The sequence below is a fragment of the Paracoccus sp. J55 genome (assembly GCF_000513975.1).
GTDB lineage: Bacteria > Pseudomonadota > Alphaproteobacteria > Rhodobacterales > Rhodobacteraceae > Paracoccus.
Map to the genome: position 1 here is coordinate 1 of NZ_AZVA01000009.1, position 53,937 is coordinate 53,937.

Annotated in this window: 57 protein-coding genes (1 of these 57 only partly in view); 26 read left to right on the forward strand and 31 right to left on the reverse strand. The window is 68.9% G+C overall.

Annotated elements, in window-relative coordinates; translation table 11 throughout:
* Positions 1-142 precede the first annotated feature (142 nt).
* From PARJ55_RS21865 to PARJ55_RS0110265, 5 genes are all read right to left on the reverse strand, one after another.
* The gene (locus PARJ55_RS21865) at positions 143-880 is read right to left on the reverse strand and encodes an SDR family NAD(P)-dependent oxidoreductase (protein ID WP_084637823.1); all 738 of its coding nucleotides are present in this window, start codon (positions 878-880) and stop codon (positions 143-145) included.
* Positions 877-1,611 carry an SDR family NAD(P)-dependent oxidoreductase gene (locus tag PARJ55_RS0110250; RefSeq protein ID WP_028712955.1) on the reverse strand — a complete coding sequence of 245 codons (735 nt, stop codon included), beginning with the start codon at positions 1,609-1,611 and terminating at the stop codon, positions 877-879. The genes PARJ55_RS21865 and PARJ55_RS0110250 overlap by 4 nt, the downstream gene beginning before the upstream one ends.
* A 15-nt stretch (positions 1,612-1,626) precedes the next feature.
* Positions 1,627-2,730, reverse strand: coding sequence for a mandelate racemase/muconate lactonizing enzyme family protein (locus PARJ55_RS0110255; protein WP_028712956.1), 1,104 nt, complete (start codon positions 2,728-2,730; stop codon positions 1,627-1,629).
* A gap of 13 nt (positions 2,731-2,743) precedes the next feature.
* Positions 2,744-3,325, reverse strand: coding sequence for a TetR/AcrR family transcriptional regulator (locus PARJ55_RS21870; protein WP_051476396.1), 582 nt, complete (start codon positions 3,323-3,325; stop codon positions 2,744-2,746).
* Positions 3,326-3,456: 131 nt separating this feature from the next.
* Positions 3,457-4,410: a GlxA family transcriptional regulator gene (locus PARJ55_RS0110265; RefSeq protein WP_028712957.1), complete on the reverse strand. Its 954-nt coding sequence runs from the start codon at positions 4,408-4,410 to the stop codon at positions 3,457-3,459.
* Between the two features lie 5 nt (positions 4,411-4,415).
* Here PARJ55_RS0110265 and PARJ55_RS0110270 point away from each other — a divergent pair, with 5 nt between their 5' ends.
* Entirely contained in the window at positions 4,416-5,366 is a 951-nt protein-coding gene (locus PARJ55_RS0110270) for a GntR family transcriptional regulator (RefSeq protein WP_084637824.1), read from the forward strand.
* Positions 5,363-5,512, forward strand: a complete 150-nt coding sequence (locus PARJ55_RS23945) for a hypothetical protein (RefSeq protein WP_156929471.1) — start codon at positions 5,363-5,365, stop codon at positions 5,510-5,512. Before PARJ55_RS0110270 ends, PARJ55_RS23945 begins: the two co-directional genes overlap by 4 nt.
* A gap of 161 nt (positions 5,513-5,673) precedes the next feature.
* Here PARJ55_RS23945 and PARJ55_RS0110280 read toward each other — a convergent pair whose 3' ends face one another.
* The 3 genes from PARJ55_RS0110280 to phnF form a co-directional block, all read right to left on the reverse strand.
* A complete protein-coding gene (locus PARJ55_RS0110280) occupies positions 5,674-6,759 on the reverse strand; it encodes a hybrid-cluster NAD(P)-dependent oxidoreductase (protein WP_028712959.1) in 1,086 nt (361 codons plus the stop codon).
* Between the two features lie 3 nt (positions 6,760-6,762).
* Positions 6,763-8,001: an aromatic ring-hydroxylating dioxygenase subunit alpha gene (locus PARJ55_RS0110285; protein ID WP_028712960.1), complete on the reverse strand. Its 1,239-nt coding sequence runs from the start codon at positions 7,999-8,001 to the stop codon at positions 6,763-6,765.
* A gap of 349 nt (positions 8,002-8,350) precedes the next feature.
* Positions 8,351-9,067, reverse strand: coding sequence for a phosphonate metabolism transcriptional regulator PhnF (phnF, locus tag PARJ55_RS0110295; RefSeq protein WP_028712961.1), 717 nt, complete (start codon positions 9,065-9,067; stop codon positions 8,351-8,353).
* 118 nt (positions 9,068-9,185) lie between these two features.
* On the opposite strand from phnF, the gene phnG reads away from it, so the two are divergent.
* The 7 genes from phnG to phnN are packed head-to-tail and all read left to right on the forward strand — an operon-like array spanning position 9,186 to position 14,148.
* Positions 9,186-9,638 carry a phosphonate C-P lyase system protein PhnG gene (phnG, locus tag PARJ55_RS0110300; protein ID WP_028712962.1) on the forward strand — a complete coding sequence of 151 codons (453 nt, stop codon included), beginning with the start codon at positions 9,186-9,188 and terminating at the stop codon, positions 9,636-9,638.
* Positions 9,635-10,201 (forward strand): phosphonate C-P lyase system protein PhnH, encoded by a 567-nt coding sequence (phnH, locus tag PARJ55_RS0110305; protein WP_028712963.1) that lies wholly within the window; start codon positions 9,635-9,637, stop codon positions 10,199-10,201. Before phnG ends, phnH begins: the two co-directional genes overlap by 4 nt.
* Positions 10,201-11,283 (forward strand): carbon-phosphorus lyase complex subunit PhnI, encoded by a 1,083-nt coding sequence (locus PARJ55_RS0110310; protein WP_028712964.1) that lies wholly within the window; start codon positions 10,201-10,203, stop codon positions 11,281-11,283. Before phnH ends, PARJ55_RS0110310 begins: the two co-directional genes overlap by 1 nt.
* On the forward strand, positions 11,280-12,152 hold the full coding sequence (locus PARJ55_RS0110315; protein WP_028712965.1) for an alpha-D-ribose 1-methylphosphonate 5-phosphate C-P-lyase PhnJ: 873 nt from the start codon (positions 11,280-11,282) through the stop codon (positions 12,150-12,152). Before PARJ55_RS0110310 ends, PARJ55_RS0110315 begins: the two co-directional genes overlap by 4 nt.
* A complete protein-coding gene (phnK, locus tag PARJ55_RS0110320; RefSeq protein WP_028712966.1) occupies positions 12,149-12,931 on the forward strand; it encodes a phosphonate C-P lyase system protein PhnK in 783 nt (260 codons plus the stop codon). The genes PARJ55_RS0110315 and phnK overlap by 4 nt, the downstream gene beginning before the upstream one ends.
* Before the next feature lie 3 nt (positions 12,932-12,934).
* Positions 12,935-13,618, forward strand: a complete 684-nt coding sequence (phnL, locus tag PARJ55_RS0110325; RefSeq protein ID WP_028712967.1) for a phosphonate C-P lyase system protein PhnL — start codon at positions 12,935-12,937, stop codon at positions 13,616-13,618.
* Positions 13,615-14,148, forward strand: a complete 534-nt coding sequence (gene phnN / locus PARJ55_RS0110330; protein ID WP_028712968.1) for a phosphonate metabolism protein/1,5-bisphosphokinase (PRPP-forming) PhnN — start codon at positions 13,615-13,617, stop codon at positions 14,146-14,148. Before phnL ends, phnN begins: the two co-directional genes overlap by 4 nt.
* Here phnN and PARJ55_RS0110335 read toward each other — a convergent pair.
* Complete coding sequence (locus PARJ55_RS0110335; protein ID WP_028712969.1) at positions 14,130-14,810, reverse strand: DUF1045 domain-containing protein; 681 nt, start codon at positions 14,808-14,810, stop codon at positions 14,130-14,132. The two genes, phnN and PARJ55_RS0110335, sit on opposite strands and share 19 nt — an antisense overlap.
* A gap of 95 nt (positions 14,811-14,905) precedes the next feature.
* Between PARJ55_RS0110335 and PARJ55_RS0110340 the strand changes: the two genes are divergently transcribed.
* The 3 genes from PARJ55_RS0110340 (at position 14,906) to PARJ55_RS0110350 (ending at position 17,491) form a co-directional block, all read left to right on the forward strand.
* Positions 14,906-16,048: an alpha-D-ribose 1-methylphosphonate 5-triphosphate diphosphatase gene (locus PARJ55_RS0110340; RefSeq protein WP_028712970.1), complete on the forward strand. Its 1,143-nt coding sequence runs from the start codon at positions 14,906-14,908 to the stop codon at positions 16,046-16,048.
* 98 nt (positions 16,049-16,146) lie between these two features.
* Positions 16,147-16,620: a carboxymuconolactone decarboxylase family protein gene (locus PARJ55_RS0110345; RefSeq protein ID WP_028712971.1), complete on the forward strand. Its 474-nt coding sequence runs from the start codon at positions 16,147-16,149 to the stop codon at positions 16,618-16,620.
* Positions 16,610-17,491 carry a sigma-70 family RNA polymerase sigma factor gene (locus PARJ55_RS0110350; protein WP_028712972.1) on the forward strand — a complete coding sequence of 294 codons (882 nt, stop codon included), beginning with the start codon at positions 16,610-16,612 and terminating at the stop codon, positions 17,489-17,491. The genes PARJ55_RS0110345 and PARJ55_RS0110350 overlap by 11 nt, the downstream gene beginning before the upstream one ends.
* On the opposite strand, the gene PARJ55_RS0110355 is transcribed toward PARJ55_RS0110350, so the two are convergent.
* The 5 genes from PARJ55_RS0110355 to PARJ55_RS0110375 are packed head-to-tail and all read right to left on the reverse strand — an operon-like array spanning position 17,470 to position 23,037.
* A complete protein-coding gene (locus PARJ55_RS0110355) occupies positions 17,470-18,429 on the reverse strand; it encodes an ABC transporter substrate-binding protein (RefSeq protein WP_024843906.1) in 960 nt (319 codons plus the stop codon). The two genes, PARJ55_RS0110350 and PARJ55_RS0110355, sit on opposite strands and share 22 nt — an antisense overlap.
* 18 nt (positions 18,430-18,447) lie before the next feature.
* Complete coding sequence (locus PARJ55_RS0110360) at positions 18,448-19,416, reverse strand: ABC transporter permease (protein ID WP_028712973.1); 969 nt, start codon at positions 19,414-19,416, stop codon at positions 18,448-18,450.
* Positions 19,413-20,897, reverse strand: coding sequence for a sugar ABC transporter ATP-binding protein (locus PARJ55_RS0110365; protein WP_028712974.1), 1,485 nt, complete (start codon positions 20,895-20,897; stop codon positions 19,413-19,415). Before PARJ55_RS0110365 ends, PARJ55_RS0110360 begins: the two co-directional genes overlap by 4 nt.
* On the reverse strand, positions 20,894-21,988 hold the full coding sequence (locus PARJ55_RS0110370; protein WP_028712975.1) for a Gfo/Idh/MocA family protein: 1,095 nt from the start codon (positions 21,986-21,988) through the stop codon (positions 20,894-20,896). Before PARJ55_RS0110370 ends, PARJ55_RS0110365 begins: the two co-directional genes overlap by 4 nt.
* Positions 21,985-23,037: a sugar phosphate isomerase/epimerase gene (locus tag PARJ55_RS0110375; RefSeq protein WP_028712976.1), complete on the reverse strand. Its 1,053-nt coding sequence runs from the start codon at positions 23,035-23,037 to the stop codon at positions 21,985-21,987. The genes PARJ55_RS0110370 and PARJ55_RS0110375 overlap by 4 nt, the downstream gene beginning before the upstream one ends.
* Positions 23,038-23,133: 96 nt before the next feature.
* Between PARJ55_RS0110375 and PARJ55_RS0110380 the strand changes: the two genes are divergently transcribed.
* Positions 23,134-24,144: a LacI family DNA-binding transcriptional regulator gene (locus PARJ55_RS0110380; protein WP_028712977.1), complete on the forward strand. Its 1,011-nt coding sequence runs from the start codon at positions 23,134-23,136 to the stop codon at positions 24,142-24,144.
* Between the two features lie 52 nt (positions 24,145-24,196).
* Here PARJ55_RS0110380 and PARJ55_RS0110385 read toward each other — a convergent pair whose 3' ends face one another.
* Positions 24,197-25,564, reverse strand: a complete 1,368-nt coding sequence (locus PARJ55_RS0110385) for a dicarboxylate/amino acid:cation symporter (protein ID WP_028712978.1) — start codon at positions 25,562-25,564, stop codon at positions 24,197-24,199.
* Positions 25,565-25,768: 204 nt separating this feature from the next.
* Between PARJ55_RS0110385 and PARJ55_RS0110390 the strand changes: the two genes are divergently transcribed.
* Together PARJ55_RS0110390 and PARJ55_RS0110395 are read left to right on the forward strand one after the other, a co-directional pair.
* On the forward strand, positions 25,769-27,454 hold the full coding sequence (locus PARJ55_RS0110390; RefSeq protein WP_028712979.1) for an ATP-binding protein: 1,686 nt from the start codon (positions 25,769-25,771) through the stop codon (positions 27,452-27,454).
* Positions 27,451-28,797: a sigma-54 dependent transcriptional regulator gene (locus PARJ55_RS0110395; protein ID WP_028712980.1), complete on the forward strand. Its 1,347-nt coding sequence runs from the start codon at positions 27,451-27,453 to the stop codon at positions 28,795-28,797. Before PARJ55_RS0110390 ends, PARJ55_RS0110395 begins: the two co-directional genes overlap by 4 nt.
* On the opposite strand, the gene PARJ55_RS0110400 is transcribed toward PARJ55_RS0110395, so the two are convergent.
* Together PARJ55_RS0110400 and PARJ55_RS21875 are read right to left on the reverse strand one after the other, a co-directional pair.
* Positions 28,794-29,810 (reverse strand): GSU2403 family nucleotidyltransferase fold protein, encoded by a 1,017-nt coding sequence (locus PARJ55_RS0110400; RefSeq protein WP_028712981.1) that lies wholly within the window; start codon positions 29,808-29,810, stop codon positions 28,794-28,796. The two genes, PARJ55_RS0110395 and PARJ55_RS0110400, sit on opposite strands and share 4 nt — an antisense overlap.
* Before the next feature lie 136 nt (positions 29,811-29,946).
* A complete protein-coding gene (locus PARJ55_RS21875; protein WP_051416238.1) occupies positions 29,947-30,660 on the reverse strand; it encodes an adenosylcobinamide amidohydrolase in 714 nt (237 codons plus the stop codon).
* Between the two features lie 127 nt (positions 30,661-30,787).
* Here PARJ55_RS21875 and PARJ55_RS0110410 point away from each other — a divergent pair, with 127 nt between their 5' ends.
* From PARJ55_RS0110410 to PARJ55_RS0110425, 4 genes are all read left to right on the forward strand, one after another.
* The gene (locus tag PARJ55_RS0110410) at positions 30,788-31,102 is read left to right on the forward strand and encodes a ribbon-helix-helix domain-containing protein (protein ID WP_028712982.1); all 315 of its coding nucleotides are present in this window, start codon (positions 30,788-30,790) and stop codon (positions 31,100-31,102) included.
* A gap of 121 nt (positions 31,103-31,223) precedes the next feature.
* A complete protein-coding gene (locus PARJ55_RS0110415; protein ID WP_028712983.1) occupies positions 31,224-31,619 on the forward strand; it encodes a VOC family protein in 396 nt (131 codons plus the stop codon).
* Positions 31,620-31,669: 50 nt separating this feature from the next.
* Positions 31,670-32,212, forward strand: coding sequence for a twin-arginine translocation pathway signal (locus PARJ55_RS0110420; RefSeq protein WP_028712984.1), 543 nt, complete (start codon positions 31,670-31,672; stop codon positions 32,210-32,212).
* A 12-nt stretch (positions 32,213-32,224) separates the two neighbouring features.
* Positions 32,225-33,805 carry a GMC family oxidoreductase gene (locus PARJ55_RS0110425; protein ID WP_028712985.1) on the forward strand — a complete coding sequence of 527 codons (1,581 nt, stop codon included), beginning with the start codon at positions 32,225-32,227 and terminating at the stop codon, positions 33,803-33,805.
* Positions 33,806-33,862: 57 nt separating this feature from the next.
* Here PARJ55_RS0110425 and minE read toward each other — a convergent pair whose 3' ends face one another.
* From minE to PARJ55_RS0110445, 4 genes are all read right to left on the reverse strand, one after another.
* A complete protein-coding gene (minE, locus tag PARJ55_RS0110430; RefSeq protein ID WP_028712986.1) occupies positions 33,863-34,141 on the reverse strand; it encodes a cell division topological specificity factor MinE in 279 nt (92 codons plus the stop codon).
* 2 nt (positions 34,142-34,143) lie between these two features.
* Positions 34,144-34,965, reverse strand: a complete 822-nt coding sequence (minD, locus tag PARJ55_RS0110435; RefSeq protein ID WP_084637825.1) for a septum site-determining protein MinD — start codon at positions 34,963-34,965, stop codon at positions 34,144-34,146.
* A gap of 23 nt (positions 34,966-34,988) precedes the next feature.
* Positions 34,989-35,747 carry a septum site-determining protein MinC gene (minC, locus tag PARJ55_RS0110440; protein WP_028712988.1) on the reverse strand — a complete coding sequence of 253 codons (759 nt, stop codon included), beginning with the start codon at positions 35,745-35,747 and terminating at the stop codon, positions 34,989-34,991.
* Between the two features lie 205 nt (positions 35,748-35,952).
* On the reverse strand, positions 35,953-37,236 hold the full coding sequence (locus PARJ55_RS0110445) for a solute carrier family 23 protein (protein ID WP_028712989.1): 1,284 nt from the start codon (positions 37,234-37,236) through the stop codon (positions 35,953-35,955).
* A 256-nt stretch (positions 37,237-37,492) separates the two neighbouring features.
* On the opposite strand from PARJ55_RS0110445, the gene PARJ55_RS0110450 reads away from it, so the two are divergent.
* The 5 genes from PARJ55_RS0110450 to PARJ55_RS0110475 all read left to right on the forward strand — a co-directional run bounded on the left by PARJ55_RS0110450 (position 37,493) and on the right by PARJ55_RS0110475 (position 42,981).
* Entirely contained in the window at positions 37,493-38,056 is a 564-nt protein-coding gene (locus PARJ55_RS0110450; protein WP_036697619.1) for an NAD(P)H-dependent oxidoreductase, read from the forward strand.
* 15 nt (positions 38,057-38,071) lie between these two features.
* Complete coding sequence (locus PARJ55_RS0110455) at positions 38,072-39,529, forward strand: LLM class flavin-dependent oxidoreductase (protein WP_028712991.1); 1,458 nt, start codon at positions 38,072-38,074, stop codon at positions 39,527-39,529.
* Positions 39,526-40,653: an FMNH2-dependent alkanesulfonate monooxygenase gene (gene ssuD, locus PARJ55_RS0110460; RefSeq protein WP_028712992.1), complete on the forward strand. Its 1,128-nt coding sequence runs from the start codon at positions 39,526-39,528 to the stop codon at positions 40,651-40,653. The genes PARJ55_RS0110455 and ssuD overlap by 4 nt, the downstream gene beginning before the upstream one ends.
* A 208-nt stretch (positions 40,654-40,861) precedes the next feature.
* Positions 40,862-41,545 (forward strand): 3,4-dihydroxy-2-butanone-4-phosphate synthase, encoded by a 684-nt coding sequence (gene ribB / locus PARJ55_RS21880; RefSeq protein WP_051416233.1) that lies wholly within the window; start codon positions 40,862-40,864, stop codon positions 41,543-41,545.
* Complete coding sequence (locus PARJ55_RS0110475; RefSeq protein ID WP_036714023.1) at positions 41,542-42,981, forward strand: FAD/NAD(P)-binding protein; 1,440 nt, start codon at positions 41,542-41,544, stop codon at positions 42,979-42,981. The genes ribB and PARJ55_RS0110475 overlap by 4 nt, the downstream gene beginning before the upstream one ends.
* On the opposite strand, the gene PARJ55_RS0110480 is transcribed toward PARJ55_RS0110475, so the two are convergent.
* Both PARJ55_RS0110480 and PARJ55_RS0110485 read right to left on the reverse strand, forming a co-directional pair.
* On the reverse strand, positions 42,967-43,287 hold the full coding sequence (locus PARJ55_RS0110480) for a hypothetical protein (protein ID WP_028712995.1): 321 nt from the start codon (positions 43,285-43,287) through the stop codon (positions 42,967-42,969). The two genes, PARJ55_RS0110475 and PARJ55_RS0110480, sit on opposite strands and share 15 nt — an antisense overlap.
* A complete protein-coding gene (locus PARJ55_RS0110485; protein ID WP_230378813.1) occupies positions 43,271-43,537 on the reverse strand; it encodes a hypothetical protein in 267 nt (88 codons plus the stop codon). Before PARJ55_RS0110485 ends, PARJ55_RS0110480 begins: the two co-directional genes overlap by 17 nt.
* 141 nt (positions 43,538-43,678) lie before the next feature.
* Between PARJ55_RS0110485 and PARJ55_RS0110490 the strand changes: the two genes are divergently transcribed.
* Positions 43,679-44,152 carry an Lrp/AsnC family transcriptional regulator gene (locus tag PARJ55_RS0110490; RefSeq protein ID WP_028712997.1) on the forward strand — a complete coding sequence of 158 codons (474 nt, stop codon included), beginning with the start codon at positions 43,679-43,681 and terminating at the stop codon, positions 44,150-44,152.
* Positions 44,153-44,185: 33 nt separating this feature from the next.
* Here PARJ55_RS0110490 and PARJ55_RS0110495 read toward each other — a convergent pair whose 3' ends face one another.
* From PARJ55_RS0110495 to PARJ55_RS0110510, 4 genes are read right to left on the reverse strand one after another with little or no spacing between them, the layout of a single operon-like run.
* Positions 44,186-45,172, reverse strand: coding sequence for a spore coat U domain-containing protein (locus PARJ55_RS0110495; RefSeq protein ID WP_051476394.1), 987 nt, complete (start codon positions 45,170-45,172; stop codon positions 44,186-44,188).
* On the reverse strand, positions 45,169-47,571 hold the full coding sequence (locus PARJ55_RS0110500) for a fimbria/pilus outer membrane usher protein (RefSeq protein ID WP_051416234.1): 2,403 nt from the start codon (positions 47,569-47,571) through the stop codon (positions 45,169-45,171). Before PARJ55_RS0110500 ends, PARJ55_RS0110495 begins: the two co-directional genes overlap by 4 nt.
* Positions 47,549-48,259, reverse strand: a complete 711-nt coding sequence (locus tag PARJ55_RS0110505) for a molecular chaperone (RefSeq protein WP_036697653.1) — start codon at positions 48,257-48,259, stop codon at positions 47,549-47,551. The genes PARJ55_RS0110500 and PARJ55_RS0110505 overlap by 23 nt, the downstream gene beginning before the upstream one ends.
* A gap of 14 nt (positions 48,260-48,273) precedes the next feature.
* Positions 48,274-48,768 carry a spore coat U domain-containing protein gene (locus tag PARJ55_RS0110510; protein WP_198019345.1) on the reverse strand — a complete coding sequence of 165 codons (495 nt, stop codon included), beginning with the start codon at positions 48,766-48,768 and terminating at the stop codon, positions 48,274-48,276.
* Between the two features lie 690 nt (positions 48,769-49,458).
* Between PARJ55_RS0110510 and PARJ55_RS0110515 the strand changes: the two genes are divergently transcribed.
* Positions 49,459-49,761: a GNAT family N-acetyltransferase gene (locus PARJ55_RS0110515; RefSeq protein ID WP_028713002.1), complete on the forward strand. Its 303-nt coding sequence runs from the start codon at positions 49,459-49,461 to the stop codon at positions 49,759-49,761.
* A gap of 154 nt (positions 49,762-49,915) precedes the next feature.
* Here PARJ55_RS0110515 and PARJ55_RS0110520 read toward each other — a convergent pair whose 3' ends face one another.
* The 4 genes from PARJ55_RS0110520 to PARJ55_RS0110535 form a co-directional block, all read right to left on the reverse strand.
* Entirely contained in the window at positions 49,916-50,458 is a 543-nt protein-coding gene (locus PARJ55_RS0110520; protein ID WP_028713003.1) for an NADPH-dependent FMN reductase, read from the reverse strand.
* A 409-nt stretch (positions 50,459-50,867) separates the two neighbouring features.
* Positions 50,868-52,172: a glycolate oxidase subunit GlcF gene (gene glcF / locus PARJ55_RS0110525; protein WP_028713004.1), complete on the reverse strand. Its 1,305-nt coding sequence runs from the start codon at positions 52,170-52,172 to the stop codon at positions 50,868-50,870.
* Between the two features lies 1 nt (position 52,173).
* The gene (locus PARJ55_RS0110530; protein ID WP_028713005.1) at positions 52,174-53,307 is read right to left on the reverse strand and encodes an FAD-binding protein; all 1,134 of its coding nucleotides are present in this window, start codon (positions 53,305-53,307) and stop codon (positions 52,174-52,176) included.
* On the reverse strand, positions 53,304-53,937 hold the 3' end of the coding sequence (locus tag PARJ55_RS0110535; protein ID WP_371255970.1) for an FAD-linked oxidase C-terminal domain-containing protein. 806 nt of this gene lie beyond the right edge of the window; the window shows 634 of its 1,440 coding nt (coding positions 807-1,440); the start codon falls outside the window, past its right edge — the gene reads right to left on this strand; it ends in the stop codon at positions 53,304-53,306. Before PARJ55_RS0110535 ends, PARJ55_RS0110530 begins: the two co-directional genes overlap by 4 nt.

Sequence of the window (53,937 nt, forward strand, 5' to 3'; positions counted from 1 at the left end):
TGACCCACCACGTCAACATCATCGAGATGAACGGCGAAAGCTATCGCCTCGCCAACAGCACAGCCCGTAAACAGCGCTGATCACCATAAAATATCTACCCACGATTGGCCCTAAGGGGCCAGTGCGCCATGGCTCGCGCCAGCTATGTGGCCAGCGCGCGCGCCATGGCGCACCCCCCAACTGGCCGGACTTTACGCCGCCGCCCCGGCCGACTTTTGCTCCGCCGTTGACAGGCGACCAGCGCGGCGACCTCTTCCGGCTTTCCGGTGCGCGCCACCGGATGAATTCGGCCGATGTCGCGACGGAAAGCTGCCGGATCGGGCCTGCTCTCGATGAAATCCACGTTCAGCTCCGTGTCGATCCAGCCGGGCGCCACGGCATTGCAGCGGATGCCCTCGGCCCCGTGATCCACTGCCACCGCCCGCGTCAGCCCGTGCAGCCCCGCCTTCGAGGCGCAATAGGCGGCATGCGACGGGTTCGATCCCAGCCCCTCGACCGAGCCGACATTCACGATGCTGCCCCGCGTCCGGCGCAGATGCGGCAGCGCGGCCTGGATCATCAGGAACGGCGCGGTCAGGTTGACCATCAGATTGCGCTGCCAGTCGCCGAGGCTCATCGCCTCGATCGAGGATTCCTGCATCATCCCGGCATTGTTGACCAGGACGTCCAGCCGAGCGGCGCGCGCGATCAGCTCGGCCAGAACCTGCGCCGGGCTTGCCGGATCGGTGAAATCGGCCGGAAGGCTTTCGAATTCCGCGTCCTGCCCGCGCTGCGCGGTAAAGACGCGGGCGCCCTCGTCCCTCAGCCGGCGGGCGATGGCCTGGCCGATGCCCGACCGTCCGCCGGTGACCAGCGCCACCTTGTCCTTGAACCGCATCATGCCACCGGTTTCCCGCCGTTGATTTCGATCAGGGCGCCGCAGATGTAGCGCGCCGCATCCGAGGCCAGGAACAGCACCACATCCGCGATATCCTCGGGCTCGGCGATGCGGCCAAGGGGGACGGTCTTGCCCAGTTCGGCAACCGCCCGGTCGGGATCGAAACCGCGCCTGGCGAAGCCGCTGCGCAGCATCGGCGTGTTCACCTCGTTGGGGCAGACGGCGTTGATGCGGATGCCCTGATGGGCATGGTCCATGCCCATGCATTGCGTCAGCGATGCGATGGCCGCCTTGGTCATGCAGTAAAGCGCATGGTTCGGTCCCGGCGCCTTGCCGCCCCAGCAGGACGAGGTGTTGATGATGACGCCACCGCCCTGCCCGGCCATCAGCGGGATCGCGGCGCGGCAGATGCGGAAGGGCGCCTCGACATTGACGCCCATGGACAGGACCCAGTCCGCATCCGTGGTTTCGGTCACCGGACCGCGGGTAATCACGCCCGCGTTGTTCACGACGATGTCCAGCCGGCCAAGGGCGTCATGGGCCGCCTGCGCCAGCCCGTCGACATAATCCTCGTCCAGCAGGTCGCCGGGCAGCCGTAGCTCTGCCTCGATCCCCGAGACGTCACGGTCGGCGACCGCAACCCGGGCGCCCTGCGCGCGCAGGCCGGCCACGATCGCGGCGCCGATCCCGCCAGCCGCCCCGGTCACCAGGGCGGTTTTTCCTGAGAAGCTCATCTCGTTCCTCGTGCTTCAGAAACTGGCGATAGGTGCGCCCAGAAGCGCCGCATCGGGCGTAACGCCCAGACCCGGCCCGGTCGGCCGGTTGATATGGCCGTCCTCGATGCGAATGCCGTTCTGGGGATCGAAATTGCCGTCGATATAGGAGGCGGCGACCCAGGCGCCCTCGCAAAGATCGGGGCGCATGGTGGCGGCGACCTGGGCGCAGGCGGCCGCGATCACATCGCCTCCCCAGGCGTCGTCGCAGGTATGCGGCAGGTTGCGAGCCTCGCAGATATCGCGGAAGGCGCGCATGTTATGCAGCCCGCCGATGCGCGTGACCTTCATGCCGAAGCCGTCGACCAGCCCCGTGCCTGCCGCGGTGATGACCGTGTTCAGGTCGAGGCTGTTTTCGTCCATGTAGATGCCATGCGCCACCTGCGGCCGGATCTTGCGCAGATCCTCGATCGTGTTGCAGGGCTGTTCCATGATGAAGGGAATCTCGGGACATTCGCGGCTGACGCGCAGCGCGTCGCGGGTGGTCCAGCCGCGATTGGCATCGACCGCCATGCGCATGCCGCTGCCCCGGATGACCTCCCAGACCTTGCGGATGGCCTCGATGTCGATTTCGACCGGGCGCCCGCCGACCTTGACCTGGATGCGGGGATAGCCCTCGTCGCGCACCTCGGCGGCGATGCGGGCGGTCTCGTCCGGGTCGCCGACGATGGTCGAGTAATAGCTGGGCACCCGATCCGTGACCGCGCCGCCCAGCAGGTCGGCGACGCTGATGCCGAGCTTCCTGCCGATCAGGTCATGGGCCGCGATGTCGATTGCGGCCTTCGCGTAGTTGTGCCCGTTCAGAAGGCTGTTCATCTTGCGCTGCAGCGCAAGCGGCCAGAGGTCCGCCCCGATCAGGCCCGGCGCCATCGCCGTCAGCGCGGCGCGGGCACCCTGAGCATGGGCCTCGGCATAGGTCGGACCGACCGGGCAGGTCTCGCCCCAGCCTTCGGTTCCGTCCTCGGCCACCAGGCGGACCAGGGTCGTGTCCAGCGACCAGACCTTGGCGTTCGCCATCGTATAGGGGCCGTTCCTGACCGGCAGATCATGCTTGTAGATATGGATCTCACGCAGGCGCATTTCTTGTTTTGCCTCATCCTTCAAGGGCAGGGTCGTCTTTTGCCGGGAGGAGACCTTCCGAAGCCAACAGCGCGCGCGCGGCGCGAATGGCGGTCGCGGTGGCCCTGGCGGGGCCGCGCAATCGAGCGGTCTCGGTCAGTCCTTCGTGCAGCAGGAACAGCGATTGGGCCAGTTCCCCGGTATCTCGATCCGGTGCGACATGGTGCAGTCGCTCGCGGAATGCATTCTCCAAGCGGGATTTATGGGAAAGGACCGTCTCGCGAATCGCAGGGCTTTCCGGATAGGCGGCCAGCGCATTCATGAACAGACAGCCGGTATTCGCAACCTCCTCAAGCCAGTCGCCCAATCGCTTCAGGGGATAAAGCACGTGATCGATGCCATCCGCCGGCCCCCCGGAAATCCAGTCGAAATAAGCGGCATCGCGATATTCCAGAGCCCCCACGACCATTTCCTCACGGCTGGGAAAATACTTGTAAAGCGTTCTGAGCGACACATCCGCGCCCTCGCGCAATGCCTCCACCCCCTGGGTTGCGAAACCCATTTCGGCGAATTGCCGATCAAGATTCCTCGCGATTCTCAGTTTCGTGCTCCTCATGAAGCGAAGGTAGAGCGATCACTCTACCTCGACATCGCAAAAAGCGACGTTCTTCATGTGAACAGCGACATCTTCCGGGCTGGCCGCAAACTTGCGGCTGGCGGCTGTGTAAGGGTCCAGTGCTCGGCCCCCTACCCCAGCTTCCCTCGTTGCATCATGGGCGTTACTCCGAAAGCGGTCCGGTAGACGCGTGAGAAGTTGCCAGGGTTGTCGAAGCCGCACGACAAGGCGATATCGGTGACCGACATTTCGGTCTGGAGAAGGAGATGCCTGGCCTTCTCCAGGCGCATTTCCATGAAATATTTCTTTGGCGCCGTATTCAGATATTTTCCGAACAGCCGTTCCAGCTGCCGCGTCGAAATTCCGATCTTGCGAGCGATCGCCGATGGAGGGATCGGATCGTCCAGACGTTCGCGCATGATCTCGATAGCGCGAACAAGATGAGAATTTCGCATTCCGCTTCGGGATTGCAACGAGACCTTCTGGGCGGAAGATGAGCCGCGAACCGCATTATAGACCATCTGGTCGGAAACCGCGACGGAAAGGTCGTAGCCATGTTCCTGTTCTATCAGGTTCAACATCAGGTCCGCGGTGGCCGTTCCGCCGGACGCGGTGATATATTTCTCGTCGGCGACGAAGACGTTCCGCACCAGGTTGACTTCCGGAAACTCCTCCATGAAACTGTCGTGGTATTCCCAATGAATGGCGGCCTGCTTGCCGTTCAGGAATCCGGCTTTTGCCAGAACATAGGCACCGGAACACAGGGCTCCGATTTTCGTTCTTCCGCCTCGATCCAGGGTGCGAAGGCTGGCGATCAGGTTGCGGAAATCCTTGTGCCGCATGTTGATGCCCGAAAGGACGAATACCCGGTCGCACGGGGGAATGCTTTCGAACTTGTGCTGAACGACAATTGCGGTGCCGTCCGAGCTGATGGCGGTTTCCCCGTCCAGGGAAGCATAGGACCAGCGATACAGTTCCTTGCCGCTGATCAGATTGGCGATCCGGAGGGGATCGACGGCGCATGCAAAGGCAAGATGCGTATAGTCCTCGACAAGCGCGAAGACAAAATGTTGCGGTTTTGACATCTTCTATGCGCATCTCCAAGAAAGGGCCCGCGGCCCTGCCGGCGCAATTCCTGCTGCGAGACCTCGTTTATATTCCGGCCTTCGATCCAGCGCCGGCGGTCTCATGTGATCCTCCGCCAAGAGGAAAAAGCACAGATTTCCATTGTAGACAACATGTCTTTCTTCTCGCTACAGTGCTTGAGAGGCCTTGGCTTGCCCTGAATACGGGTCGTGCTCAGGGTGGGAGGCACGCAGTGAGCGAAGGACAGACCAGCAAGAAGGTGAAATGCCTGGAGGATCTGCGCCGGCGCATCCTGACCCAGGAGTTGGAGCCCGGTGCCTATCTGGATGAGGTCCAGCTCTCTGAAAGATACGAGATTTCTCGCCCGCCCCTGAGGGAGGTCCTGAACCAGCTGGCAGGAGAGGAATATGTGGTCCTGCACAAGAATCGCGGGGCGCAGGTGGCCCCCATGTCTCACAAGACGCTGCGGAATTTCTTCGTGGCAGCGCCGATGATCTACGCGGCGGTGAGCCGGCTTGCCGCGGAACATGCCAGGCCTGCCCAGATCATGCGGCTGAAGGATACGCAGCTTCTGTTCCGCGCGGCGATTCGCAATCGCGATGTGGCCGGGCGCGCGCTGATGAACCAGCGGTTTCATGCGATCATCGGCGAGATGGCCGACAATGAATATCTCATGCCCAGCCTGCGGCGGCTGCTGATCGATCACACGCGCATCGCGATGACCTTCTACAGTCCGCGCGCCGAAGCTCTGGCCGAGCAGCGCCGGGTCGCCGCCGACCAGCATGACCAATTCATCGCACTCATCGAGCGTGGCGATGCCGATGCCGCCGCAGAGCTTGCCGTTGCGCATTGGGAGCTGTCCCGGGCCGAGATCGAAAGCTTCGTCACCCCTTCCGGCATGCGGATCCCGCTTGGTCGCGTCCCTGCCGTCCTGAACGGGGATGAAGCCACATGACATTCGGGGGCGGGGCGCCGATGCAGATGTTTCCCCCTGCGGTCATGCGGCAATGGGACGACGGCCTTTTCGGCACCAAGGGTCGACCGACCCGGCTGCTGCCGCAGGCGGTCCAGCAGATCGGCGCGAATACCGACATGCGCTGAAGGGCGTTCCGGGCTGCCGCCGCTGCCGTTAAGGCGATGCCGGAGTCTGCCATCGATCAGGAACCGGCAGCCGGCAGGCCGAAGCCTGCGAAAACCGGGGCGCGGTCCTGGATGCGGGACCGGCTTCCGGTCCCGCCGGGATTGGTCCGCCGAAACCGACGTCAGACCTCGACCTCGACATGGCCGATCGGCTTCGAGCAGCAGGCCAGGATATAGCCTTCCTCGATATCGTCGTCCGAGATGCCGCCGCTATGCACCATATGCACCTGACCCGAGAGCTTGCGGATCTTGCAGGTGCCGCAAACGCCGAAGGTGCAGCCCGAGGGGATGTTCAGGCCCGACCGCTTGGCCACGGCCAGAACGGTGTCGGTTTCGGTGCACAGGGCGTCCACGCTGGAGGCCGCGAAGGTGATCTTGGCCGCGGCGTGGTCGTCCGGGACCACGTCGTCATGCTCTTCGATATCCTCGACGGTCTCGATGGGCTTGGCGAAGCTTTCCTGGTGATAGTGCTCCATGTCGTAGCCAAGCGCGATGAGCATTTCGCGCACGGCATCCATGAAGGGCTCGGGCCCGCAGCAGTAAACCTCGCGCTCCATGTAGTCGCCGGCGATCAGGCCCAGCATGATCTGGTTCAGCCGGCCGCGGAAGCCGGTCCAGACCTGATAGGGATCGTCCTCCTCGACGATGAAATAGAGCTTGATCGACGGCACCCGCGCGGCCATGTGCTCGAATTGCTTGCGCGCGATGATTTCGGAGGGCCGCCGGGCGCAGTTCACCAGGGTCACGTCGATATCGGTCGCCCGGTCGAACAGATAGGTGGTCATCGCCAGCGAGGGCGTGATCCCCGAACCCGCCGAGATGAAGAGATATTTCTTCTTTTCGTTCCTCGGCATGGTGAAGACGCCCAGCGGACCCGTCGCCTTGATCCGCATCCCCGGGCGCAGGTGGTCCAGCATCCAGCGCGTGCCGATGCTGCCCGCCTGCGCCTTGACCGTCACCGAGATCGACAAGGGCCGCGAGGGCGAGGAGGAGATGGTGTAGGTCCGCCAGACCGTCTCGCCGGGCACGGGCAGTTCCAGGGTCAGGAACTGGCCCGGCTCGAACTTGAACAGCGCGCCGCTGGGGGAAACGAAGCTGATGGTCGCGACATCGGGCGCCTCGGGCACCACCGAGCAGCAAACCAGCTCCTCGGTGTCGCGCCAGATGTCATTGCTGTCGGAAACGACCAGGTTGCTGTGAACCGTCATTCCTTACTCCGCCGCCATCGTCTTGGGGCCGGTGATCGCGCGAACCAGCGTGCTGGCATACCAGTCGGTGAACTGGATCAGCCCGCCCTCGTGGATTTCCGAATAGGGGCCGGGCTCATAGGCCGGGGTCAGGATGCCGCGCTGGTTGTTCTCGACGACCTCGCGATCCTCGTCATTGGTGGCGATCCAGACTTCGGTCAGCCGCTTCAGGTCGTAGTCCTGGCCCTCGACCGCATCCTTGTGGACCAGCCACTTGGTGCAGACCTCGGTTTCGGTCGGGCTGATCGGCGTCACCCGGAACAGGATGCTGTGATCGGACAGGAAATGGTTCCAGGTGCCCGGATAGCGGAATTTCAGCAGCGCGCCCGCATCCCGGAACGGAATCCCCGAGTTCGGCCTGGTCGAGGCGACCTTGCCGTCCATGGTGTAGCTTTCGGCGCCCTCAAGCAGCGGGGTGCGCACGAAGCGCCATTCGCCCAGTTCCGCGATCCTGAAGGCCGAGGGCGCGCCGATGGCTTCGCAGCGCGCGACATGCTTGTCGAGATCCGAGGCCAGGACCCCGTCGTCGTTGTTGCCGATGGCGCGCGGGTCCTCGGGGAAGGTGCGGCACAGCGAGGGATGGTTGCCCGCGCAGTGATAGCATTCGCGGTTGTTTTCCCAGACCAGCTTCCAGTTGCCCTTCTCGATGATGGTGCTCTCATAGGCGATCCTGGAGTTCTCCAGGTCGTGCGGCGCCAGGTAGCGCGCCGTCTCGGCCGCCAGTTCCTCGATATCCGGGGCCACGTCGGCGACGCAGATATAGACCATCCCCGACAGGTTGCGGCAATGCACCTGCTTGAGGCCATGCCGCGACGGATCGAATTCGGGGCCCATGTCGCGCGCCCAGATCAGCCGGCCGTCCAGGTCGTAGGTCCATTGATGATAGGGGCAGACGATCTTCGGGTTGCGGCCCTTCTTGCTCTTGCACAGGACCGAGCCGCGGTGACGGCAGGCATTGTGGAAGGCGCGGATCTGGCCATCGGTGCCGCGCACGATCACCACCGAATAGACGCCCACCTCATGGACGACATAGTCGCCGGCTTTCGGGATCTCGCAGGACGGGATGGCGAAAAGCCATTCGCGATACCAGATGTTTTCCAGATCGACCTGGAAGACGCCGGGATCGCAATACAGCTCCTGCGCAAGGGAATGGGCTGGCTTGCGGCGCAGAAGCATCGACAGAACATCCGATTCGCGCAACATGACTTGGCTCCTGTAAAAGGGTTCGACGGGTGCGAACCCGGGGTCGTTTTTCATGAAAGCGTGGCGGATCCACCCGGCCCACCGCCCTTCTTTCTGTGATTCAGCACGAATCGAGCCCGAAGCACTTCGCAATTTGCGACACGGACGGCCGGCGGTGCGACGCGCGGCCGCCTCGCGTCATGCCGGTGGCATTCGGCGCCTTGCCGCGGCCGGACCAGCTGGAGCTGGAGCCGCAGGTCCGGCGGCGCGGCTCTTTTGTCCGTGGCCCTGCTCTCGCCCCCGGGCCGTGCACCGCCTCACCGCCTCCGCCTTCGCACCGCGGACACGGCGCGGTTCCCGATGTCCGGGCCTAAACGTCCTCGGGGCGCAGGGTCAGCGTGACGCGGTCGCCGGCGAACCAGGTGGTGCCGTATTCGACCGGCACGCCCGCACCGTCCACGTTCACCGAGACCGAGCGCAGCACCGGCGCCCCCTCGGGCAGTTCCAGCGTCAGCGCCATCACCGCCGGCGCCAGCTCGGCCGTCAGCCGGGTCGAGGCGCGGGTATAGTCCTTCAGCCCGCATTCCGCCAGCGCCGCGGTGACCGAGGGGATCTCGACCACATGCCGCAACAGGTCGGGAAAGCGCCCGGCATCGAAGACCGAGCGGAACACCGCCACAGGCTGGCCATCGACCAGCGACACGCCCTCGACCACATGCACCGGGCTGCCGGCGGCAAGGCGCAGCGCCTCGGCCTCCTCGGCATTGGCGGCGCGCGTCTCGGTCAGCGTCAGCCGGCGCGAGGGCGTGCGGCCCGAGGCGACGATGTTGCGATGAAACCGCACCCGGCGGCCCAGCGGATAATCGGTCGGCCGCGCCGCGACAAAGACCCCCGCACCGCGGCGCGAGCGCAGCGTCCCCGCCTCGGCCAGCGCGGCCAGCGCGTGGCGCACGGTATGGCGGTTCACCCCGAAACGCGCCGCCAGCACCGCCTCGGAGGGCAGCTTGTCGCCGGGGTGGTAATGCCCGCCGGCGATCTCGGCCGCCAGCGTGTCGGCGATGGATTTCCAGATCGCGCTGCGCGCCATGCACCCCCCTGTCACCGAAAATTCACAAGACTGCCCTTGAGCCGAATCGGCGGGCAGGCTATCACTTGTATAGTTGTATAGGAATCTAGACAAACCCGCAAGCTTGTCGAGGCCCGGAATGTCCCACTCTTCCCCTTCCGAAACCGCTGCGCGCCGCGACTGGATCTCGGCGCTGGCCAAGGCGCCGCCAGGGCGGCTGGCGGCGCTGCTGCCCGACCTGCCCGCGCATGAGCTGCTGCGCGCGCCCGAGATCGGCACCGTGATGGTGCAGGGCCGTATCGGCGGCACAGGCGCGCCCTTCAACCTGGGCGAGATGACCGTGACCCGCTGCTCGGTCCGGCTGCCGGGCGGTGCGGTGGGCCATGCCTGCGTGCAGGGCCGCGACAAGGCCCATGCCGCCCGCGCCGCCATCGCCGATGCGCTGATGCAGACCGAGGCCGCGCCGCGGATCGAGGCGAAGGTGCTGACCCCCCTTCGGGCCGAGGCCGCCGAAGCGCGCGCCAGCCGTGCCGCCAAGGCCGCCGCGACCCGGGTCGAATTCTTCACCATGCTGCGCGGAGAGGACGCATGAACGCCATCCTGACCGGGGGTTTCGCCGACCCTTCCACCCAATCCGCCCATGCCTTTCGCGCGCTGCTGGAGGCCATGGCCCGGCCCGGCCGCATCTTCGCCGTCGCTGGCGCGCAGCCGCCTGCCCCGATCTCGGTCGCGGCGGGGGTGGCGCTGCTGACGCTGACCGACGCCACCACGCCGCTGCATCTGGCCGGCGCCGCGGATTGCGAGGCGCTGCGCGGCTGGATCGGCTTTCACACCGGCGCGCCACTGGTTGCGGCCGAACAGGCGCAATTCGCGCTTGGCCGCTGGGATGCGCTGCAACCCGTCAGCCGTTTCCGCATCGGCGAGCCGCCCTATCCCGACCGCTCGGTCACGCTGATCGTCGAGCTGGACCGGCTGGAGCCCGAGGGCGCCCGCCTGACCGGCCCCGGCATCGAGGCCGAGGTGCGGCTTTCGCTGCCCGAGACCGCCGCCTTTCGCGCCAACCGGGCGCTGTTCCCGCTGGGCTTCGATTGCATCCTGACCTGCGGCGACCGGCTGGCCGCCCTGCCCCGCAGCACCCATGTGGAGGACGCCTGATGTATGTCGCCGTCAAAGGGGGCGAGCGCGCCATCGACGCCGCCCATGCCTGGCTGGCCGAGGAACGCCGCGGCGATCCCGCGGTCCCCGAGCTGACCGTGGCCCAGATCCGCGAGCAGATGGCGCTGGCGGTGAACCGGGTGATGGCCGAGGGCTCGCTCTATGATCCCGACCTTGCCGCGCTGGCGATCAAGCAGGCGCGCGGCGACCTGATCGAGGCGGTGTTCCTGATCCGCGCCTATCGCACCACATTGCCGCGCTTCGGCGTCTCGCGCCCGGTCGATACGGCGGCGATGGCGGTCGATCGCCGCGTCTCGGCCACCTTCAAGGATCTGCCGGGCGGGCACGTGCTGGGCCCGACCTTCGATTATACCCACCGCCTGCTGGACTTCGCGCTGGCCGCCGAAGGCACGCCGCCGCCCGCCCCCATGGCGCCTGCCTCGGACGAGCCGGTGCCGCATGTCACCGGCCTGCTGGACCGCGACGGGCTGATCGAGCAGCAGCCGGCCGAGGACACGCCCGCCCCCGACCTGACGCGCCAGCCGCTGGAACTGCCGGCCTCGCGCGCGCTGCGCCTGCAGGCGCTGGCGCGGGCGGACGAGGGCTTCACCCTGTCGCTGGCCTATTCCACGCAGCGCGGCTATGGCCGCACCCATGCCTTCGTGGGCGAATTGCGCATCGGCCGCGTCGCGGTCGAGGTGGAACTGCCCGAGCTGGGCTTCGCCGTCGAGATCGGCGAGGTCGAGCTGACCGAATGCGACACGGTGAACCAGTTCAAGGGCTCGAAGACCGAGCCGCCGCAATTCACCCGCGGCTATGGCCTGGTCATGGGCCAGTCCGAGCGCAAGGCGATTTCCATGTCGCTGGTCGACCGCGCCCTGCGCTGGCAAGAGCTGGGCGAGGATTTCACCGGCGCCCCCGCACAGGATGAGGAGTTCGTGCTAAGCCATTGCGACAACATCCAATCGACGGGTTTCCTCGAACATATCAAGCTGCCGCATTACGTCGATTTTCAGGCGGAACTGGAACTGGTCCGGCGCATGCGGCGCGAGGCCGTGCAGATGCAGGATGCGGCGGAATGACCGACCAAGCCTATAATTTCGCCTATCTGGACGAACAGACCAAGCGGATGATCCGCCGCGCGCTGCTGAAGGCGCTGGCAATCCCCGGCTATCAGGTGCCCTTCGCCAGCCGCGAGATGCCCATGCCCTATGGCTGGGGCACCGGCGGCGTTCAGGTGACGGCGGCCTGCCTGACCCCGGACGACCGGCTAAAGGTCATCGACCAGGGCGCGGACGACACCACCAATGCCGTGTCCATCCGCCGCTTCTTCCAGCGCACGGCGGGGGTCGAGACCACCGAGCGCACTGCGGAGGCCACGGTGATCCAGACCCGCCACCGCATCCCCGAGCAACCGCTGAGCGAAGGCCAGATACTGGTCTATCAGGTGCCGATCCCCGAGCCCCTGCGCTTTCTGGAGCCGCGCGAGACCGAGACCCGCAAGATGCACGAGCTTGAGGAATACGGGCTGATGCATGTCAAGCTTTACGAGGACATCGCCCGGCATGGCGAGATCGCGACCGCCTATGCCTATCCGGTCAGGGTCGAGGGGCGCTATGTCATGGACCCCTCGCCGATCCCGAAATTCGACAATCCGAAGCTGGCCGGCAACCCGGCGATCCAGCTTTTCGGCGCCGGGCGCGAGGCGCGCATCTATGCCGTACCGCCGTATTCCGACGTCGTGAGTCTGGATTTCGAGGACCATCCCTTCATCGCCTCGAAGGCCGATCACGCATGCGACCTCTGCGGCTCGGCCGGCAGCTATCTGGACGAGGTGATCACCGACGACCGGGGCACGCGCATGTTTGTCTGTTCCGACACCGATTTCTGTGCCTCGCGCCAGGCGCAGGGGCATCGCGGCCGCCTGTCGCCGCAAGGAGCCACGCCATGACCCTGATGCAGAACGCCATCACCGCCGCACCGCTGCTGTCGGTGCAGGGCCTGACGAAACGCTACGGCGCCCGGATCGGCTGCATGGGCGTCGGCTTCGACCTTTATCCCGGCGAGGTGCTGGGCATCGTCGGCGAAAGCGGTTCAGGGAAATCGACGCTGCTGTCCTGCCTTGCCGGCCACCAGCGCCCGGACGAGGGACGGATCCTGTTCGACGGCGCCGACGTGCTGGCCTTTTCCGAGGCCGAGCGGCGCCGGCTGCTGCGCGGCGACTGGGCCTATGTCCACCAGAACCCGCGCGACGGGCTGCGCATGGGCGTCTCGGCCGGCGGCAATGTCGGCGAGCGGCTGATGGCGGTGGGCGCACGCAACTATGCCGCCATCCGCGAGACCGCCACCGACTGGCTGGGCCGGGTCGAGATCGCGGCGGACCGGATCGACGACCGCCCCTCGGTCTTTTCGGGCGGCATGCAGCAGCGGCTGCAGATCGCGCGCAACCTGGTGACGGGGCCGCGGCTGGTGTTCATGGACGAACCGACCGGCGGGCTCGACGTCAGCGTGCAGGCGCGGCTTCTGGACCTGCTGCGCGGGCTGGTGCGTGACCTTGGCCTGTCTGTGGTGATCGTGACCCATGACCTTGCCGTGGTGCGGCTGCTCGCCGACCGGCTGATGGTGATGAAATCGGGCCGGGTGGTGGAATGCGGGCTGACCGATCAGGTGCTGGACGATCCGCAGCATGCCTATACCCAGCTTCTCGTGTCCTCTGTCCTTCAGGTGTAGCCCATGATCGAGATCCGGAACCTTTCGAAAAGCTTTACCCTGCACAATCAGGGCGGCGTGGCGATCCCGGTGATGGCGGGGGCGCATCTGCGCGTGGCCGGCGGCGAATGCGTCGGGCTGGTCGGCCGGTCCGGCGCCGGCAAATCGACGCTGATGCGCATGGTCTATGGCAATTACCTGGCCGAGGCCGGCTCGATCCGCATCGGCGAGGTCGATGTGGTCACGGCCGAGCCGCGGCAGATCCTGGCCTTGCGCCGCGCGGTGCTGGGCCATGTCAGCCAGTTCCTGCGCGTGGTGCCGCGCGTGCCGACGCTGGAGGTGGTGGCCGAGCCGCTGCTGCGGCTGGGCACCCCTGCCCCCGAGGCCCGCGCCCGCGCCGCCGAACTGCTGGCGCGGCTGAACATCCCGGAACGGCTCTGGCGGCTGTCGCCCACCACCTTCTCGGGCGGCGAGCAGCAGCGGGTCAACATCGCCCGCGGCTTCGCCCATGACTATCCGGCGCTGCTGCTGGACGAGCCGACCGCCAGCCTCGACGCGCAGAACCGCGAGGTGGTGCTGCGCCTGATCGAGGAGGCCAAGGCCCGCGGCGCCGCGATCCTCGGCATCTTCCACGACGAGGGGGCGCGGGACCGGGTCTGCGACCGGCTGGTCGACGTGACCGGCTTTACGCCGGGGCTGGCGGCATGAGCCGGCGGCTGGTCGCCGTGGTCGGCCCCTCGGGCGCGGGCAAGGACACGCTGATGGCGCTGGCCTGCGCCGCGCGGCCCGACATCCGCGCCGCCCGCCGCGTCGTCACCCGTCCGGCCGAGGCCGGCGGCGAGGATTTCGAGCCCGTCACCGAGGCCGAATTCGCCGCGCGCGAGCGGGCCGGCGCCTTCGCCCTGCATTGGCGCGCGCATGGGCTGGGCTATGGCATCCCGGCCGACGCGCTGGCGGGCGAAGGCACGCTGCTCATCAATGCCAGCCGCGCCGTGCTGGCCGAGGCGCAGGCGCGGTTCCCGGACCTGACGGTGCTGCTGGTGACGGCGCCGCCCGAGGTGCTGGCGCGGCGGCTGGCCGGGCGGGGGCGCGAAAGCGGCGCCGATCAGGCGGCGCGGCTGGCTCGGGCGGGCTTTCCGCTGCCGCCCGGTCTCGCGCCGCGCGTGGTGATGAACGACGGCACGCCCGATCAGGGGCTTGCGCGCTTCCTCGCCGCGCTTCAGCCGGAAAGGGTATAGCGATGCAGCAGGTGAAAACGCCCGTCCCCCGCCTCGCCGAACAGGCACAGGTCCGAGACCTTGAAGGGCCGGGGCAGGACCGGGGCGAAATGCGCCTCCAGGATCCGCGTCGCCTCGGCGGCCAGCGGTTTCTCCAGCCGGTCGGTCAGGGTCAGGTGGAAGCGGAATTCCTCCATCACATAGGGATAGCCCCAGAGCTCCAGCAGCTCGCGCTGCCGCGGCGTCAGCTGCTCGGGGCGGCGGCGGGCGATCTCGGCCTCGGTCAGGGGCGCGCGAAAGCCGTCCAGCGCCGCCACCACCGTCGCGGCCAGGGTTTGCAGCGGCGCCGTGTCGCCTTCGGGCACCAAGGCCAGAAAGCCGCCCAGGCTCGCCAGCCGCAGCCCGGGCAGGACGACCGGCGAAAGCCGCGCCGCCAGAGCCTCGACCGCCCGGTGCAATGCTTCGGCATCCCGGTCCTCGGCCAGCCGGAAGGGCGGCTTCAGCGTGCCGTGAAAGCCGTATCGGCGCGGGTCGCGGGTGATCTCCTCGGCCGGCAGGCCCAGTTCCGGCGGGGTCAGCGGCTGGCCCGTGGTGGCATCCCAGCCCAGCCATGCATCGGCGCAGCGGGCGAATTCCCCCTCGGGCGGGGCGTAATAGACGGCGTAACGCTTCATGATTTCCATGCGCAGGCTCTTATCGCTGGCGTGTCACAGGCTTGTGACACGGCGCTGGCATTCAGCCCGCCCATGGAGCCAGACGCAAGACAGGACAGCACGAAATGACCGAGACGATCCTTGCCAATGCCACGCTTATCCTGCCCGACGAGGTGATCCGCGGCGCGCTGCGCATGGCCGATGGCCGCATCGCCGCCATCGATCCGGGCCGGACGGTGCCGACGGGCGCGCTGGATTGCGAGGGCGATCTGGTGCTGCCGGGCCTGATCGAACTGCATACCGACAATCTGGAGCGGCACATCCAGCCCCGCCCCCGGGTGCATTGGCCGCATCAGGCGGCGATCCTGGCCCATGACGGCGAACTGGCCAGCGTGGGCATCACCACGGTCTTCGACGCGCTGCGCGTCGGCTCGGTCGTGTCGGACGGCAAGGCGAACTATGGCGAATATGCCCGGGCGCTGGCCGACGAGATCCTGGATCTGCGGGACAGGGGCGCGTTGAAGATCAGCCATTTCCTGCACCTGCGGGCCGAGGTCTGTTCCGAAACCCTGGTGGCCGAGATGGCGAAATTCGGCCCCCGGGACCGCATCGGCATCGTCAGCCTGATGGACCACACGCCCGGAGAGCGGCAGTTCCGCGACCTCTCGAAGCTCAAGGACTATGTCTGCGGCAAGCACGGCCTGTCGGATGAAGGCTTCGCCGATCACGTCGCCAGCCAGCGCGCCCTGCGCGAAAGGCTGGGCGCGCTGCACGAAGCCACCGCGGTGGCCGAGGCGCGGCGCTATGGCGCGGTGCTGGCCAGCCATGACGACACCACGGCGGCGCAGGTCGCGGTTTCGGCCGGGCACGGCGCGCATTTCGCCGAATTCCCGACCACGGCCGAGGCGGCGCGCGCCTGCCGCGACCACGGCATCCGGGTGATGATGGGGGCGCCGAACCTGATCCGCGGCGGCAGCCATTCCGGCAATGTCGCGGCGGCGGATCTGGCCGAGGCGGGGCTTCTGGACATCCTGTCCTCGGATTACGTGCCCTCGTCGCTGCTGTCGGCGGCGCTGCTTCTGGGCGATCTGTGGGGCGACATGGCGCGCGGCATCGCCACCGTGACCCAGGCCCCGGCCGAGGCGACGGGGCTCGGGGATCGCGGCCGGCTTGCGGCCGGGGCGCGCGCCGACGTGATCCGCGTCGCCCGCATCGGCGAGGCGGGGGCGCTGCGCGGCGCCTGGGTGCAGGGCAAGCGCGTGGCCTGACCGGGTGGACCGGCGGCGGCCGTGGATTTTCTTGCGGAGGGATGTCACATTTCCGGGCGCTGCCTCGTCAAGTCGGTGCAACAGAACGGAGCAACCCGATGACACCCCGCATGACCGATCATTTCGACCGCACCAGGACCGGCTATCGCGCGCTGACAGGCTTCGAGGCCGCGCTGCAGGCCGGACCGCTGGAGCCGAAACTGCTGCATCTGGTCAAGCTGCGCGCCTCGCAGATCAATGGCTGCGCCTTCTGCATCCAGATGCACACGGCCGAGGCGTTGCAGGACGGCGAGACCCATCTGCGCCTGCACATGGTCGCCGGCTGGCGCGACAGCCCGCTGTTTTCCGACCGCGAGCGCGCCGCGCTGGCCTGGACCGAGGCGCTGACGCTGATCGCCCAGACCGGGGCGCCGGACGCGGATTGGCAGGCGGTCGAGGCGGCCTTTTCCCCGGACGAGCGCGCCTGGCTGACACTGGCCATCGGCGCGATCAACCTGTGGAACCGCGTGCAGGTCGGCTTGCGTGCCCGCCATGCGATGGGCCTGCCGGCGGAACGGGCCGATGCGGCCTGACCGCGCCACGCAAACCTTTCAGGCGCAGCGGCCCCGGCTGCTGCGCCTGGCCTATCGCATGCTCGGCAGCCATGCCGAGGCCGAGGACATCCTGCAGGAGGCCTGGCTGCGCTGGGACCGCAGCGACCGGACGGCGATCGCCGAGCCGGCGGCATGGCTGACGCGGGTGGTCTCGCGCCTGTGCCTCGACCAGATGAAATCCGCCCGCGCCCGGCGCGAGTCCTATCCCGGCACCTGGCTGCCCGAGCCGCTGATCGAGCCCCAGGACGACAGCCTGCGCGCCGACAACCTGACGCTGACCCTGATGATGGCGCTGGAGCGGCTGACGCCGCTGGAACGCGCCGCCTTCCTGCTGCACGACGTCTTTGGCGAAAGGCTGGACGAGGTCGCGGAAACCATCGGCCGCAGCCCGGCCGCGACGCGGCAGCTGGCCGCACGGGCCCGCGCGCATGTGCGCGTCGACCGGCCCCGCCATGCCGTTCCGAAAGAGACCGGCGAGGCGCTGGCCCGCGCCTTCTTCGAGGCTTGCCGGCAAGGCGATCCGGCGGTGCTGGGCCGGATCCTTGCCCGCGACGTGCGGATCTATTCCGACGGCGGCGGCAAGGTGGTGGCCTTCCTCAACGTGATCGCGGGGGCCGAGCGCGTCGCCCGGCTCTATGCCGGGCTGGCGCGCAAGCCCGGCCCCCCGCCCGAGTTCTTGGGCGCCGTCACCATCGACGGCCTGCCCGGCTTTCTCAGCCGCGTCGGCGGCCATCTGCAGACCACCGCCCTGCAGATCGAGGAAGGCCGCGTCGCCGCCATCTTCATCACCCGCAACCCCGACAAGCTGGCGGGGCTGCGGCCGGCCGTTCAGAACGGGCTGTCGGGATAGTAGAACTGCTCGGCGTTCTCGGGGGTGATGAGCTGGCTGCTGATGATGAAGCGCCCGGTCATCGGCGCATTCGACACGAAGTTCAGCGCCGTCATCTCGATGGCCGAGGAGATCAGCGCCGGCGGATAGGTCACGTTCACCGGCAGCTGCTTATCGCCCTCCATGATGCGCTTGACGATTTCCTTCATGCCGGCGCCGCCGATCACCCACATCTCGTCCTGCCGGTTCGCGGCCGAGATCGCTTCGAGCACGCCGATGGCCATGTCGTCGTCGGCCGCCCAGACCGCATCGATCTGCGGATATTTCGCCAGATAGTCCTGCATCACCGCAAAGGCGTCGTCGCGGTTCCAGTTGCCGTGCTGCATGTCGAGGATCTCGACCTCGGACCCCTCCAGCGCCGCCCGGAACGCATCGACGCGCTCGTTGTCCAGCGTGGTCGGGATGCCGCGCAGCACCACGACCTTGGCGCCGGGCTCAAGGTTCTCCTTGAAATATTCCCCCGCGACGCGGCCGAAGGCGGTGTTGTCGCCGGCGACGTAAAGATCCTCGATCCCCTCCTGGCTCAGCCCGCGATCCACCACGGTCACGAACTTGCCCGCATCCTTGACCGCCTTGACCGGCGCGGTCAGCGGCTCGGATTCGAAGGGCAGCACCACCAGCGCGTCGATGTTGCGCGTGGCCATCATGTCCTCGATGTCGTTGACCTGCTTGGCCGGGTCGCCGGCGGTGGAGAGCACGAATTCAAGGTTGGGATAGGCGGCACCCAGCCGCTTGATCGTGTCCTGCGCGTGCCAGTTCAGCCCGCCCATGAACCCATGCGTGGCGGACGGGATCGACACGCCGATGATCTTCTTCTCGGCCTCCTGCGCGACGGCAGGGGCGGCGATCCCCATCGCCGCCATCAGGGCCGCGGCTTTCATCAGGCTTCTGCGTTTCATTTGTTGCTTCCTCCCCAGTCACCGCTCCTCGGCGGTGCGTTTTTCCCGCTGCAAGACGACAGCAAGAACGATGATGACCCCCTGGATCGCCCCGTTCAGATAGGGGCTGACCAGATCGGCCAGATTCAGGATGTTGTCGATCAGCGACAGGATCAGCACACCGACCACCGTGCCCCAGACCCGGCCGCGCCCGCCCTTCAGCGCGGTGCCGCCGATGATGACGGCGGCGATGGCCTCAAGCTCCCACAGAACCCCGGTCGAGCCCGAGGCCGAGCCGAGCCGCGGCACGTAAAGCACCACCGCCAGCCCGACCAGCACGCCCAAAAGCACATAGGTCAGAAGCCGCATCCGGTTCACGTCGATGGCCGAATAGCGCGCGACCCGGTCGTTCGAGCCGATGGCCTCGACATGGCGGCCGAAGCGGGAATGGCGCATGGTCCATTCGCCAAGGACCGCGACGATGGCAAAGACGATGATCGGCCAGGTGATCCAGCCGATCCCGCTGTAATAGACCGGCCGGTAAAGCGTGCGCAGCCCGTAATCCAGCGACAGCGTGCCGCCATCGGCCAGCCACGTGACCAGCGAGCGGAAGATGCCCATGGTGCCCAGCGTGACGATGAAGGGCTCGATCCGCGCCTTGGTGACCAGCGCGCCGTTCAGGTATCCGGCGGCGACGCCGCCAAGGATCGCCACGCCCATGCCGATCAGGACCGTTCCCCAGTTCAGGCCGGTCGTCGGCAGGGCGGCGTTCATGGCGATGATGGCGATGCCGGCCAGAAAGGCGGCCATGGACCCCACCGACAGGTCCAGCCCGCCCGCGGTGATGACGAAGGTCATGCCGACCGCGATCAGCCCGATGAAGGCCGAGCGCGCCAGCACATTGGTGATGTTCGCCGGCGCCAGGAAGGCGCTGTTCAGCGCCGCGCCCAGGATCACCAGGGCGACCAAAGCGACAAGCGGGCCAAGGGTATGCAGGTCGATCTTCATGCGGCTTCTCCGGTCACGCCCATGGCAAGGCGGACGATGCGGTCCTCGGTCATGTCCTCTCCGGCCAGTTCGCCGGCCAGCCGCCCCTCGCGCATCACCAGCACGCGGTCGGCCAGGCCGATCACCTCGGTCATCTCGCTGCTGATGACGATCAGGCTGCGGCCTTCGGCGGCAAGCTTGCGGATGAAGGCATAGATCTGCCGCTTGGTGCCCACGTCGATGCCGCGCGTCGGCTCGTCGATGAGAATGATTCGAGGATCAGGAAGCATCACCTTGGCCAGCAACAGTTTCTGCTGGTTTCCTCCCGACAGCTTTCCGGCCGGCATGTCGCGGCGCGGGGCGCGGATGTCGAATTCCCGCGTCGCGCTGTCCAGCGCGGCATCCTCGGCCTTGGTGTCCAGCCGCCAGCCGCCGAAGCGTTCCAGCGTCGCCAGCGTCAGGTTCTCGCGCAGCCCCTTGTCGAGCAGCAGCCCCGCCTCCTTGCGGTCCTCGGTCAGATAGGCGAGGCCGGCGGAAAAGGCGTCGCGCAGGCTGCGGATGGCGACGGGCCGGCCCTCGACCCGGATCTCGCCGGTCGAGGGACGCAGCCCGACCAGCCCCTCGGCCAGTTCGGTGCGGCCGGACCCGACAAGGCCGGCGATGCCCAGCACCTCGCCCCGGCGCAGGGTGAAGCCGACGTCGCGGACCCGGCCCGGCACGGTCAGGCCCCGGACCTCCAGCGCAGGCGCGTCGCCCGGCTGGCCCTTGGGCGGGTAGAAATCCTGCAATTCGCGGCCGACCATGGCGGTGGCCATGCCGTCCTCGGTCAGCTCGCCGCGCAGCGCCTGGCGCACCACGCGGCCGTCGCGCAGCACGGTGATGCGGTCGGCCAGATGCGCCACCTCGTCCAGCCGGTGCGAGCAGTAAAGGATCGCCACCCCCTCGGCCCGCAGCCGGTCGATCTGGGCGTAAAGCGCACCGACCTCGCGATGGGTCAAGACGGCGCTGGGTTCGTCCATGATGAGGACGCGGGCCTTGCGCGACAGGGCCTTGGCGATCTCGACCATCTGGCGGTCGGGCACCGACAGGTCGCGGATGCGCGCCTCGGGGTCGATGCGGGTGTCCAGCCGCTTGAGCAGCGCGGCGGTCGCGTCCCGCATGGCGGCATGGTCCAGCCGCCAGCCGCCGATCTCGCGGCCCAGGAACACATTCGCTGCCACCGTAAGGTCGGAGGCGAGGTTGAATTCCTGGTGGATGACCACGATGCCCTGCGCCTCGGCCTCGGGCCCGCTGGCGAACCGGAGGGGCTGGCCGTCCAGCAGGATCTGGCCCGATGTCGGGTCCAGGAACCCGCCCAGGATCTTCATGATCGTGGACTTGCCGGCACCGTTCTCGCCGATCAGGGCATGGACCTCGCCCGGTTCCAGCGCCAGATCGACCCCGTGCAGCACTTCGATCGGGCCGAAGCGTTTCGAGACGTTGTCGAGCGCCAGCACGGTCATGGCCCGACCTCGATCCAGGTGCCGCCGCGCGCCGAGGAAGCCTGAGCGGCAGCGATGAACGCCATGCCGGACAGCCCGGCCTCCAGACCCGGCACGCGATCCAGCAAGCTGGAATCTCCTCGAATAATACTCGCTATATCCCGGTAAATATTTGCAAAACCTTCAAGATACCCCTCGGGATGTCCCGGCGGGGTGCGCGACGAGGCGCTGCGGTCCTGCGCCCGGGTCAGGATGCGGGCCGGGCCGTCCTTGGGCGACAGGATCAGCCGCTCGGGCTCGGGCAGGCGCCATTCCAGCGCCGCCTTGGTGCCAAAGACCCGCAGCGACAGCCCGTTCTCCTGCCCCACGGCGACCTGGCTGACCCAGATGCCGCCCTTGGCGCCCGAGGCATAGCGCAGCGCGATCCGCGCATCGTCATCGACCGCGCGGCCCGGCACCATGCTGGACAGATCGGCCGACAGGGAGGCGGGTGTCTGGCCGGTCACGAATTGCGCCAATTGCCAGGCATGGGTGCCGATATCGCCGATGGCCCCGGCCCCGGCGCGGGCGGGGTCGGTGCGCCATTCCGCCTGCTTGCCCTCGGCGCGGTCGGCGAGCCAGCCTTGCAGATATTCGGCCTGCACCAGCCGGATCTCCCCCAGCGCGCCCTCGGCCACCAGCGCGCGGGCCTCGCGCACCATGGGCATGGCGCAATAGTTGTGGGTCAGGAAGAACCGCGCGCCGCTGGCCCGCGCTGCCTCGGCGATCTCGCGCGCCTGCTCGGGCGTCGCGGCCAGCGGCTTGTCGCAGATCACATGGATGCCCGCGCGCAGGAAGGCCGCAGCGGGGGCGGCGTGCAGGTGGTTCGGAGTGACGATGCTGACCGCCTCGATCCCGTCCTCGCGCGCCGCCTCGGCCCGCGCCATCTCGGCGAAGTCGCCATAGCCGCGGATGCCCAGTTCGGCGGCGCTGGCCGCGGCACGCGCGGGGTCCGAGGACAGCGCCCCCGCGACCAGCACAAACCGCCCGTCCATGCGCGCCGCGATGCGATGGATGGCGCCGATGAAGGCGCCGCTGCCGCCGCCGACCATGCCCAGGCGAACCGGTCTCATAGCCCCAGCGCCCTGTCGATGGCCGCTCGGTCGACGCGGCTGGCGGCGAAATCGTCGAAGGCGTGCGGCGTGACCCGGATGATGTGGTCGCGCACGAAACGCGCACCCTCGCGCGCGCCGTCCTCGGGATGCTTCAGCGCGCATTCCCATTCGACCACCGCCCAGCCGTCGAAACCGTATTGCGTCAGTTTCGAGAATACCGCGCCGAAATCCACCTGACCGTCGCCGGGACTGCGGAAGCGGCCCGCGCGTTCGGCCCAACCCTGATAGCCGCCATAGACCCCCTGCCGGCCGGTCGGGCGGAATTCGGCATCCTTGATGTGGAACATGCGGATGCGGTCGTGATAGATGTCGATGTTCTGAAGGTAATCAAGCTGTTGCAGGAGATAGTGCGAAGGATCGTAAAGCATGTTCGCCCGGCGGTGCCCGTCCACGCGGTCAAGGAACATCTCGAATGTCACGCCGTCATGCAGATCCTCGCCCGGATGGATCTCATAGCAGAGATCCACCCCGTGCTCTTCGGCCAGGTCCAGCAGCGGGCGCCAGCGCGCGGCCAGCGTGTCGAAGGCGGCCTCGACCAGCCCCGGCGCGCGTTGCGGCCAGGGGTAAAGATAGGGCCAGGCCAGGGCCCCCGAAAACGTCGCCATCCGGTCCAGCCCCAGCAGCCGGCTGACGCGGATCGCGCGGGCGACCTGATCGACCGCCCATTCCTGCCGCGCGCCGGGATTGCCGCGCAGGGCGGGCGGCGCAAAGGCGTCGAAACCGGCGTCATAGGCCGGATGCACGGCGACAAGCTGGCCTTGCAGATGGGTGGAAAGCTCGGTCACCTCGACGCCGTTCTGCCGGGCGATGCCCAGGAATTCGTCGCGATAGTCCTGCGAGTCCCCGGCACGCTTCAGATCCAGGATGCGCGGGTCGCCGGTCGGCACCTGCACGCCCCGATAGCCGCAATCGGCGGCCCAGCGGGTGATGCCGTCCCAGCTGTCGAAGGGCGCCGTCTCGCCGATGAACTGCGCCAGGAACAGCGCCGGTCCCTTGATGGTCCGCATGGTTTCCCTCTCTCCCCCAGGGTCAGGCTGCACTGGTCTGCAATCGATTGCAACATTTTCTTGCGCCGCCCCTCGCGGCGCGCGTAACCTTGGGCGATGGAAAGCCGGACCCCGCCCGGACGGGCCAGATTGTCGGATGTCGCGCAGCGCGCGGGCGTGTCGGCCTCGACCGTCAGCCGGGTGCTGTCCAATCCGGGGGTGGTGGCGAAGGCCACGCGCGAGGCGGTGATGCAGGCCGTGGCCGAGACCGGCTATCGCATGAACCACGCCGCGCGGAACCTGCGCAAGCAGCGGACCGGCTGCGTCGTGGCGCTGGTGCCCAATCTGGGCAATCCGTTCTTTGCCAAGATCCTGGACGGCATGGGCCGCGAACTGGCCGGGGCCGGCTATGACCTGCTGGTCGCCGACACGCTGGAGGATAGCGGGCGGTATAGGCGGCTGGACCGGTTCCTCGACCCCTCGCGGGCGGACGGGATCATCCTGCTGGACGGGCTGGCGCCCTTTGGCGACCTGGCGGGGCGGGCGGACCTGCCGCCGGTGGTCACGGCCTGCGAATGGATCGAGGGCGCGGACCTGCCCCGGGTCATGCTGGACAATCGCGAGGGCGGGCGGCTGGCCGTGGCGCATCTGCGTGCGCTTGGCCACGCGCATATCGGCCTGATCGGCGGCCCGCCCGGCAACGTGCTGCACAAGGCCCGGCGCGAGGGCGCGATGGAGGCGGCGGGCGATGCGCGGATCACCGAATTTCCCGGCGACTTCACCCTGCAATCGGGGCAGCAGGCGGCGCTGGCCTGGCAGGCCCTGCCGGTCTCGGACCGCCCGACCGGCATTTTCGCCTTTTCCGACGAGATGGCCTGCGCCTTCATGTCGGGCCTTCAGCGCGCCGGGCATCATGTGCCGCGCGATGTCTCGATCGTCGGCTTCGACGATATCGAGCTGGTGTCCCACCTGGCCCCGGCGCTGACCACGATCCGCCAGCCCAAGCGCGAGATCGGCCGCAAGGCGGCGCGGATCGTGCTGGACCGCATCGCCGGGCGCGACATCCCGGCCGTGACGCTGCTGGCGCCGCTGATGATGGCGCGCGAGACGACGGCGCCGCCGCCCTGAACGGAAAAAGGGGCGCCCCTGCGGACGCCCCCTTGCTGCGATATGGGCCGGTTCAGTCGGCGCTGGCCTCGTTCAGGCGCAGCCCGGCCGGGGCGCCGTGCAGGTCGTGGATCGGCGCGGCCTCGCCCCCGGCCTCGCCGGCCAGCACGCGGTCGAACTGCTCGCGGTCCAGCGCGCCTTCCCAGCGGCTGACGACGACCGTGGCCACCGCATTGCCGATGAAGTTGGTGATCGAGCGGCATTCCGACATGAAGCGGTCCACGCCCAGGATCAGCGCCATGCCGGCGACCGGCACCGTGGGCACCACCGACAGCGTCGCGGCCAGGGTGATGAAGCCCGCCCCGGTGACGCCCGCCGCGCCCTTCGACGACAGCATGGCGACCAGCAGCAGCAGGATCTGCTGTTGCAGCGTCAGGTCGGTATTGGTGGCCTGGGCGATGAACAGCGCCGCCAGCGTCATGTAGATATTGGTGCCGTCCAGATTGAAGCTGTAGCCGGTCGGCACGACCAGCCCGACCACGGAACGCTTGCAGCCGGCCTTCTCCATCTTCTCCATCAGCGAGGGCAGCGCCGATTCCGAGGACGAGGTGCCCAGCACCAGCAGGATCTCGGCCTTGAGATAGGAGATCAGCCGGAAGATCGAGAAGCCGTTGAGCATGCAGACCGTGCCCAGGATCACGATGACGAACAGGGCCGAGGTCAGGTAGAAGGTGCCGACCAGCGTCGCCAGGTTCACCACCGAGGCGATGCCGTATTTGCCGATGGTGAAGGCGAAGGCGCCGAAGGCGCCGATGGGCGCGGCCTTCATCAGGATGTCCACCATGCGGAACACGGCATGGCTGATCGCCTCGAACAGCGCCACGACCGGCTTGCCCTTGTCGCCGATCAGGATCAGGCCGATGCCGAACAGGATGGCGATGAACAGCACCTGCAGGATGTTGCCCTCGACGAAGGCCGAGGTCATCGTGGACGGGATGATGTCCATGACAAAGCCGGTCAGCGAGGATTCATGCGCCTTGGCGGCGTAATCCGAGACCTTGCTGGCATCCAGCGTCGCCGGGTCGATATTCATGCCGGCGCCGGGGCGGATGACATTGGCAGTGACCAGCCCGACGATCAGCGCCAGGGTCGAGAAGGTCAGGAAATAGCCGAAGGCCTTGCCGACGACCGAGCCCACGCCCTTCAGCGTGCCCATCCCGGCCAGCCCGGTGACGATGGTCAGGAAGATGACGGGCGCGATGATCATCTTGACCAGCTTGATGAAGGCATCGCCCAGGGGCTTCAGCGCCTCGCCGGTCTCGGGATAGAAATGCCCGATCAGCGCGCCGGCGACGATGGCGCAAAGAACCTGGAAATAAAGATGCCTGTAAAAGGGCCGCGCTGCGTGAGCGACCGGCTCGGCCGTGGTGTCGATGTGCATGGGGCCTCCTCCGACCTGCGTATGACGACGATGTGACGGCCATGATAAATTCCCGGGCCCGGGCGCCCAAAAACCCGGCGCATGACAGCAATGCGTTGTAATCATGGCTTTTTGTCGCGCATTACCGGTCAAATCCGTGTGGTTTTCCACACAGGGCGGATCTGCTAGTGTGGAAATCCGCACAAGCGCAGCGCAAAGGAAACCATGGCCGCCACCATCGATTCGCAAGGCGAGGGCCGCCGCCTCACTCCGGGCCGGCTGCTGGTCGCGGCTGCCGTGGCGCTGGCGCTGCTGGGACTTTTGGCGCTGACCTTCCGCATCGCGCATGAAAGCGCCGCCCGGGCCCTGACCGAGCGGCTGGCGGTCAGCGCGCAGAGCCGGGTGCAGACGCTGGAAAGCGTGCTGGCCAAGCAGCGGGCCGTGGCCACGGTGCTGTCCGACGACGCCGCCGTGCGCCAGGCGCTGGCCCAGCCGTCGCAGGCCAATGTCTCGCGCGTGTCGGAAAAGCTGGAACGGTTGCAGGAACAGACCAGCAGCGCGGTGATCTATCTGCTGAATCGCGACGGCGTGGCGATCGCCGCCTCGAACTGGCACGATCCCGACAGTTTCGTCGGTTCGGATTACAGTTTCCGCAGCTATTTCAGCGAGGCCCTGCTGCAGGGCGAGGCGACGCAATTCGCGCTTGGCACGGTCAGCAGGCGGCCGGGGCTTTATCTGTCGCATGACGTGCCCGTCGGGGACGCGCCGCTGGGCGTCATCGTGGTGAAGGTGGAATTCGACGCCATGGAGCAGGGCTGGGCCCGGGCGGCCGAGACCACGCTGGTCAGCGACGCCGCCGGGCAGGTGATCCTGGCAAGTGCCCCCGGGCTGCGCTTCGCGCCGCTGCCGCCGGCCGCGGCCGGACAGGTCTCGGCCCGGCGCGAGGTGCCGGGGGCGGGCTGGGTGCTGTGGGTCCGCGCCTCTTCGGCCGAGGCGGCGCGGGCGGCGCTGCTGGCGGCGGGGACGGTCGGCTTCCTGTTCACGCTGCTGCTGGGCGGCGGGCTCTGGGGGTTGCGCGCCCGCACCCGCGCCGCCCGCCGCGCCGAGACCGAGCGCCGCTATCGCGCCGATCTGGAACGGGCGGTCGAGGCGCGCACCCGCGATCTGTCCGACGAGATGCGCGAGCGCCGCGCCGCCGAACAGCGCCTGGCGCAGCTGCAGGGCGAGATGGTGCAGGCCAACAAGCTGGCGACGCTGGGCCAGATCACCGCCGGCGTCGCGCATGAGGTGAACACGCCCCTGGCCACCATCCGCCTGCTGGCCGAGAACGGCCGCCATATGCTGCCCGAGGGCGCGCCCGATCTGGATCGCAACCTGGGCCAGATCCTGCGCATGACCGACCGCATCGCCCAGATCACCACCGAGCTGCGCGGCTTTGCCCGCAAGGCCACGGGCGAGCTGGGCCCGGTTCCGCTGAAGGACGCGCTGGACGCGGCGCTGCTTCTGACCGCCAGCCGGCGCCGGGCGCAGGACATCCGGCTGATCCTGCCCGAGATCCCGCCCGACCTGCGGGTCATGGCCGAGACGGTGCGGCTGGAGCAGATCCTCGTCAACCTGATCCAGAACGCGCAGGAGGCGCTGGAGGGCCGGGCCGACCCGGAAATCCGCCTTACCCTGCAAGAGGACGGGCCGGTGCTGCGGCTCAGCGTCTCGGACAACGGCCCGGGCCTTTCGCCGGGGATCGCCGCCGGGCTTTTCACCCCCTTCGCCACCAGCAAGCCCGAGGGGCTGGGCCTTGGGCTGGTGATCTCGCAAGAGATCGCGCGGGATTTCGGCGGCAGCCTCGCGGCCGAGCCGCCGCGCGCCGGCGAAGGCGCGACCTTCCATCTCGACCTGCCGAAAGCCGCATGACCGACGCACCCGCCCCCGACGCCCGCCTTGTCCGCCTTGTCGATGACGATCCCGACCTTCTGGAGGCGCAGCTGCAGGCGCTGCAATTGGCCGGGTTCCGCGCCGAAACCTTCACCGACCCGGCCGAGGCGCTTGGCGGCCTTGGCCCCGACTGGCCGGGCGTGGTGCTGTCGGATGTGCGCATGCCGGGCATGGACGGCTTCCAGCTGTTCGAGCGCATCCATGCGCTGGACCCCGACCTGCCGGTGATCCTGCTGACCGGGCACGGCGACGTGCCGATGGCGGTCGCCGCGCTGAAGCAGGGCGTCTACGACTTCCTGACCAAGCCGGTCGGCGGCGGCACGCTGGCGGCGGCGCTGGCGCGGGCGGCCTCCAGCCGGGCGCTGGTGCTCGAAAACCGCGCGCTGCGCCGCCAGCAACAGGACAGCGCCGCGCGCGAGACCCGGCTGGTCGGGCAAAGCCCCTTCATGCAGCATCTGCGCGAGACCGTCGCCCGGGTGGCCGAGACCGGCGGCGACGTGCTGATCCTCGGCCCCGGCGGCTCGGGCAAGGAAACCGTGGCGCGCGCCATCCATCGCCAAAGCCCGCGCCGCGCCCGCGCCTTCGTCCATGTCGCCTGCGCCGCGCTGGACGAGGCGCGCTTCGAGACCGAGATGCTGGGCGCCGAGCCGCAGGGCCGCGCCCCCCGCGTCCCCGGACGGCTGGAGGCCGCCCATCGCGGCACGCTGTATCTGGACGAGATCGACGCGCTGGCCCCGGCCCTGCAGGCCCGCCTGCTGGCGCTGATCGAGGCGCGCGAGATCCAGCCGCCCGGCAGTGCCGCGCCCCGGCCGCTGGACCTGCGCGTCATCGCCTCAAGCCGCGCCGACCTGGAACGGCTGATGCAGGAGGGGGCGTTTCGCAGCGACCTTTATTACCGGCTCTCGGGCGTGACCCTGACCCTGCCGCCGCTGGCCGAGCGGCGCGAGGACATTCCCGCGCTGTTTAGGCATTTCCTGCTGGCGGCGGCGGCGCGGCTGAACCTGCCGGTGGCGCCGGTCACCGGCGCGGTCAAGGCGCGGCTGGCCGGCCATGGCTGGCCCGGCAACCTGCGCGAATTGCAGCAATTCGCCGAAAGCCATGCGCTGGGACTGACGCCCTTCGATCCGCCGCAGGAGGGCGGGGAGGCGCCGGGCCTTGCCGATCTGGTCGCGGAATACGAGGCCGGGCTGATCCGCGAGGCGCTGCGGCTGGCCCAAGGCAATGCGACCCAGGCCATGACCCGGCTGCGCCTGCCGCGCAAGACCTTCTACGACAAGCTGGCGCGCCACGGCATCAAGCCCGCCGATTTCCGCCCCGGCTAAAGCGCCTGCAGCCGGTCGCGCAGATGCGGCATCCGCGCCAGCGTCGCGGCCAGCCGCGCACGCCAGGACGGGCCCTGCCCCATCGCCGTCTCATAGGCGTCGCGCAGGTCCTCGGGGCGTTCCTCGGCCAGCGCCTCGATCAGGAACTCGGCCTGCGCGCGGTCCTTGCGCGCCTTCAGCGCATCGGGCCCCTCGCGCCGGCGGTCGGCGACGATCAGCTTGTGGATGGCGTAACGCTCGGGCCGCGGCACCTGGATCAGGAAGCCGGCGCGGTAAAGCAGCGGCACCCGGATCGGCTGGGCGATCAGGAAGTTCAGGTAATGCAGGCTCTGCGCCGAGACGCCAAGCGCCGGCAGGTCGCGCAGCCCCTCGGTGCCGTCGAAACAGGGGGTCAGGAACTCGACCAGCGTCTGCTGCTCGCCCTGGCGCCAGCGCCAGACCCGCTGCCCTTCGAGCGAGGGCAAGGGGTCGAAGCGCAGGTCGCGGAACACCTCGGCCAGCGGCTCGGTCACCTGGTCCCCCAGCACCAGCGACAGCCGCTCGAAACTGGCGATGTCGATGTCGTCGGTCATTGCGGTCTGGTCGAAGCCGATGCGGATGCCCAGCTCGCCCTCGTAGCAGCGGAACGCTTGGGTGCCGACCAGCGTGCCGCCCAGGCGGAACACCCCCGCCCGCGCCATGGCCGAGATCACCTGGCCCGAGCCGCGGTCGGTCATCAGGCAGCCCTCGGCCCGCAGGATGCGCATCAGCCGCGAGCGTTCGCGCTGGCTCTGCCGTTCGGCCTCGCGCAGCGCCTCCTGCCGGGCAAGACGGGCGCGCAGTTCCTCGCCGTCCTCGCCGATATAGCGGTCGACGGTCTTGTCGCCGATGCGGAAATGGTCGTACCAATAGCCCTTCTGCCCGACCTTCTTCAGCCGCGGCGTGCCGCGCAGCTCGCTGACCGCGGCATCCTTGAGATGCCGCAGCAGATCGGTCCAGGCCGCCACCGCCACCGCGGAAAGATGCTGTGCCATACCCCTACCCCACGGATTTTTTCCTGTGGGGCAGGATAGCGGAAGCGCCGCTACCCCACAATGAAATAATTGTGGGGTAAGTGGCTCCTCCGCAGAAGCCGGGCCGCGCCGCGCCCGAACGTCGCCGCGCAAACCGTCAGGGATCGGCGCAGCCGGGCGCCGGCTGCGGATGGCAAAGGTCCGGCGCGGTCGGGGGCGGGCGGCTGCCGTGCTCGGCCATCCAGGCCAGCGCCCCGGCCAGCACCGCATCGTGCACCGCGGCGCCGATCGCCTCGCCCAGGGCGGTGTGCAGCCCGGCGAAGGCCGTGCCGCCGGCATCGCAGGCCACAGCGATGCAATCGGTGCCGGTGCCGGTAGCGCGCCCGGTCGGCAGCTCGATTCCGGCGCTCAGGATGGCGGCGGTGCGGGCCTCGGCGACGATGCTCAGCGCCTCGATCATCGCGGCATCGGTCAGCCCCTCCTCGACTAGCAGGACGATGTTGATCGTGCCATGGCCGCGCGGCGGCACCATGCGGCGGCGGCCGACCCGCTCGGCATTGCCCAGCCCCACGGTGGCAAGGCAGGCCACCGGGCCGGCACAGGCCAGCCGGTGATGGCGCAGCGCGCGCGAGGTCATCATGCCCACCGCCCCGGCATGACCGATCCGCGCCATCTCGGCCGCCAGCCAGCGGGTCGCGTCCAGTTCGGGGCCCAGTTCGGCGTCGCGGACCTGGCGCAGCAGGATATGCCGCGCCGCCTCGAAGCCGGGGCGGTGCGGGGCAAAGGACAGAACCCGCCGCTGCCGCCCCAGATCGGCCAGAAGCCAGGGCGGGGTCAGCCTGACCCGCAAAGCCGTTCCTGCCGCCGTCATCCCGTCCCCCCGCCGCCGGTTCCGGCCCGGTTTGCGCCATCGCGCGGCGGCGATCAAGCGCGCGTAGCAAATGCCGCGGCGCGTGCTATGATCGGCCGAACCCGCCTGCCAGTCTGGGAACCATGTCATGTGTGAAGTCTTCTCGCGCCAGGACCCGCGCCGCTATCAGCCGGTGACCCGCAAGCTGCGGCTGAACGGGCAAAGCACCTCGATCCGGCTGGAACAGGCCTTCTGGGACATCATCGACGAGATCGCCGCCGGCGAGGGCATGGCCACGCCCGCCTTCCTGTCCACGCTGCAATCCGAGGTGCTGCAGCTGGGCGGCGAGCCGGTGAATTTCACCTCGCTCCTGCGCTGCGCCTGCCTGGTGCAGCTGGAGCTGCGCGGCCGCGGCGCGCAGGATTTCCGCAAGGCGGCGCAGCGGGTGGCGCAGGCGGCCTGATCCCCGCCCGGCCGGCGCCAAGGAAGAAAATGCCCGAAAAACCGCCACGTGGTAGCATGATGCTACCCGCAGGACCCCGGCGCTTCCGATACTGGTGCAAAGATCGGAAAAAGGGGTCCGCATGGCCAAGATGATTCATTCGATGATCCGCGTGACGGACGAGGCGCGCTCGCTGGCCTTCTACAAGGCGGCCTTCGGGCTGGAGCCGGTCGAGCGGCTGGATTTCGACAGCTTCACGCTGGTCTATCTGGCCAATGCCGAAAGCACGTTCGAGCTGGAGCTGACCATCAACAAGGGCCGCGAGCAGCCCTATGAGCTGGGCGACGGCTACGGCCATCTGGCCGTCTCGGTCGAGGATGTCGCGGCCGAGCACCGGCGGCTGACCGATCTGGGTCTGGCCCCGCGCAAGCTGGTGGATTTCGCCCCCGGCGGCGAGGTCATCGCCCGCTTTTTCTTCATCAAGGACCCGGACGGATACGAGATCGAGGTGCTGCAGCGCGCAGGCCGTTACCTCTAGGCAGGCAGCCCGCCGGGAGGGGCGGGCCAACCAACTCAGGGAGGAGTGAGATGACTGTCACCCACATATCCCCCTCTGGCAGCGATGTCAGGGGGCTGACCCGGCGCGGCCTGCTGGCGCGCGCCATGGCGGCGGGGGCGACCTTCGTGGTCGGCTCGGGCTTCGTCGCCGCCCGCGATGCGGCCTGGGCGGTCGAGACCGCGGCGCTGAAGCCCGAGACCATGGCGGTGCTGATCCAGATGGCCCGCGACATCTATCCGCATGACCGCATCGCGGACCGCTTCTATGCCATCGCCGTCAAGGCGCATGACAATCCCGAACAGGCGCAGATGATCGAGGAGGGCGTGGCCGGGCTGAACCTCGTCGCGCAGGCGCAGGGCTTCGACGGCTACCTGGCCGCGGGCTGGGAAAAGGACCGCGTCGCCATGCTGCGCCTGATCGAGCACACGCCCTTTTTCCAGACCGTGCGCGCCGGGCTGGTGACCGGGCTCTACAACCAGAAAGAGGTCTGGCCGGTCTTCGGCTACGAGGGCGAAAGCTTCTCGCAGGGCGGCTATATCGAGCGCGGCTTCAACGACATCGACTGGCTGTGAGGGGAGGCGGACATGGCTGACAATGTGGCGAAATTCGGGCATGACGACGCCTCGGTCGTGGTCGTGATCGGCACCGGCTCGGGCGGCGGCGTGCTGGCCAACGAGCTGGCGCAAAGGGGCGTCAAGGTCGTGGCGCTGGAGGCGGGCGGGCGCTACCTGCCCGAGGATTACATCAACGACGAATGGGACAGCTTCGCACAGCTGAGCTGGGGCGACATGCGCACCACCTCGGGCGACTGGCGGGTGGCGCGGGACTTCGCCAACCTGCCGGCCTGGATCGTCAAGGCGGTCGGCGGCACCTCGATCCACTGGGCCGGGGCCTCGCTGCGCTTTCAGGAACACGAGTTCAAGGCGCTGTCGACCTATGGCCCGGTCGACGGCGCGAACCTGCTGGACTGGCCGATCACCCTGGCCGAGCTGGAACCCTATTACGATCTGGCCGAGAAGAAGCTGGGCGTGACCCGCACCAACGACCTGCCCGGCCTGCCGGGGAACAACAACTACCTGGTGCTTGAAAAGGGCGCCAAGGCCGCGGGCTACAGCAAGGTCTCGACCGGGCGCATGGCGATCAATTCGGTCGAGAACGACGACCGCATGGCCTGCCAGCAGACCGGCTTCTGCTTCCAGGGCTGCAAATGGGGCGCGAAATGGTCGGCGGCCTATACCGACATCCCGCGCGGCGAGGCGACCGGCAATCTGGAAGTGCGCGACCATAGCCACGCCACCCGCATCGAGCATGACGAGGACGGCAAGGTCACCGGCGTGCGCTATATCGACAGGGACGGAACCGAGCAGTTCCAGCGCGCCCGCATCGTCGCGCTGGCCGGCAATTCCATCGAAAGCCCGCGGCTGCTGCTGGCCTCGGCCTCGGACCGCTTCCCGGACGGGCTGGCGAACAGTTCGGGCCAGGTCGGCCGCAACTACACGCGCCACACCACCGGCTCGGTCTATGCGATCTTCGAGCGCCCGGTGCGGATGTGGCGCGGCACCACCATGGCCGGCATCGTGCAGGACGAGGCGCATCACGACCCCTCGCGCGGCTTCGTCGGCGGCTATGAACTGGAGACTCTGGCCCTGGGCATCCCCTTCATGGCGGCCTTCATGGACCCCGGCGGCTGGGGGCGTGAGTTCACCACGGCGCTGGACAGCTACGAGAACATGGCCGGCCTGTGGATCGTGGGCGAGGACTTGCCGCAAGAGACGAACCGCATCACCCTGAACCGCAGCGAAAAGGACCGTTTCGGCCTGCCGGTGCCGAACGTGCATTACGACGACCATCCCAACGACATCGCCATGCGCAACCATGCCTATGCCGCGGGCGAGCGGATCTATCGCGCGGCCGGGGCGACGCGCATCCTGCCGACGCCGCCCTACCCGTCCACGCATAACCTCGGCACCAACCGCATGTCGGACAATCCGCGCGACGGGGTGGTGAACAAATGGGGCCAGGCGCATGACGTCCCGAACCTGTTCGTGTCGGACGGTTCGGTCTTCACCACCTCGGCGGCCGAGAATCCGACGCTGACCATCGTCGCGCTGGCGATCCGCCAGGCCGAGCATATCGCCGCCGAGATGGAGAAAGGCGCGCTTTGACCAAGAAGCGGCCCGCCCTTGCCCGGGCGGGCCGTCCGTGCGGGGACGGGCGCGGCCCTAGCTGGCCGTCCGCGCCTTCAGCTGTTTGGCATAGGGCAGCTCGATGTTGATCTCCAGGCTCGACAGATCGTCGCTGCGCTCCAGCTTGACATCCACGGCGTCGCTGTCGATCTCCATGTGCCTGCGCACCACTTCCAGGATGTCGCGCTGCAGCAGGGGCAGGAAATCCGGATTGGACCCACCGCTGGAACGCTCATGCGCAAGCAGGATCTGCAGGCGCTCCTTGGCGGTCTGCGCCGAACTGGGCTTTCGCTGGCGGAATGAGAAACCGAACATGGTCAGGCCGTCCGTCCCAGAAGCCGCTGGAAGAAGCCGCGGCGCTGCTCGCCGGGGTTCACCCGCATCTCGATCTGCTCGCCGACCAGCCGGCCGACGGCGTCCATATAGGCCTTGCCGGCCGGCGATTTCTCGTCCAGCGACACCGGCGTGCCCTCGTTCGAAGCCTTCAGCACCGAGGTGCTTTCCGGGATGATGCCCAGCAGCGGGATGGCCAGGATCTCCAGCACGTCCTGCACGCTCATCATCTCGCCGCTGGCCGAGCGGTTCTGGTCGAAGCGGGTCAGCAGCAGCTGCGCCTTGACCGCGCTGCCGTCGCCCTTTTCGGCCAGCGCCGTCTTGCTGTTCAACAGCCCCAGCACCCGGTCGCTGTCGCGGACCGAGGAAACCTCGGGGTTGGTCACCACCACCGCCTCGTCGGCGAAATACATCGCCAGATGCGCGCCGCGCTCGATCCCGGCGGGGCTGTCGCAGACGATATAGTCGAAATCCTCGCGCAGCTCGTCCAGCACCTTCTTGACGCCCTCTTGCGTCAGCGCGTCCTTGTCGCGGGTCTGCGAGGTCGGCAGGACATGCAGGTTCTCAAGCCGGCGGTCCTTGATCAGCGCCTGCTTCAGCTTGGCATCGCCCTGGATGACGTTGATGAAATCGAAGACCACGCGCCGCTCGCAGCCCATGATCATGTCCAGGTTGCGCAGGCCCACGTCGAAGTCGATGACGACCGTCTTGTGGCCGCGCATGGCCAGCCCCGCGCCGATGGCCGCCGAGGAGGTGGTCTTGCCGACGCCGCCCTTGCCAGAGGTGACTACGATAACCTTGCTCACGAGCGTTTCCTTTCGATCATGGGTCATGTGAGGGACTCGATGCGCAGCACCTCGCCCTGAAGATAGACCTGCACATGCTGCCGCGGCGTGTCGGGCCCCAGATTCTCGCTGGTGCGGTAGAGGCCGGCGATGGCCAGCAGCTCGGCATCCAGCGCATGGCAGAAGATCCGCGCCGAGGCATCGCCATGCACCCCGGCCAGCGCCCGGCCGCGCAGCCGGCCGTAGATATGGATGTTGCCCGCCGCGATCACCTCGGCCCCCGAGCCGACCGAGCCCACGACGATCAGGTCGCCGCGATCGGCAAAGACCGTCTGGCCCGAGCGCACCGGCTGGGTGACCATGCGGTTCGCGGGCTCCTTCGCCGCCGGGGCCGGGGCGGGGTCGCGCACGGGTTCGGGGCGGCTGCCCTGGCGCGAGACGCGCTCCAGCGCGATGTCGCGGCCGCCGGGCAACGAGATCAGCCCGGCCTCGGCCGCCGCCCGGGCCTGCGCGGCCGTGCCGCTCTGGACGCCAAAGACCGACAGCTTGCGCCGGCGCAGCTCGGCGGTCAGCTGAATCAGCTCGGCGGCGCTGTCCAGCCCCTGGGCCTGTTCCAGGTCCACCACCAGGGGCGCGTTGTCGAAGAACAGCGGCGTCTGGTTCAGCCGTGCCTCCAGCGCCTCGAAGAAGGCCCGGTCCGGCCGGCCGGTCAGATGCAGCGCGATGGCCGTGAAGGTGCGGCCGCGGATCTGTAAAGGCTTCACGGTCGCGACGGTCTGGGCCGCGCTTTTGCCGGATTGCATCACTGTGCTCGGTTCTGCTCTGTTCTTGCGTGTGACGCGGGCGGGCGCGCCCGCGCTTTTGCCGGTCTTCCTAATACGTCCGGGCGCCAGCGTCCATTGGCAACTGGCGCCGCGCGCGGATTCAGCGGAACCATGCCGGCGCAAAAGGCGAATTTGCGCAGGAATCCGTCGCCCGCGCCGGCCGCTGGGCGCGGGCGGGCGCGAATCAGCCCTCGGCCCGGCGGCGGATGCCCAGCAGCTGGTAAAGCAGCAGCGCCGCGAAGGTCGAGGTGCCGATGCCCCCCAGCGCGAAGCTGCCGATGGTGACGGTGAAGTCGCCGGCGCCGAAGATCAGCGCCACGCCCACCGTGAACAGGTTGCGCGGATCCGAGAAATCGACCCGGTTGTCCACCCAGATCCGCGCCATGGCCGAGGCGATCAGGCCGAAGACGCAGACCGCAAGCCCGGCCAGCACCGGCGCCGGGATGGTCTGCAGGATGGCGCCGAATTTTGGCGACAGGCCCAGCAGGATCGCGATGGCGGCCGCCATGGGAAAGATCAGCGTCGAATAGACCCGGGTCATCGCCATCACGCCGATATTCTCGGCATAGGTGGTGACGCCGGTGCCGCCGCCCGCGCCGGCCAGCATGGTGGCCAGCCCGTCGCCCAGAAAGCCCCGGCCGATATAGCGGTCCATGTTCTGCCCGGTGATCGCGCCCAGGGCCTTGATATGGCCCAGGTTCTCGGCCACCAGCACGATGGCGACCGGGGCGATCAGGGTGATCGCCGACCATTCGAAGCGCGGCGCGGTGAAATTCGGCACGCCGAACCAGGGCGCGGCGGCGACGGCGGCGAAATCGATGCCCGGCACCAGCCCCAGCCCGTTGCCGCAAACCAGGACCAGCCCATAGCCGAACAGCAGCGCGATCAGCACCGCGATCCTGCGCGTCGCCTGCCGGCCGTAGACCGAGACCAGCGCCATGCACAGCACCGTCGCCGCGGCGATGGCCAGATGCGCGTGGCTGCCGGTCAGCTGCCGGACCGCCACCGGCGCCAGGTTCAGGCCGATGGACATGCCGATGGCCCCGGTCACCGCCGGCGGCATCAGCCGCTCGACCCAGGCCGAGCCGATGGCCATGACGATCAGGCCGATCAGCGCATAGACGAGGCCGGCGGCGACGATGCCGCCAAGCGCCACGGCGATGTTGGGGTTCGCGCCCTGCCCGGCAAAGCCGGTCGCCGCCATGATGACCGCGATGAAGGCGAAGGACGAGCCCAGATAGCTGGGCACGCGCCCGCCGGTGACCAGGAAGAACAGCAGCGTGCCGATGCCGGAAAAGAACACCGCGACATTGGGGTCGAAACCCATGATCAGCGGCGCCAGAATGGTCGAGCCGGACATCGCCAGCAGGTGCTGCAGGCTCATCGGCAGGGCCTGGGCCAGCGGCAGCTTTTCATCGGGTAGCACCGTGGCGCCGGCGGCCGGGCGCCAGTCAGGAAAATAGCCCATCACGTCCCTCGGGGATTCGGTTGCGTGCCCAGGCTAATGCGGGGCTTTGCCGGAAAAGGCCAGTGGCAACCCTGCGTGATCCCGCCGCCCCCGCGACCGCCCCGCCCAGGGCCGCGGGCCGGGCGCGGAGGAACGATCTTCTCTGCCGGCCGGCCCCCGCGACAAGCCCCGTCTCCGGCGGCGCCCGAGTTTGGAATGGCCGGGCTGGGGGCGCGGGCCTATGTTTTCACTACCAACCAAGTCGTCTTTTAGGGAAATGCCCGTGCCTGGACCCCGTTTCGTCGCCTTCGCCGGCTCCTGGAGCCGCCCCTCGAAAACCCGCCTGCTGGTGGCCGAGGCCGCAGATCGCGCCGTCGCCCGTTTCGGCGGCAGCGCGCATGTCTTCGACATCGGCGATCTGGGGGCGGATTTCGGCACGCTGCGCCAGCCGCATGGTTCCGGGCTGCGCCCGCATCTGGACGCCTTTCTGCAGGCCGATGCGCTGATCGTCGCCAGCCCGGTCCACAAGGGCAGCTATACCGGATTGTTCAAGCATTTCATCGATCTGCTGGACCCGGCCGCATTGGCCGGCAAGCCGGTTCTGCTGGCGGCGACCGGCGGCGGCGACCGTCATGCGCTGGTGATCGAACACCAGCTCCGGCCGGTCTTCGGCTTTTTCGAGGCCCATACGCTGGCGACGGGGCTCTATGTCTCGTCCTCGGATTTCGACGGCGAGGCGCTGGCTTCCGGATCCGCCTCGCAGCGGCTGGATCGGGCGGTGGCGCAGTTCGCCGCGCATCTTCCCAGCCGGCAGGCGGCGCCCCTGCGCGCAGCGGGCTGAATTGTCGGGGCGATCATGACCATTCCAGCGAAAAAGCGCATCATCCTCAACGCCTTCGACATGACCTGCGTCGGCCATCAGGCGGCGGGGACGTGGCGGCATCCCTCCAGCCAGGCCTGGCGCTACAACGATCTGGAATACTGGACCAACCTCGCCGTCGAGCTTGAGCGCGGCTGCTTCGACACGCTGTTCATCGCCGATGTGGTCGGCGTCTACGACGTCTATCGCGGCTCGGCCGAGGCGGCGCTGCACGACGCGGCGCAGGTGCCGGTGAACGATCCGTTCGGGGCGATCTCGGCCATGGCGGCGGTGACGCGGGATCTCGGCTTCGGCATCACCGCAGCGGTGACCTTCGAGCATCCCTATCTGCTGGCGCGCCGGCTTTCGACGCTGGACCACCTGAGCAAGGGCCGGGTGGCCTGGAACGTGGTCTCCTCTTACCTGGACAGCGCCGCGAGGAATATCGGCATGGAGCGCCAGATCGCCCATGACGCCCGCTACGACCTGGCCGAGGAATACATGGAAGTCGCCTACAAGCTGTGGGAGGGCAGCTGGGAAGACGGCGCCGTCCTGCGCGACAAGGAAAGGGGCATCTTCACCGACGCGCGCAAGGTCCATCCGATCCGGCACGAGGGCGAGTATTTCAAGGTTCCCGGCTTCCATCTCTGCGAGCCCTCGCCGCAGCGCACGCCGGTGATCTTCCAGGCCGGGGCCAGTTCGCGCGGCCGGCAGTTCGCGGCGCGCCATGCCGAGGCCATGTTCGTGCTGGCGACCAGCCCCGGGACGGCGCGGAAGCTGACCGATGCCATCCGCGCCGAGGTGGCCGGGGCCGGACGCGAACCGGACAGCCTGAAGATCTTCGCCCTGCTGACCGTCGTCACCGGCCCGACCGACGAGGCCGCGCGGCGCAAGTATGAGGAATACCTGGATTATGCCAGCGCCGAGGGGGCGCTGGCGCTTTACGGCGGCTGGACCGGGCTGGACTTCTCGACGCTCGACCCCGACCAGCCGCTGGCGGCGGTGGAGAACGACAGCCTGCGCACCACGCTGGAATCGCTGGCGGCCGACGGCGAAGCCTGGACGGTGCGCGACGTGATCCGCAGGCGCTCGATCGGCGGGCTTGGCCCGGTGCTGGTCGGCGGGCCGCAGACCGTGGCCGACGCGCTGGAGAAATGGGTCGACGAGGGCGGCGTGGACGGGTTCAACCTGGCCTATGCCGTCACCCCGGCCTCGACCACGGATTTCATCGACTTCGTGGTGCCCGAGCTGCGCAAGCGCGGCCGGGCGCAGACGGAATACGCGCCCGGCACGCTGCGCGAAAAGCTGCTGGGCGACCCGGGCGGCCGGGTGCGCGACAGCCATCCCGCCGCACAATGGCGCCGGCACTACATCGGCCGCGAAAGCGTCGCCGATGCCAGCCGCCCCTCGGCATTCGAGGGAACGGACCCGCGTTACACGGAGGCTGCGGAATGACCACGCCGGAGGTTTTCTGGTTCCTGCCCAGTTCGGGCGACACGCGCTATCTGGGCATCTCGGATTTCGGCCGCGCGCCCAGCACCGCCTATCTGCGCGACATCGGCACCACGGTGGACCGGCTGGGCTATGACGGCATGCTGATCCCGACCGGGGCAAGCTGCCTCGATCCCTGGGTGGCGGCGGCGGCGCTGGCGCCCGTGACGCAGCGGGTCAAGCTGCTGGTGGCGCTGCGCACCTCGATCAGCGGCCCGACCGCCGCGGCGCGGCAGGCGGCCTCGCTGGACGAGGCGCTTGGCGGGCGGCTGCTGCTGAACGTGGTGCCGGGCGGCGACCCGCGCGAACTGGCCGCCGACGGCGCCTTCTTCAGCCATGACGGCCGCTATGAGAACGCCGAGGAGTTCCTGACGGTCTGGAAGCGGCTGATGCAGGGCGAAACGGTGGATTTCCACGGCAAGCACATCCGCGTCGAGGGGGCGAGGAACTTCCATCCCGGCCCGCAGGCACCCTATCCGCCGCTGTATTTCGGCGGCTCTTCCGAGGCGGCGCACGAGTTGGCCGGCAAGCATGTCGATGCCTATCTGACCTGGGGCGAGCCGCGCCCCGCCGTGGCCGCGAAGATCGCCGATGTGCGGGCCCGCGCCGCGAAACACGGCCGCAAGGTCCGCTTCGGCATCCGCCTGCACGCCATCGTGCGCGAGACCGAGGCCGAGGCCTGGACCGAGGCCGAGCGCCTGATCAGCCGCCTGACCGATGACGACATCGCCCGGGCGCAGGCGAATTACGCGACCATGGATTCGGTCGGGCAGCGCCGCATGGCCGCGCTGCACGGGGGGAGCCGCGACAAGCTGGAGATCGCGCCGAATCTCTGGGCCGGGGTCGGGCTGGTGCGTGGTGGCGCCGGCACGGCCCTGGTCGGCGACCCCGAGACGGTCGCGGCGCGGATGCGCGAATACCAGGAGCTGGGCATCGAGACCTTCATCATGTCCGGCTATCCGCATCTGGAAGAATCGATCCGCTTTGCCGAGCTGGTCTTCCCGCTGCTGGGCAAGCAGGCGGTGACGCTGCGCGGCAGCAGCCAGACCGGCGGCGCCTTCGACATTCGCGCCCGCGCCGCCTCCTGAGCAATGCCATGGGCTTTCCCCTCATCGGCATGGGCGGCCGCGGCGACCCGCGGGACAGCGGCGAACCCCTCGCCCACCCGGCCAAGCCCCAAGGCTTTCCGGACGAAATCCGGGATGCCGTCCTGCCCCGCGCCATGCAGGCAGGGTTTTTTCACGACAATGCGCCAAGGCTGCCCGGCCTTGGCGAAACCGAAGGCAGGAGGTCTCCATGACCGTGAAAACCCCGGAACGGCTTGACGCGCATGTGCGGGCCGCTATCGCCGATATCGCCGCCGGGCGGCTGGTCATCGTCACCGATGACGAGGACCGCGAGAACGAGGGCGACCTGATCGGCGCCGCCGCGGCCATGGGGCCGGCCGAGGTGGCCTTCATGGTGCGCCACACCACCGGCATCCTCTGCGCGGCCATGGACCCGGCACGCTGCGCCGGCTTCGACCTGCCGCCCATGGTGCAGGGCAACCAGGACCCGAACGGCACCGCCTATACCGTCAGCTGCGACGCGGCGGCCTGCGGCACCGGCGTCTCGGCCCAGGACCGGCTGCTGACCCTGCGCACACTTGTCGGGCACCCTGATCCGGCGGCCCTGCGCCGGCCCGGCCACATGTTCCCGCTGCGCGCGCAGCCCGGCGGCGTGCTGGCCCGGCCCGGCCACACCGAGGCCGCCTGGGAGCTGGCCAGCCGCGCGGGCCTGCCCGGCGTCGGCGTGCTGGCGGAACTGGTCAACGACGACGGCAGCATGATGCGCGGCCCGGCGCTGCAGGCCTTCGCCAGCCGCCACGGCCTGCGGCAGCTGGCGATTACCGAGCTGATCGCCTGGCGGCTGGCCGGCGAAGGCGCCGCGCCTCTCGCAGGCCAGGCCGTCCCGGACCCGATGATGGATGAGGTCGCATGAAGGATCTGGGCCCGAACCAGCCGGCCGCGGCCATGCCGGTCGTGGCGATCATCGGCGGCGGCTTCAGCGGCGCGACGGTCGCCTGGCATCTGGCGCGCGCCCTGTCGGCGCCCGCCGCGATCCTGGTGATCGAGCCGCGTCCCCGGCTGGGCGAGGGCCTGGCCTATTCGACCGCCGATCCCAGCCATCGCATCAATGTCCCCGCCGCGCGCATGACCATGGACTGCGCCGAGGAGGGCGGCCTCCAGCACTGGATCGAGACCAGCGGCACCGGGCTTTCCCCGGGCAGCCGGGCCGCGAACGGGGCGCTGTTCCCGCAGCGCCGGCTGGTGGCCGATTACGTGAACGCCAACCTGCAGCCCTATCTGGCGACCGGGCGCATCCGTCATCTGCGCGCCCGCGCCATCGAGGTCGTCCGCAAGGCGGGGTTCCGCATCCGGCTGGACGATGGCAGCGAGCTGGCCGCCGACCGCGTGGTCATCGCGACCAGCCATCCGCCGCCCGGCATTCCCCGCGCCCTTGCCGCGCTGTGCGATTCGCCGCGGCTGATCGCCGATCCCTCGGGGCAAGGCCGGCAGCTGGCAGCGGTGGCGCAATCGGCGCGCCAGGTGCTGGTGGTCGGCACCGGGCTGACCTCGGCCGACGTGATCGCCAGCCTCGACCGGCAGGGCTTTGCCGGCCGCATCCTGGCGCTGTCGCGGCGCGGCCTGCGCTCGCGCGGGCATGCTTTCGACTATCCGGAATCGACGGTGGATTTCGCCGAAAAGCCGGCGCGCAGCGCGCTGGAGCTGCTGCGCCGCATCCGCGAGGCGGTGCGGCGCGACAGCGATGCCGGCCTGCCCTGGCAGGCGGCGCTGGACCAGGTGCGTCGCGACGGCCAGGCGATCTGGGCCGCCCTGCCCCAGGCCGAGCGCGGCAAGCTGCTGCGCTGGCTGCGCGTCTGGTGGGACGTTCACCGCTTCCGCATCGCGCCCCAGGTCGAGGAGGTGCTGGACCGGCTGATCGCCCAGGACCGGCTGCGGATCGTCTCCGGGCGGCTGCTGGCCGCGCATGAGGCGCCGGGCGGCATCGAGGTGGACTGGCACGCCCGCCGCGTCGCGCCGCAGAGCGAGCTTTTCGACGCGGTGATCCTGACCACCGGCCCGGCGCATGGCGATATCCTGCAAAGCTCGGCCCTGCTCGACGCCATGGCCCGGGCCGGACTGATCCGCCCCGACCCGCTGGGTCTGGGGCTGGAGGTGACCGATCATTGCCGGGCCGTCGGCGGCGACGGCCGGCCAGTGCCCGGCCTGCTGGTCGCCGGACCGCTGGCGCGCGGCCATGTCGGCGAGCTGATGGGCATCCCCGAAGTCACCGCCCATGCCGAGGCCGTCGCGGCCCGGCTGGCCGAAAGCCTGCCCGCGGCGGCGCCCGCCCGGCGGTCAGACCCCGCGTGAAAGCGCCCTGCGCAAGGCCAGACGCGCCTCGCGCAGCGCCCGGCCCGATTGTCCCGGCCATGGACCCTGCCCCAGCTGGGCCTGCAGCAGCGCCAGGTCCTGTTCGGCGGTCAGCCCCAACCAATCCGCCGGAAGCAGCAGCACCCGCAGCCGGCGCAGGCGCGCCGCATCGCCGGACCAGAGCGCAAACCAGCGCGGCCCGGCCTCGCGCACCGACCACTCGCCGCCGACCGGCGCGGGATGCCGCCGCCTGCTGGTGGTCAGCAGGAAAACCCGGTCGAGGATGCGCTCAGCCGGGCCTGCCATCGCCCGGCCCTCTGCCGTCGCGCCGCGGGGGCTCGACCGGCTCGACATGGGTCCGCCACAGCGTCCGGTCGCGGCCGCGCAGCAATTCGGCGGCCGCATGCCGCGGCGCATGGGTCAGGAAACTCAGCGGCTTGCCGTTCACCCGGGGCACCTCTCCGGTGCGGCGGTCGATCAGCCGCACCTCGAACAGCTGGTCGCCTTCCTTCCGCGGGGCCAGCAGCCCGGCGCCGGAAAACTGGATCATGGTCATGCGGGGCCCTCCTGTCGAAGAATCGCCAAAGCCTGCCTGTCGCAAGTCAACAGTATACACGATCTAACAGATAGACAATATCGTTTATCTTCGGCATAAGGAACGCATGAACTCTCTGCCGGCTGCACAAGGGAAGGAAACATGGCTGACCTGGACCTGATCGACCGCAAGATCGTGGCCGAACTGATGCAGGATGCGACCCTGCCCATCGCGCAGATCGCCGACAAGGTCGGCCTGTCGCAGACCCCGTGCTGGAAGCGCATCCAGAAGCTGGAGGCCAGCGGCGTGCTGACCGGCCGCGTGGCGCTGGCCGACCCGGACAAGCTGGGCTTCGGCATCATCGTCTTCGTCGAGATCGAGGCGCCCAACCATTCCGTGGAATGGCGCGAGGAATTCACCCGCGCCGTCGAGGGCCTGCCCGAGATCATGGAGGCCTATCGCATGGCCGGGCAGATGGACTACCTGCTGCGCGTCGCGGTGCCCAGCATGGAGGCCTTCGACCTGTTCTACAAGCGGCTGACCGACGCGGTGCCGATCAAGAACGTGACCTCGCATTTCTCGATGGAGCGCATCCGCTACACCACCGCCTACCCGGTGGACAGCCGCAACCGCTGACCGGCCCGCCCTCCGTGGCGCGGCGGGCGCGGTTCAATAGGTCACCGTCACCACCACCGTGTCGGAATAGCTGCCGGGCGGCGGCGTGGGCTGGGCCGGGACCCGGCCGAAAACCGTGAAGCCCTGCGCCGCCCCCGAACCCGCCGCGGTCATCGCCAGCCCGTCCGCCAGCTGGCCCCAGCCCAGCGTCCGGCCGGGGTCGCGATAAAGCTGATAGCCGATCCGGTTCCCCGCCAGATCGCGCATCTGCCGGTCGTTCACGCCATTGCCCTGCAGCCCGTAGCCCAGCCCCAGCTGATAGCTCGACCCGGCTGTGCAGGTGACGCGGATCTGGCTGGTGGCGTCGACCGGCTGGTCCAGCAGCCCGGCCGAGCCGAAATCCAGATCATCCGCCTCGACCCGGCAGTCCGGCACCACCTGCGCCCGCACGGTAAAGCTGAAGGTCGCCGTCCGGTCGGTGCAAAGCAGGATGATGTTGCAGGTCCGGTAATCCACCCGCACGTCCAGCGGGTTGCGGGAGAAAGCCGAGGCATAGCTGCCCGGCATCACCCCGCCCTGCCCGCCCGGCACGCGGGCATGGACCGGCACGTTCATGCCCGATCCGGTCAGCAGCGTCAGCACGCTGGCGCCCGTCAGCCGCAGCGGCTGCCCGCCATGGCTGCCGTAACTGCCGCCAAAGACCACGCTGCGGGCCGCATCCTGATACAGCTGGTAGCCCAGCCCGGTCGAGGTGGTGGCGCTGGTCATGCGCCGCATCCCGCCGCCAAGCCCGCCCAGCCCCTCGCCCAGATGGATGCGCATGTCGATCGAGGACAAGAGTCCCAGGAAGGCCGAGCAGTTGATGGCGATATTGCCCGTCGCATCGGTCGGGCCGCCGCCAAGCACGTCGACCGGACCCAGCACGACATCGGTGGCGGAAAAGCTGCAGCTCTGCGCCCGGACCAGACCGGCCGAGGCCAGCAGAAGCAGCAGGGCGAACAGCATCGGGCGCAGCATCGGCGCCAGTCGCGGCGGGGTCACAGGCAGGGCACTCCTCGGATTTCGGTCAGGGTTCCGGGCTGGTCGGCATAGTCGAACTGTGCGGCGCAGCTGCGGCCGTCGGGATAGGAAATCCGGATCTCGTTGCGGTCGCGCAGTCCCAGCGCAAAGACCTCGCCGTCGAAGCCGACCAGCAATTCGCCGTCATCCGCGCCGTTCAGCACCACGCGGCCGCCCACCTCCAGCGGGCGGCCGTCACCGCCGACCAGAGCGATCAGCGCCTCGCGCGCGCTGGCCTCGACACCGAAATCCACCCGGGCCCCGGCGCGATGGGCGGGACGCACCGTCTGCTTCGTCACCCCCACCGCCGCATCCAGCGGCAGGGCGGCCGGGTCGATCGTGACGCTGTTCGCCTCATAGGCGCGCAGGTCCGGCACCAGGATCTTGCCCGAGCGGCCGGTCCGGCCCACGGGGCGATTCTCGGCGCTGACCTCGACGCCCGGCGCGCCGGCATCGACCACCGCGAAGGCGTCGTCGATGCGCCGCGACAGAAACACCCCGCCGCCCGCCACCACGACCGAGCCGTCCAGCCGCAGCCCCAGCCCGCGGCCATGCTGCGACACGCGGGCGCCGACTTCCGCGCGGCCCAGCCGGCCTTCGCGCGCGGCGCTGCCCTGCAGGGCAAGGCGCTCGCCCCGGTCGGCCTGCAGGCGCCAGCTCCATCCCGGCACCCGGCTCTCGCTGCGGCCGCTGGCGGTGGCGTATTGCCGCCAGCCTTCGCGGCGATGCTCGATCATCGTCCCGATATCGCGGCGCGCGCCCAGCGGCACATGCAGCTGCGCGCCGATCACCCGGTCGTCCTGCGCGCCGCGCTGCGCCAGCGCGGTCAGGGTCAGGCTGGCATCGCCCCAGACCTGCCGGTTGTAGGAGGCGCCGATGCTGGTCTCGTCCGGCCCGTCCGCATGGCGCAGGTCGGACAGGAACAGGCTGGCCGCGCTGCCCCGTTCCCGCCCCAGGGGCATGGAAAAGGCCAGCTGCGCCAATCGCCGGGGAAACCCGGCCAGCCCCGGCTCGATCAGGTCGGGATCGGCGGTCAGCGCGGCGATATCAGCAAAGCCGCCGCTGGTCCGCATGACCCGCCCCGAGACCTGCGTCCGGCCGAAGCTCAGCCGGGTCGAAAGGTCCAGCAGGCTGCCCTGCCCCCGGTCCGAGCGGCTATGCGCCAGGCTCAGGCTGGCGGTGCCCAGATGCGCGATGCGGAAGGTCGCGCCGAGGCCGCCCATGGCCAGCCCGCCGCCGCCCTCGGCATGGGCCATCAGCGTCAGTCCGTCGGTCAGGCCGTAGCGCAGCGTCGCCGCCCCGAAGACACCCTCGGCATAGCGGTCGGTGCCGGTGCCGATGCCCAGCCGCGGCCGGCCCGCGGCCAGCGCGAAATCGGCCATGCCCCGGCGCAGCAGCTCGTCCGAGACCAGGAAGGGCAGGTCGATCTGCGTCTCGCGCCCGGTGACATCGCGCACCACGACCCGCGCCATGCCCGCGCCGCCGGCCAGCGGCAGGTCGTCGATGCGGAACGGGCCGGCCGGAACCTCGGCGGCATAGGCGCGGATGGAATCGGCAAAGACCTCGACCGTCGAGGGCAAGGCCGCGCTGCCCTCGAATCCCGGCAGCGGCAGGGTGACCAGATCGGGGCGCAGGCCGAAATTGCGCTCGACCATCAGCCCGCCCAGCCGCACCGGCCGGGACCAGCCGGGACCGCGCGTGGCGATGTCGCCCAGCTGCACCTGCACCGCACGACCGGGAAAGGAGCTGCGCCAGTAACTGTCGAGCCGGCGGTGGCGCAGCGTGCCCGCCTCGTCCTCGGCCATGGCGAAACCGTGGGTCAGCACGCCCAGCGGCATGAACAGCCGCGCGTCGAAACCGCCCGAGACGCTGCGATCCGCCAGGCCCTGCGCGCCCCGCCAGGCGTCGAGGTTCAGCCCGTAGTTCAGCACCAGCCCGTAGCCGTGATCGACCGGCGGGGCCGCGGCCTCTTTCTCTTCTTCCGGCGCGGCATCGGGGGCGGCGCTCAGCACATGCGGGGCCAGCAGAGCGTCGGGAACGACGAAGCGGATGGTCTGCTCCGGCTCGACCAGCCGCCAGCCAAGGCCGGGGATCTGGTCCAGCCGCACCTCGCCCCGCACGGCCGCGGCATCGGGCAGGACGCCGCTGTTGCGCAGCTCGTCGGCATCGGCCGACAGCGCCCCGCCGCCCAGGTCGGTGAACCGGGTGATCAGGTTCATCGGCCGGCCGTTGACGAAGACCTCCAGATAAAGGTCGCGCCCGGTTTCCTCCGTCTGCTGCGCGGAAAGCGGACCGGCCAGCAGGGCGCAAAGCGCAAGGACAAGAAGTCTGCGGGTCAGCGGGTGTCCCCTGCCGGGGCTACCGCGCCGGGACCCGGGCATCCAGCGCCCCGAGATTGGTCGCCGCCCTCAGCCGGGCGCCGCCGCCCAGCCGGCCGGCCTGCGCCACCGGCCATTGCATGGTCGAACCGCCCAGCACATAGCCCACCAGACCCGGACGCGAGACCGAGGCGCCGCTGGCGCCGGTCAGGCGCAGATCGGCCAGCCGCAGCCGGGTGTCGCCGCGGTTCTGCGCCACAAGGAAGGTAGCGCCGCCGGAATTGCGCAGCGACCAGGCGACCTCGGGGCTGCGGGCCCCGCGGCCGGTGAAGAAGACGGGGATGCGCAGCTCGGTGGCGAAGGCGACCGCGCCGCTGCGGCGGCGGCTCTGGTCGGGCACCTCGTTGATGATGATGCGCCAGGCTTCCTCGCCCTTGACCGGGGATTTTGCGGTGCGCACCACGCGGATGGTCTGGGTGGCGCCGGGCGGCAGCCGGGTCGCGGGCGGGCTGACCACCACCTCGCCGCCGCGGCGCAGCTGCTCCTGCCCGCCGGATTGCGTCCAGCGGAAGGCCCGGGCCTGGACGGTGATCGTCTCGCGCCCCTCGTTGCGCAGGGTCAGCGTGGTCGCCGCCCCGGGCGCGGGCACCTCGAGCATCACGGGGGACACCCGCAGCCCCTCGGCGGCGGCAAGGCAGGGCGCAAGCGCCAGCGAGGCGGCCAGAAGGCCGCGACGAAGCAGGTCGAGCATGTTCGGCATTCCGTTCAATAGGTGACCGTCACCGTCACATTGTCGCTATAGCTGCCCGGCGCGGGCGTGGTCTGGGGGATGACCCGGCCATAGATGGTGAAGCTTTGCGCCGCGCCGGTTCCGGTCCCGGCCTGGGTATCGGTGCCCACCGTGTCGCCCCAGTTGGCGGTGCGGCCGCTGTCGCGGAACAGCTGATAGCTGATCGTGTCCAGGCTGGCCGAGCTCATCTGCCGGGTGGTGGTGGTCGCACCCGCCCCCTCGCCTGCGCCCAGGCCGATGTCATAAGGCGTCGAGCTGGTGCAGGCGACCTGCAGTGAGGCGGTGGCGTCGACATTGCCGGTCAGCACGCCCGCATTGCCGAAATCCAGCGTCTCGGTCGAGATGACCTGGCATTCCTCGGTAATGGTGATGCGGACGTCGAAACTGTCCGTGGCGGTCTGCGCCCAGGCCCCCAAGGGCACCAGCACCATGCATCCCGCAAGAGCCGCGCGCATCTTTGTTCCAATCATGGCAATTATCCGTCCGGATAGAAATATTCCTGAAAACAGGCCGCACAATCTTGGGCATTACGTGCTTATTGCACTAAACCTGCAGTTGTTAATACCTATTAACGCGCACCATTAGCGTCAACAGAAAAATATTGCATGGGATGCGGTATTTGAACGCAGGTTGGCGATTATATCCAATTTGTCTTTAACGCCTCGCTTGCGACAATATGCATATATCCGAATATATTTCTTATACACCAATATGTTGCGGGAAAATCCCCGGGCAAATGCCTTCCTTTGGGCAAACCCTTGGCGGAAGCTTTGGCTCGGGACCTGCTCATGTCTTTATGTCTGTTTGGTTGTAAGGTTTTTAACTGCTCTCGCGGCATTCTCCGCGCTCTTGGCCCATATTATACCGCCTTCGGAAGATGATCGAAAAACAACATGAGACCTTCGCCCGCGAATCTGATCGAAAATAAGACGCATTTGTCTGCAAATACCCCCTCGCCCTCCAGTCGCAGCAGGCTGCACCCCAAGGCCAGCCCACCGCCGAGAGCCGTCGCCCTCCGGACCCACCCCGCCCGGCATCATCCGTTCTGATTTTCCGAACGCCGTATCGCGCAATCCGCCGTCTGGACAGAACCGGCGGCGGCAGGCATCCTCGTCGGGACCGGCTCGGACCGGCGGCCGGCTTCGCAGAGGAAGCGCCCGATGACCAAGATCGCCGTGACCAAAGAGAACGACCGCTATGTCGCCCGCCTCCCCGGCATCGCTGCCGAGGGAGAGATCACCTTCACCCGCCGCGGCCCCGGCGTGATCAGCGCCGACCATACCGGCGTTCCCGAAGCCATGGCCGGCCGTGGCGTGGCCAGTGCCCTGCTGGAGTTCATGCTCGAGGACGCGCGGCAGAACGGTTTCCGCATCATCCCGCTCTGCCGCTATGTGCGCGGCCAATATGCTCGCCATCCCGAATGGGCCGAACTGTTCACCACCGCGCCCGGCGAAGACCCCTGAGGAGGAGACCATGGCCAAGACCAGCCCGAACCGATCCAGCTCGGCTCGGCTCGGAGCTGATGCGCAGGGGCGCGCAGCGGTTCCGCAAGGTGCAGCAATGATATTTCCCGCGCCGTGCCGCGCTGATGCGCGAGGGCAGGCTCGGCTGATCCGCCTACAGTTCCGCCGCGAAGCCTGCAAGGAATTTGCGCAGCTGTCCGCGGGTCTTGTCGTCGGTCAGGTTGCCCTGATCGTCGAAGACCGATTCCGCGCGCGACACCATCAGCCGCCCGGCGGTCCACAGCTCGGTCTTGAGCGTCCGCAGCACCGGCAGCCAGTGGTTCTGCGCCAGGATGGTGCCGAAGCCGCCCGGCGAGGCGCCGATCACCGCCACCGGCTTGCCGACGAACATCGCCAGCCCCTCGCCGCGCGACATCCAGTCGATGACGTTCTTGAGCACGCCCGGCACGCCGTTGTTGTATTCCGGCGTGACCAGCAACAGCCCGTCCGCCGCCGCAAGCTGCGATTGCAGGGCGCGGACCGGCCCGGGCAGGCCCGATGCGGCCTCCAGGTCGCCGTCGTAAAGCGGCACGTCGCGGATCGCGCCGATCGGGATCTCCACCCCCTCGGGCGCAAGCTCGGCCGCGGCGCGCAACAGGCCGGCATTGAACGAGGCGCGCCGCAGGCTGCCGCCGAGGCCCAGAATGGTCTTGGTCATCGCTTTTCCTTTCCCAGGTGATGCGGTCAGCCGCTCAACGCCGCCGGGCCGCGGATCGTCGCCCCGGCGGGGAATATTTTTCGGCGGCCTATATGCGGCAGCCGGCCGAGGTAAGGGCCATACCGGTCTGATCCGCGTCGCCAGCCGGTTCGGACCGGCTTCTTCAGCTGTCTCCGCCTGCGCGACATCCGCTAGCGAAGGCACGACCGTCGCCATCCGCGAGCTGCGCTATGAGACCGGCTCGCCAGAGCGGCGGCAAGGCATCCTCGCCCTCGCACTGCTTGACCTGCCAGGCGCCGTTTGGAGGCCGGACAATTCGTCCCCCCTCCGGGCCATCGGGCTCGGAGAAGGCCATGCAGCTCTGCCTGTCGGACCTGTTGCTGCAAGCGCCGGTGGTCGAGGCGCTGCGCTAGGCGCCCCCGTCCCGGTCCTGCAGCGCCCGCGGCTTGGGCCCGCCGGTCGCCCAGTCGAGCAGCTCGGCCGTATGAACCACCGGCACGCCGGTGCCCGAGCCGATCTGCATCATGCAGCCGATATTGCCGGCGCTGATGACCTGGGGGGTCAGCGCCTCCAGCGTCTCGACCTTGCGGCGCTTCAACTCGGCCGAGATCGCCGGTTGCATCAGGTTGTAGGTGCCGGCCGAGCCGCAGCAGATATGCGCGTCCCTGGGCTCCAGCACGGTGAAGCCGGCGGCGGCCAGCAGCTCCTTCGGCGTCGCGCGGATCTGCTGGCCGTGCTGCAGCGAACAGGCGGCGTGATAGCCGACGCGCAAGGGCTCGGCATGGCCGGGCTCGCGCAGGCCCAGATCGGCCATGACCTCGGTGATGTCCCTGGCCAAGGCCGCGACCTGCGCGGCATCGGCCGCCAGCGGGTCATGCGCGAACATATGCCCGTAATCCTTGATCGTGGTGCCGCAGCCCGAGGTGTTGATGACCACGGCGTCCAGCCCCTCGCCCGCCACCTCGGCCATCAGCGCGCGGATATTGGCGGCGGCCATGGCGTGGCTTTCGTCGGTCTTGCCCATGTGATGGGTCAGCGCGCCGCAGCAGCCCAGGCCGCGCGGGATCACCACCTCGCAGCCGTGCCGGCGCAGCAGGCGGATGGTGGCGTCGTTGATGTCGGTGTTCAGCGCCCTTTGCGCGCAGCCGATCAGCAGCGCCACCCGCTTGCGGCGCGGCCCCTCGGCGGCAAAGACCTGCGGGCGGTCGTTCAGGCTGGGCGGCGGGATGTCGCGGGGCGCCATGTCCAGCATGGCCCGCAGCCGCGCATCCGGCACCAGCCGGCGAAACGGCCGCGCGAGCTTCGCGCCCATCAGCGCCAGCCGGAAGCGGCCCGGATAGGGCAGGATGCGCGCCAGAAGCCAGCGCAGCGCCCGCTCGCCCAGGGGACGGCGATAGGTCTTCTCGATATATTCGCGGGCGTGATCGACCAGATGCATGTAATGCACGCCCGAGGGGCAGGTGGTCATGCAGGACAGACAGGACAGGCAACGGTCGATATGGCCGACGGTCTTGGCGTCGGGAACCTTGCCGTTCTCCAGCATGTCCTTGATCAGGTAGATGCGGCCGCGCGGGCTGTCCAGCTCGTCGCCCAGCACCTTGTAGGTCGGGCAGGTCGCGGTGCAAAAGCCGCAATGGACGCAGCTGCGCAGGATCTCGTTGGCGCGGGCGGTGCCGGGATCGGCCAGTTGCTCTGCGGTGAAATTGGTCTGCATGTCACTGATCCATCAGGCCGGGATTGAGGATGCCGGCGGGGTCGAACCTCTGGCGCAGCCCGGCCGAAAGCCGGGCGACGGCCGGGGCCTCGGGCGGGAAGGCCGGGCCGGTGAGCCCGCCGCGCCGCACCAGCGTGGCATGGGGGGCGACCTGCCGCACCGCCTGCGCGCCGCCGGGCCCGCAATACCAGACCAGCCCGCCGCCCCAGTCCAGCGACGCCTCGCCGCCAAGCGCCTGCAGGGCCCGCACTGTCGCCGGTGCGTCGGTGGGCTTGACCAGCACCCGCCAGAGCGGCGCGTCCGAGCCGGCGAAGTGCGCCAGATCGCGCAGGTCGCGCCACAGGGCCAGGGTGGCCTCGGCATCCAGCAGCTCGGTCTCGCGCGGTGCCAGCAGCGCCAGCAGCCGGTCGCGGCGATAATCCATCTGCGGCCCCAGCCCCTCGACCCGCAGCCAGGCGGTGCCGTCGCGGAAGGCCGCGCCCGAGACCTCGAAAGGGGTCGCCAGCGCGGCCGAGAAGATCGCCACCGCCTCCTCGACCGTGACGCCGTGCAAGCCCAGCGTGCAGCGGTCGGGCAGATGCGGCAGGGTCTTCAGCGCCACTTCGGTCAGCACGCCCAGCGTGCCATGCGCGCCGCAAAAGAGCTTGCCCAGATCGAGGCCGGTGACGTTCTTCATCACCCTGCCGCCGTTCTTCAGCACCCTGCCCTGCCCGTCGACGAAGCGCAGGCCCAGAAGGTGGTCGCGGCAGGCCCCGGCCAGCATCCGGCGCGGCCCGCTGGCATTGGCCGCGACCACGCCGCCGATGGTCGGCGTGCCATTGCAGCCCAGCACGCCGCGCATGTCGGCGGGCTCGAAGGCCAGCGCCTGGCCCTCGGCGGCCAGCATCGCCTCGATCTGGTCCAAGGGCGTGCCGGCGCGGGCGATCAGCGTCATCTCGCCCGGCTCATAGGTCACGACGCCCGAGATCGCGGCGGTCGAGAGGGTGTCGCCCGGCAGATGCCCGGTTTCGACCCGCGTGCCGCCGCCGGCAAGGCGCAGCGGCTGGCGGGCGGCGAAACGCTCGGCAATCAGGGCGCCAAGCTCGGCCTCGCTGGCGGGGTTCAGCCCCGCGCGGCTGGGGGTCTCGGGGATCATCGGGTGGCTGCCTCCTCGCGCCAGGGCCGGCTTGCATCCAGAGGGAAGACCTTGGCCGGATTGAGCAGCCAGCGCGGGTCGAAAACGTCCTTGACCGCCATCTGGATCTCCAGGTCGGGGTCGTCATATTGCTTGCCCATCAGGTCGCGCTTTTCGATGCCCACGCCATGCTCGCCGGTCAGGCAGCCGCCGACATCGACGCAAAGCCGCAGGATGTCGTTGCCGAAAGCCTCGGCGCGTTCCAGGTCGCCGGGCTTGTTGGCGTTGAACAGGATCAGCGGGTGCATGTTGCCATCGCCGGCGTGAAAGACATTCGCGACCTCCAGCCCGTGCTGGCGCGAGAGTTCCCCGATCATCTTCAGCGTATAGGGCAGCTGCCCGACCGGCACGGTGCCGTCCAGGCAGATATAGTCGCCCAGCCGGCCCATGGCGCCAAAGGCCGATTTGCGGCCCTTCCAGATCGCCATGGCCTCGTCGGCATTGCGGCTTTCGCGGAACTCGACCGGGTTCAGGGCACCCGCGATCTCGCGGATGCGGGCGATCTGGTGGTCGATCTCGGCGGGCGAGCCCTCGACCTCGACGATCAGCACCGCGGCGCAATCGGGATAGCCGGCATGGGCAAAGGCCTCG

Coding starts and splice junctions, on each gene's coding strand:
- PARJ55_RS0110345 (WP_028712971.1), top strand. CDS start 16,147: ATGACACCCCGCATGACCGATCATTTCGACCGCACCAGGACCGGCTAT.
- ssuD (WP_028712992.1), top strand. CDS start 39,526: ATGACCACGCCGGAGGTTTTCTGGTTCCTGCCCAGTTCGGGCGACACG.
- PARJ55_RS0110285 (WP_028712960.1), bottom strand. CDS start 8,001: ATGTTGCGCGAATCGGATGTTCTGTCGATGCTTCTGCGCCGCAAGCCA.
- PARJ55_RS0110425 (WP_028712985.1), top strand. CDS start 32,225: ATGGCTGACAATGTGGCGAAATTCGGGCATGACGACGCCTCGGTCGTG.
- PARJ55_RS0110515 (WP_028713002.1), top strand. CDS start 49,459: ATGACCAAGATCGCCGTGACCAAAGAGAACGACCGCTATGTCGCCCGC.
- PARJ55_RS0110445 (WP_028712989.1), bottom strand. CDS start 37,236: ATGGGCTATTTTCCTGACTGGCGCCCGGCCGCCGGCGCCACGGTGCTA.
- PARJ55_RS0110315 (WP_028712965.1), top strand. CDS start 11,280: ATGACCGACCAAGCCTATAATTTCGCCTATCTGGACGAACAGACCAAG.
- phnF (WP_028712961.1), bottom strand. CDS start 9,067: ATGGCGCGCAGCGCGATCTGGAAATCCATCGCCGACACGCTGGCGGCC.
- PARJ55_RS0110350 (WP_028712972.1), top strand. CDS start 16,610: ATGCGGCCTGACCGCGCCACGCAAACCTTTCAGGCGCAGCGGCCCCGG.
- PARJ55_RS0110385 (WP_028712978.1), bottom strand. CDS start 25,564: ATGCACATCGACACCACGGCCGAGCCGGTCGCTCACGCAGCGCGGCCC.
- PARJ55_RS0110450 (WP_036697619.1), top strand. CDS start 37,493: ATGCCCGTGCCTGGACCCCGTTTCGTCGCCTTCGCCGGCTCCTGGAGC.
- PARJ55_RS0110365 (WP_028712974.1), bottom strand. CDS start 20,897: ATGACCGTGCTGGCGCTCGACAACGTCTCGAAACGCTTCGGCCCGATC.
- PARJ55_RS0110505 (WP_036697653.1), bottom strand. CDS start 48,259: ATGCTCGACCTGCTTCGTCGCGGCCTTCTGGCCGCCTCGCTGGCGCTT.
- PARJ55_RS0110500 (WP_051416234.1), bottom strand. CDS start 47,571: ATGCCCGGGTCCCGGCGCGGTAGCCCCGGCAGGGGACACCCGCTGACC.
- PARJ55_RS0110360 (WP_028712973.1), bottom strand. CDS start 19,416: ATGAAGATCGACCTGCATACCCTTGGCCCGCTTGTCGCTTTGGTCGCC.
- minE (WP_028712986.1), bottom strand. CDS start 34,141: ATGTTCGGTTTCTCATTCCGCCAGCGAAAGCCCAGTTCGGCGCAGACC.
- PARJ55_RS21875 (WP_051416238.1), bottom strand. CDS start 30,660: ATGACGGCGGCAGGAACGGCTTTGCGGGTCAGGCTGACCCCGCCCTGG.
- PARJ55_RS0110395 (WP_028712980.1), top strand. CDS start 27,451: ATGACCGACGCACCCGCCCCCGACGCCCGCCTTGTCCGCCTTGTCGAT.
- PARJ55_RS0110410 (WP_028712982.1), top strand. CDS start 30,788: ATGTGTGAAGTCTTCTCGCGCCAGGACCCGCGCCGCTATCAGCCGGTG.
- ribB (WP_051416233.1), top strand. CDS start 40,862: ATGACCGTGAAAACCCCGGAACGGCTTGACGCGCATGTGCGGGCCGCT.
- PARJ55_RS0110340 (WP_028712970.1), top strand. CDS start 14,906: ATGACCGAGACGATCCTTGCCAATGCCACGCTTATCCTGCCCGACGAG.
- PARJ55_RS21870 (WP_051476396.1), bottom strand. CDS start 3,325: ATGAGGAGCACGAAACTGAGAATCGCGAGGAATCTTGATCGGCAATTC.
- PARJ55_RS0110270 (WP_084637824.1), top strand. CDS start 4,416: ATGCGCATCTCCAAGAAAGGGCCCGCGGCCCTGCCGGCGCAATTCCTG.
- PARJ55_RS0110490 (WP_028712997.1), top strand. CDS start 43,679: ATGGCTGACCTGGACCTGATCGACCGCAAGATCGTGGCCGAACTGATG.
- phnG (WP_028712962.1), top strand. CDS start 9,186: ATGTCCCACTCTTCCCCTTCCGAAACCGCTGCGCGCCGCGACTGGATC.
- PARJ55_RS0110335 (WP_028712969.1), bottom strand. CDS start 14,810: ATGGAAATCATGAAGCGTTACGCCGTCTATTACGCCCCGCCCGAGGGG.
- PARJ55_RS0110355 (WP_024843906.1), bottom strand. CDS start 18,429: ATGAAACGCAGAAGCCTGATGAAAGCCGCGGCCCTGATGGCGGCGATG.
- PARJ55_RS0110250 (WP_028712955.1), bottom strand. CDS start 1,611: ATGAGCTTCTCAGGAAAAACCGCCCTGGTGACCGGGGCGGCTGGCGGG.
- glcF (WP_028713004.1), bottom strand. CDS start 52,172: ATGCAGACCAATTTCACCGCAGAGCAACTGGCCGATCCCGGCACCGCC.
- PARJ55_RS0110390 (WP_028712979.1), top strand. CDS start 25,769: ATGGCCGCCACCATCGATTCGCAAGGCGAGGGCCGCCGCCTCACTCCG.
- PARJ55_RS21865 (WP_084637823.1), bottom strand. CDS start 880: ATGATGCGGTTCAAGGACAAGGTGGCGCTGGTCACCGGCGGACGGTCG.
- PARJ55_RS0110485 (WP_230378813.1), bottom strand. CDS start 43,537: ATGACCATGATCCAGTTTTCCGGCGCCGGGCTGCTGGCCCCGCGGAAG.
- PARJ55_RS0110510 (WP_198019345.1), bottom strand. CDS start 48,768: ATGATTGGAACAAAGATGCGCGCGGCTCTTGCGGGATGCATGGTGCTG.
- PARJ55_RS0110420 (WP_028712984.1), top strand. CDS start 31,670: ATGACTGTCACCCACATATCCCCCTCTGGCAGCGATGTCAGGGGGCTG.
- phnK (WP_028712966.1), top strand. CDS start 12,149: ATGACCCTGATGCAGAACGCCATCACCGCCGCACCGCTGCTGTCGGTG.
- PARJ55_RS0110520 (WP_028713003.1), bottom strand. CDS start 50,458: ATGACCAAGACCATTCTGGGCCTCGGCGGCAGCCTGCGGCGCGCCTCG.
- PARJ55_RS0110415 (WP_028712983.1), top strand. CDS start 31,224: ATGGCCAAGATGATTCATTCGATGATCCGCGTGACGGACGAGGCGCGC.
- phnH (WP_028712963.1), top strand. CDS start 9,635: ATGAACGCCATCCTGACCGGGGGTTTCGCCGACCCTTCCACCCAATCC.
- PARJ55_RS0110370 (WP_028712975.1), bottom strand. CDS start 21,988: ATGAGACCGGTTCGCCTGGGCATGGTCGGCGGCGGCAGCGGCGCCTTC.
- PARJ55_RS23945 (WP_156929471.1), top strand. CDS start 5,363: ATGACATTCGGGGGCGGGGCGCCGATGCAGATGTTTCCCCCTGCGGTC.
- PARJ55_RS0110280 (WP_028712959.1), bottom strand. CDS start 6,759: ATGACGGTTCACAGCAACCTGGTCGTTTCCGACAGCAATGACATCTGG.
- PARJ55_RS0110530 (WP_028713005.1), bottom strand. CDS start 53,307: ATGATCCCCGAGACCCCCAGCCGCGCGGGGCTGAACCCCGCCAGCGAG.
- PARJ55_RS0110265 (WP_028712957.1), bottom strand. CDS start 4,410: ATGTCAAAACCGCAACATTTTGTCTTCGCGCTTGTCGAGGACTATACG.
- PARJ55_RS0110380 (WP_028712977.1), top strand. CDS start 23,134: ATGGAAAGCCGGACCCCGCCCGGACGGGCCAGATTGTCGGATGTCGCG.
- PARJ55_RS0110475 (WP_036714023.1), top strand. CDS start 41,542: ATGAAGGATCTGGGCCCGAACCAGCCGGCCGCGGCCATGCCGGTCGTG.
- PARJ55_RS0110310 (WP_028712964.1), top strand. CDS start 10,201: ATGTATGTCGCCGTCAAAGGGGGCGAGCGCGCCATCGACGCCGCCCAT.
- phnL (WP_028712967.1), top strand. CDS start 12,935: ATGATCGAGATCCGGAACCTTTCGAAAAGCTTTACCCTGCACAATCAG.
- PARJ55_RS0110375 (WP_028712976.1), bottom strand. CDS start 23,037: ATGCGGACCATCAAGGGACCGGCGCTGTTCCTGGCGCAGTTCATCGGC.
- phnN (WP_028712968.1), top strand. CDS start 13,615: ATGAGCCGGCGGCTGGTCGCCGTGGTCGGCCCCTCGGGCGCGGGCAAG.
- PARJ55_RS0110455 (WP_028712991.1), top strand. CDS start 38,072: ATGACCATTCCAGCGAAAAAGCGCATCATCCTCAACGCCTTCGACATG.
- PARJ55_RS0110400 (WP_028712981.1), bottom strand. CDS start 29,810: ATGGCACAGCATCTTTCCGCGGTGGCGGTGGCGGCCTGGACCGATCTG.
- PARJ55_RS0110255 (WP_028712956.1), bottom strand. CDS start 2,730: ATGCGCCTGCGTGAGATCCATATCTACAAGCATGATCTGCCGGTCAGG.
- minC (WP_028712988.1), bottom strand. CDS start 35,747: ATGCAATCCGGCAAAAGCGCGGCCCAGACCGTCGCGACCGTGAAGCCT.
- PARJ55_RS0110480 (WP_028712995.1), bottom strand. CDS start 43,287: ATGGCAGGCCCGGCTGAGCGCATCCTCGACCGGGTTTTCCTGCTGACC.